Genomic DNA, 57,671 nt, shown 5'->3' on the forward strand with positions numbered 1-57,671 from the left:
GGTGCATATCAAGGCATGGGATCGGGAATGGTACATTCGGCAGGCAGTTTTTCTTGCCAGCGCGCACAGGCTGTTTCTAACATCTTCAGGCAAGCTACAAGCCCGCTTCTTTCTCTACGTCGCATCGAGACAGGAGCACCCATGGGCGCAACCGGGTAAGGCGACGGGTTTCAAGAATGAATATCACGTTTCTTCTGAACGGAGAGACAGTGGAGCTGGCGGATGTCGATCCGACGGCCACATTGCTGGATTGGCTGCGCGAGGATCGCGGTCTGACCGGCACGAAGGAAGGCTGCAACGAGGGCGATTGCGGGGCCTGCACCGTCATGGTGACGGATGAGGCCGGCGCCAAGGCGCTGAATTCCTGCATTCTTTTTTTGCCTCAACTGCACGGCAAGGCAGTGCGCACGGTCGAGGGGGCGAGCGGGCCCGACGGCGAACCCCATCCGGTGCAGCAGGCAATGGTGGACCTTCATGGCTCGCAATGTGGATTCTGCACGCCCGGTTTCGTGATGTCGATGGTGGCCAGCCACGCCAACGGCGCGACGGATCATGACACGCAACTGGCCGGCAACCTGTGCCGCTGCACCGGCTATGCGCCGATCATCCGCGCGGCAAAGGCCGTCGAAGACCAGCCGGTGCCGGTCTGGGTCAAGGACAAGCCGGTTGCAGCCAAGCCGTCCTCACCCCTTCTGCCGAAGTCATCCGACGAACTGGCCAACGTCTTTGCCGCCCATCCCGGTGCAACTTTGATTGCGGGTGCCACCGATGTCGGCCTTTGGGTCACCAAACAGCTGCGGAACCTTGACCCGGTGATCTTTCTGGGCGGCTGCGACGATCTGAAGGAAATTTCGATCACCGAAGACGAGGTCCACATCGGCGCGATGGTGGACATGAACCGCCTGGGCGCGGCGATGGCCGATCTGCATCCGTCCTATGCCGAGATGATCCGGCGCTATGCCAGCGTTCAAGTGCGCCACGCGGCCACGGTGGGCGGCAACATCGCCAACGGCTCGCCCATCGGAGACAATCCGCCCGCACTGATCGCGCTGGGGGCCACGCTGCATCTGCGCAAGGGCGACGAGCGCCGGTCGATCCCTCTTGAAGATTTCTTCATTGACTATGGAAAGCAGGATCGCGCGCCCGGCGAGTTCGTGGAAGCGGTCAGCTTTCTGCGTCAACCCGATCGGCTGAAATGCTACAAGCTGAGCAAACGGTTCGATCAGGATATCTCGGCCGTATGCGGCTGTTTCAACATTACCGTTTCTGACGGCGTCGTCTCGCAAGCCCGGATCGCCTTTGGCGGAATGGCCGGTGTGCCGAAACGCGCGACTCAGGTTGAGGCCGCGCTAACCGGTCGCCCGTGGACGGCGGAAACCGTTCAAAGCGCTTTGCCGGCCTTTGCCGAGGACTATTCCCCGATGAGCGACATGCGTGCCTCGGCCCGCTACCGGCTGGAGACCGCAAAGGCCATGCTCGAACGCTATTTCCTAGAAGATCAAGGCGAGCTGACCAATGTGCTGGAGGTGTCGGCATGAGCGTGACCAAGCCGCTGCCCCATGACGCCGCACCCCTGCATGTGTCCGGCGTCGCCCGTTATGTTGACGACATTCCGACGCCCAAGGGCACGTTGCATCTGGCGTTCGGCCTGAGCCCGATCGCCAAGGGCCGGATAACGGCGATGGACCTGTCAGATGTCCGCGCGGCCCCGGGGGTCGTGATGGTGATGACCGCTGAGGACCTGCCATTTGCCAATGACGTCTCGCCCTCGATTCATGACGAACCATTGCTGTCCGACGGCACCGTGAATTACGTGGGCCAGCCCGTGTTTCTGGTTGTCGCCACCAGCCATCTGGCGGCGCGCAAGGCGGCACGGCTGGGCAAGATCGACTATGCCGAGGAAACGCCGATCCTGACGATCGAAGAGGCTCTGGCCGCAGACAGCCGGTTCGAGGGCGGCCCCCGCATCTATGCCAAGGGTGATGCGGATGCCGCCATCGCGCAGGCGTCGCATGTGATCGAAGGCACGTTCGAGATCGGCGGGCAGGAGCATTTCTACCTGGAAGGTCAGGCGGCGCTGGCGGTGCCGAACGAAGGCAGCGACATGCTGGTGCATTCCTCGACCCAGCACCCGACCGAGATTCAACACAAGGTGGCCGACGCTTTGGGCGTTCCCATGCACGCGGTGCGAGTCGAAACCCGGCGGATGGGCGGCGGGTTCGGTGGCAAAGAAAGCCAGGGCAACGCGCTGGCCGTGGCCTGCGCAGTTGCGGCACGGGCAACCGGTCGAGCCTGCAAGATGCGCTATGACCGGGATGATGACATGACCATCACCGGCAAGCGCCACGCCTTCCGCATCAGCTACAAGGCCGGCTTTGACGAAAACGGCCACATTCAGGGTGTTTCCTTCGTGCACTACGCCATCTGCGGTTGGGCGCAGGACCTGTCGCTGCCGGTCGCCGACCGCGCGATGCTGCATTCCGACAATGCGTACCTTCTGCCCAACGCGCGGATCGAGAGCCATCGGCTGAAGACCAACACACAGTCCGCAACCGCCTATCGCGGCTTTGGCGGGCCGCAGGGCATGGTGGGGATCGAGCGGGTGATGGATCACGCCGCGCATGTGCTGGGTCTGGACCCGGTCGAGCTGCGGCGGCGGAACTACTATGAACCGGCGCATGCAGGCGTTGAAGAACCGGTGCGGGACAAGCCGCTGGGCCACCCGGATCCGCATGAGGATCTGACCAGCCGCGGCGCGGTCGAAACCGGCCGCTCGGTGGTGCGCCCCGTCACCGCCGGTGGGAACACCACCCCGTATGGCATGGAAGTCTCCGATTTCGAGCTGCATCCCATGACCGAAGCCCTGCTGGAGTCCTGCGATTACGCGGCCCGCAAGGCCGCGATCGAGAAGTGGAATGCCGAAAACCGCGTGATCAAGAAGGGCATCGCCTTTTCACCGGTCAAGTTCGGGATTTCCTTCACGCTTACCCACCTGAACCAGGCCGGGGCGCTGGTGCACGTCTATCAGGACGGCTCGGTGCATCTGAACCATGGCGGCACCGAGATGGGCCAAGGCCTGTTTCAGAAAGTTGCGCAGGTGGCGGCCGCGCGGTTCGGCATTCCGCTGGAGATGGTGAAGATCACCGCGACCGATACCGCGAAGGTGCCGAATACCTCGGCCACGGCGGCCTCGTCGGGCAGCGACCTGAACGGGATGGCGGTCAAGGCCGCCTGCGACACGATCCGCGACCGGATGGCCGCCTATCTGGCCGAGCGGCATCAGACCAATCCATCGGCGGTCGTCTTTGCCGATGGCCGGGTCAGCGTGGGCGAGGAAAGCTACAGTTTTGCCGAGGCGGCGGCGCTGGCCTATCAGGGGCGCGTCAGCCTGTCGGCGACGGGGTTCTACAAGACCCCCAAGATCGAATGGGACCGGATCGCCGGACGCGGGCGCCCGTTCTTCTACTTCGCCTATGGAGCTTCGGTGACCGAAGTCGCCGTGGACACTCTGACCGGCGAGAACCGCATCCTTCGGACAGATATCCTGCATGATGCGGGTGCTTCGCTGAACCCTGCGCTGGATATCGGGCAGGTAGAGGGCGGCTATGTGCAAGGTGCGGGCTGGCTGACGACCGAGGAACTGGTCTGGGACGACAAAGGCCGGCTGCGCACCCATGCGCCATCGACCTACAAGATCCCCGCCTGTTCGGACCGACCGGGTGTGTTCAACGTTGCGCTTTGGGATGGTCAGAACCGCGAAGACACCATCTATCGCTCAAAAGCAGTGGGCGAGCCGCCTTTCATGCTGGGCATCTCGGCCTGGCTGGCGCTGTCGAACGCGGTTGCGGCCTGCGGCGACGGGTATCCGGCGATCAATGCCCCAGCCACCGCCGAAGAGGTCTGGACCGCCATTCAACGCATTCGTGGAGGTACCTGATGGGATTTGACCGGGAGGCTTTGAGGGAGGCGGTCAAGACGCATGGCAAGGTGACCCGCGTGGTCATTGCCGCAATCCGAGGCTCGTCCCCGCGCGAGGTCGGCGTCGCGATGCTGGTCTGGAAGGGCGGGCAATCCGGCACGATCGGGGGCGGCACGCTGGAGTATCAGGCGACTGAGGCCGCCCGGGTCCAGCAAAGCCCAACCTGCCTGTCCCGCCATGCGCTGGGTCCCGACCTCGGGCAATGCTGTGGCGGTGCCGTAACGCTGCTGAGCGAGGTCTATGACCTGAAATCCATCGAGGCCCTGGACGATACCGTCATCGCACGCCCGACTGCCGGTGGTGACATGCCATTGTCGGTCAAGCGGCTGCTGGCAACCGCACGCGCACAGGGTATCGCGCCTGACCCGCAATTGCTTGACGGCTGGATGATCGAGCCGGTGCACACACCGACCCGCCAATTGTGGATCTGGGGGGCCGGTCATGTCGGACGGGCGCTTGTGGATGTGCTGTCGCCTCTCCCCGATCTTGCCATCACCTGGGTGGACACCGCCGCCGACCGGTTTCCAGCTGACATCCCAGCAGGTGTAACCGTGGTTCCGGCAGCGAACCCGGCCGACCTCGTGCGCCACGCACCGGTCCAAGCCGAGCACTTGGTGCTGACTTATTCACACAATCTGGATCTGGAACTGTGCAACCGGATATTGACGCACGGTTTTCACTTTGCCGGACTGATCGGCTCGGCTACGAAATGGGCGCGATTCCGCTCGCGCCTGGCTGCGCTGGGTCACTCACCGGCTCAGATCGCCCGGATCACCTGCCCGATCGGTGACCCATCGTTGGGCAAGCACCCGCAGATGATCGCAGTTGGTGTGGCAGCGCAAATTCTGCGCCCCGCCCGACAGAACGACTTGAAGAAGGACCAGAGCGCGTGACCACTCCACTACTGAGCTTGCAGGGGTTGACCAAGGCCTATCCTGGCGTCGTGGCCAACGACCACGTGTCCTTTGACATCGGTGAGGGCGAAGTTCACGCCTTGCTGGGCGAAAACGGCGCAGGAAAATCCACGCTGGTGAAGATGATCTACGGGCTGGTCAAGCCGGACAGCGGCACGATGCTGGTGCGCGGCCAACCCTATGCGCCGGCCGAGCCGCGTGCGGCCCGTGCCGACGGCATCGCCATGGTGTTCCAGCATTTTTCGCTGTTTGACGCCCTGAACGTGGCCGAAAACATCGCCCTTGGCATGGAAAGCCCGCCGCCGATGGGTGATCTGGCATCGCGCATTCGCGAGGTCTCGGAGACCTATGGCCTGCCGCTGGATCCGTATCGTCGGGTTGGTGACCTGTCCGCCGGTGAACGCCAGCGAGTTGAGATCATCCGCTGCCTGCTGCAGGACCCAAAGCTGCTGATCATGGACGAACCGACCTCGGTCCTGACCCCGCAGGAGGTAGATATCCTGTTCGAAACACTGAAAAAACTGCGGTCGGAAGGAACTTCGATCCTGTACATCTCGCACAAACTGGAGGAAATCCGCACGCTGTGCGACCACGCCACCATTCTACGGCTGGGCAAGAACGTGGGTGAATGCACACCCAGTGAAACATCCGCCCGCGACATGGCCGAAATGATGGTGGGATCAGCCCTTCAGACTCCTGAACGGTCCGGGCGCGAGTTCGGGCCCGTCGCGCTGGATGTTTCCGGGCTTTCGGTTCCATCCCCTTCCGAATTCGGGACCGCTCTGAAGAACGTGCACTTGACCGTGCGCAAGGGCGAAGTCCTTGGCATCGGCGGCGTGGCGGGCAACGGTCAGGACGAACTGCTGGGCGTTTTGTCCGGTGAAATCCTGACGGACGCGGATGCGATCCGCTTCAACGGCCAGCCGATCGGCAAACTGGGTCCGACGGCCCGGCGCAGACTGGGTGTGCTGACGGCCCCGGAAGAGCGGTTGGGACATGCCGCGGCGCCGGACATGAGCCTGACGGAAAACGCTCTGCTGACCGGCTCGGTGCGCGAGTCTTTGGAGAAGAACGGTTTTTTGAAATGGGCTGACACCCGCATTTTTGCGGAGAAGATCATTCAGGCATTCGACGTGCGGACCCCGGGGCCGGAAAACGCCGCGCGGTCGCTGTCGGGCGGCAACCTGCAGAAATTCGTCATCGGCCGGGAAGTCCTGCAAAACCCCGAAGTTCTGGTCGTGAACCAGCCGACCTGGGGCGTCGACGCCGCCGCAGCCGCTGCGATCCGTCAGGCCATTCTGGACCTTGCGGCCAAGGGAACGGCGGTGGTCTGCATCAGCCAGGATCTGGATGAGCTGATGGAGATTTCCGACAGTTTCGCCGCCTTGAACGAAGGGCGCCTCAGCGCTCCGCGTCCCACAACTGGCCTGACCGTCGAAGAGATCGGTCTGATGATGGGCGGCGCGCATGGGATGGAGGTGGCCCATGTGTAACCTAAGCTGCCGCCTCTGGCGCAAAAATCCAAAAAAAGACGAAGACTTTGGGGGGATGAGCAAATGATAGTGTTGGAGAAAAGGCCACAGCCGTCCAAGGCGTGGTCGTATGCCACCCCTCTGGTCGCAGTGCTGGCAACCATGGTTTTCGGCGGGTTGCTGTTTGCAATTCTGGACAAGAACCCGGTCGAAGCGATCGGAACCATCTTCTGGGAACCCCTGTTCGGAGAATTCTCATTCTACTACCGACCGCAACTGCTGGTGAAGGGCGCACCGTTGGTTCTGATCGCCATCGGTCTGTCGCTGGGCTTCCGCGCCGGTATCTGGAATATCGGCGCCGAGGGCCAGTACATCATGGGCGCCATCTTCGGCGCCGCGGCCGGCCTGGCCTTCTACCCTCTGGATGCGTGGTACGTCTTTCCAATCATGGTGATCGCCGGCGCGTTCGGCGGCTGGATCTGGGCGATGATCCCGGCCCTGCTAAAGGTTCGGTTTGGCACCAACGAGATTCTCGTCTCCTTGATGTTGGTTTACGTGGCCGAGCAGTTTCTGGCCTCGATGTCGCTGGGTCTGCTGAAAAACCCTGAAGGGTTCGGGTTTCCCGGCTCGCGCAACCTGCAGTCCTATGAAAGCGCCCACAATGCTGAACTGTTTGCCGGAACAGGCATGCACTGGGGCGTCGTCGCGGCCTTTATCGCGGTGATCTTTGCCTATGTCCTGCTGAACCGGCACATGCTGGGGTTTCACATCCGCCTTACAGGCGAAGCTCCGCGCGCGGCACGATTTGCCGGCGTGAATCCCCCGCGGCTGATCCTGTTTTGCCTGGGGCTGTCGGGCGCGTTGGCCGGTCTTGCCGGTATGTTCGAGGTCTCGGGCCCGTCCGGCGTGGTCAGCATCGACTTCAACGTGGGCTACGGCTTTACCGCGATCATCGTGGCGTTTCTGGGCCGTCTGCACCCGGTGGGCATCCTGCTGGCCGGCGGCCTGATGGCGCTGACCTATATCGGTGGCGAAATCGCACAATCCCAGCTGGGGCTGCCCGCTGCGGCCATCCAGGTGTTCCAGGGAATGCTTCTGTTCTTCCTGCTGGCCTTCGATCTTTTGACCAACTACCGCATCCGTGCGGCCCGTAGCGAGGTGGCGTGACCATGGACCTTGGAGAAATCAATCCCGTTCTTTTGCTGGCCTCGTTGATGGTTGCTGCAACCCCGCTTCTGCTCGCGGCGATCGGAGAGCTTGTGGTCGAAAAGGCCGGCGTTCTGAACCTCGGCGTCGAAGGCATGATGATCGTGGGCGCAATCAGCGGATTTGCGATCTCGGTCGAGACAGGCTCGCCATGGTTGGGTTTCGTCGCGGCGGCCGTTGGCGGTGCGCTGCTGTCGCTGCTGTTCGTTCTGCTGACCCAGTTCGCGCTGGCGAACCAGGTGGCCAGCGGTCTTGCGCTGACGCTGTTTGGCTTGGGCTTCAGTGCTCTTCTGGGCCAAAGCTATGTGGGCATCAAACCGCCCAGCATGGGGGACATCCATATCCCGCTGCTCAGCGATATTCCGGTCATCGGTCCGATCCTGTTCCAACATGATCCGATCCTCTATGTCGGGATCGCGTTGACGGCAGCGGTATGGGCCACTCTAAAATACACCCGCGTCGGTCTGATCCTGCGTGCGGTGGGTGAGAACCACGATGCAGCGCATGCTCTCGGCTACAAGGTCATCAAGATCCGCATTATGGCGATCCTGTTCGGCGGGGCCTGTGCGGGGCTTGGCGGTGCATATATCAGCCTGATCCGGGTCCCTCAGTGGACCGAAGGCATGACCGCCGGAGTCGGCTGGATTGCTCTGGCTCTGGTGGTGTTTGCCAGCTGGAAACCATGGCGTGCCTTGCTGGGTGCCTATTTGTTTGGCGGAATCACGGTCTTGCAGCTTAATCTACAGGCAGCGGGCGTTGCCATACCTGTCGAGTATCTGGCAATGTCGCCCTACATCATCACGATCCTTGTGCTTGTGATCCTTTCGGCCGACAAGAGCAGCGCACCAGCCTCACTGGGCCGGACCTTCCACGCCTCGCACTAGGGGCCAACTGTACCAACTTGGGGAGTAACTAAATGAAATTCACTTCACTTCTGGCAAGCGCCGCCATGGCACTTGGCCTTGCCACGGGCGCCGTGGCCGAGGACAAGACAAAGGTCGGTTTCGTCTATGTCGGCCCGGTGGGCGACGGCGGCTGGACCTATGAACACGACAAGGGCCGTCAGGCCGTCGAAAAGCACTTTGGCGACAAGGTAGAAACCGTGTACGTGGAATCGGTGCCCGAAGGCCCGGATGCCGAGCGCGTCATGACCCAGATGGCGCTGGAAGGCGCTGACCTGATCTTCACCACCTCGTTCGGCTACATGGACCCGACCATCAACGTGGCCAAGAAATTCCCGGACGTGAAATTTGAACACGCCACGGGCTACAAGACCGCCGACAACGTGTCGGTCTACTCGGCGCGTTTCTATGAGGGTCGCGCTGTCCAAGGTCATATCGCCGGCAAGATGACCAAGTCGAACATCATCGGCTACATCGGCTCGTACCCGATCCCCGAAGTGATCCGCGGCATCAACTCGGCCTTCATCCACGCCAAGAAGGTGAACCCGGATGTCGAGTTCAAGATCGTCTGGGCCTACACCTGGTTCGATCCGGCGAAAGAGGCCGACGCGGCGAAGGTTCTGATCGAACAGGGCGCCGACGTGATCCTGCAGCACACGGACTCGACCGCACCGCAGGCGGCCGCACAAGAAGCCGGCAACGTGATCACTTTCGGCCAGGCCTCGGACATGAGCGAATATGCTCCGATGCCGCGCGTCAGCTCGATCATCGACAACTGGGCGCCCTACTACATCGCGCGCACCCAGGCCGTGATGGACGGCACCTGGGAGTCGGTGAACACATGGGACGGCATCAAGGAAGGCATGGTTGAAATCGGCGAGATTTCCGACGCCGTTCCGGCCGACGTCAAGGAAGAGGCGCTGGCCCTGAAAGCCGCGATTGCAGATGGCAGCTATCACCCGTTCACCGGGCCGCTGAACAAGCAAGACGGCAGCGCCTGGCTGGCCGAGGGTGAAGTGGCCGATGACGGTACTCTGGCCGGCATGAACTTCTATGTCGAAGGGCTGGAAGGCGACATCCCGCAATAAGCGGGAAATGTACTGTCAGCAAACCCAAAGCCCGCCGGAAACGGCGGGCTTTTTCAGTTCCCGGAACGGTTGCCGAAACTGCGCGCTGCCAACACGATCCGGGATGTGGCAGTCAGGAAACACAAGCTGCCGAATATCCACGCCAAGGCGGCAAACGCATCTGGCACCAGACACACAAGAACAAGGAAACCGATCGTTTCGGCCCCCTCCAGTAACCCACCGGAAAAATACAGGGCCTTCTGCCCTCTGGCGTCGGTCTTCAAACCGTGCCGGTCGGCCAGCAGCGAAAAGCCCAGAAAACTGGTGCCGTTGAAATAGAAGGACAGCAGGAGGAAAGCACCGGCCACGCCATTGGAGGCCGGGTCAGCCAGAATAAATGCGAAGGGGATAGCGCCGTAGAACAGAAAGTCGCAGGTGATATCCAGATAGCCGCCGAAATCGGTGCCGCCCCGGGCACGCGCAACAGCACCGTCCAGCCCATCCGCGAGGCGCGACAGCAGCAAAGGCACCAACGCCCAGTACGTCGCGCCAGCCACGATCAGGCCCGCTGCGACCAAACCAAGTGCCAGCCCAATCAGCGTCACCTGGTTTGCCGTAAAGCCCAACCGCGCGAGAAAACGGCCCTGAGCGTTCAGGGCCGGGTCGATAATCGGGCGGATTTGCGCATCAAACATGTGCGGCAGTTAACCGGGGACAGGCACCATTTCCAGACACAATAGCGCGAGAACACTCACGTTCCCGCCATCAGTGGCCGCTTAGAACCAGCGTGTTCACAGGCATCAGGATCAGACGCAGTCGCAAGCCTGCCGCATGAACCACACCGATCGTGTCCACGACATGCAGGAATGCCCTTTCCCAGAAACCCAGATCTTCGTGTTCAAGCCTGTCGTGATTGTCGGTGTAGACATTGGCAAGACAGTTGCTGCCCGGGGGAACCTTGTCTGCCAGCCCTTCGTAAAGCGGCTCGAGGTACACGAGGATTGATCCGGGGGTTGTGTTCTGTTGAACTTCGCGCAATTCGTCGGTGGGCCGGATCTGTCCCGAAGGGATCACATCCTGCACCTGGACCACAACGACCGGAATCACCGTGAATGGCCGCGTCATACAGCCCAGCTCTCCGATCATTCCCGGTTTGATCACCTGCGCAGACATCTGGTTGAAAGCCGCCTGAAACCGGTCGCGCCCGGAATCCGTCGGAACCAGAATTCCTGCCGGGCGCATCAGCGGGCTGACAAAATCGCCGACCCGCAGCCCGAACTGCTCGACCCGGCCCGTCACACCTGCGCTGATTGTCGTCTTGTCCAATTCGGCCAGTGCGGCATCCAGCTGCGCCTCGGCGCTGGCCAACTGGGCAGGGATCAGTTCTTCGATCTTCTGAACAACGGCCGCCTTTTGGGATTGCGCGGCCAGAACCTTGGCCTCGCGCTCGGCGACAAGGTTCTCCAGTCGCTCGATCTCGGTCAGGCGGACTGCGCTGGATCCCTGATCGCGCAGGGTGGTGTTGCGCTCCAAATCCTCAAGCGCCTGCGCCAGCGCCGCCTGCGCGCCTGCAATGCCGGCTTCGGCCTCGGCCAGATCCGTTTGCGCAACCTTCAGCGAGGCCTGTATCTGAGCAATCTGGGCATGTGCGGCTTCGACCTGCGCGCGCTGGGTGAAATCCTCGATACGGAAGATCGGCTGGCCCGCGGTGACCATCTGGTTGTTGGTGACATAGACCTCGGACACGCGCCCACCCAGTTGCGGAAGAATCGTCACGGTCCGGAAATAGGACGCCGCCGTTTTGCTTGCCGGATGGAAGTAGAACAGCGTGGTAATCACCGTCAGCGCAAGGATCGCGCAGGCGGTCAGCCCCCAGCGCAGTTCGTACCACATGGTGAACAGCGTGATTTCGTGGCCTATCCGTTTTCCCTGAACGAAGCGTCGGAACAGAAAGTCGGGCAGAACGGTGACCAGTGCGCACAGAAATGTTTCGATCATGCGTCAGTGCTCCTGCGGAGCGGCGGGCTCAGGGTCAGGCTCAGCGGGCGAAGGAGAGGTCCCGGGTGCCAGTGACCGAATTGCATCTGCAATCGCGCGCAGGGGCGCAGCAAAGTCAGGAAACTGAAAACCTGCAACCAGGATGGCGGCAACCCAGAATAACCCGTTGTGCGTAAACAGGGCCAGCAACGCCAGGATACCAACCAACTGAAACTGCGGGTGGTTGTTCTCATGGGCCATCTTCTCGGGGATCGAGTGCAACGTAAAATACGCGACACCGATCAGCAGGATCAGACCAACCGTGAAGATCACCATGAAATTGAAAAGAAAATCGCTGCCATCCGCCTGGGTCACATATGACGGAATGTGCCCTGTGGCCATTGGGTGTAGGTCTGCGCTGGTCACCCTGCCCTCCTGCGTTTTTGGTTGTGAATGTTTGGAAGGGTTGATGCGCAAATTCAACCCTGATTAAAACTTGGGGCGACAATTGATCAAAGACCCCCGTTTGTCGGGCTCATTTCAGGCACTCTCATGACACTCAGGCTTTCCAATCCCGACGGCACTGACATTGGCCGTTTCACTTTTGGCACGATGCAGTTCGGGGGCCGCGCCGATGCCGAACAAAGCCGGGCCATGTTCGACGCCTGTCGCGCGGCCGGCATCACGCATTTCGATACGGCTTTTGTCTATACCGACGGTGCGTCGGAAACGTTGCTGGGCCAGATGATCGCGTCTCAGCGCGAGCAACTGACGATCGCCACCAAAGCGGGCTACACAGGCGGCGCCGGCGCGGCCAACATCCGTGCGCAGTTCGACATGTCCCGCAAACGTCTGGGTCAGGACATGGTCGACCTGCTGTACCTGCACCGGTTCGATCCGGACACCGATCTTGCCGAAACGATGGAGTGCTTTGCCCAGCTCAAAGACGCGGGCAAGATCCGTTATGTCGGCTTGTCCAACTTTGCCGCCTGGCAAGTGATGAAAGCCGTGCGCGTCGCCGCGGATTTCGGCCTGACCATCGACGCGCTGCAACCGATGTACAATTTGGTCAAGCGACAGGCCGAGGTCGAGATCCTGCCAATGTGTGCGGATCAAGGCATCTCGGTTTTTGCCTACTCGCCGCTGGGTGGCGGATTGCTGACCGGAAAGTATTCCCGTGGCGGTGCAGCCGGCCGGCTGTCCGAAGATGACCGATATGCCAGCCGCTATGGAGCTGAGTGGATGGCCGAAACAGCTGCCGAGCTGGCCCGCTTGGGACATCAGGCTGGCGTGGATCCGGCGACGCTTGCCGTCGCTTGGGTTGCCGCCAGCCCGTTTGCCCCGTCGCCGATCATATCGGCCATATCTGCCGAACAGCTGGCGCCGTCGCTGGCTGCTCTGACGTTCGACCTATCGGCCGAGCTCTATGCCCGCATCACGGCGCTCAGCCAGACACCGCCACCGGCGACGGACCGGCTGGAGGAGGTCCAGTGATTGATTTTCTGATCATCGGCGGCGGCATTGCCGGTCTCAGCGCCGGCGCGCGTCTGTCCGAGCATGGGACGGTAACCGTACTCGAGGCCGAGGACGCGCTGGGCTATCACGCCTCGGGGCGATCGGCGGCATTGTTCGAAGAAGGTTATGGCCCGCCTTCGGTCGTGGCTCTGAACAAGGCCAGCGCCGAGTTCTTTTTTTTGAACGACTATCTGACCCCGCGCGGGCTGATGCTGCTGGCCAAAAGTGATCAGGCCGACCAGTTCCGCAAAGACCTGAGCGAGCTGGGAATGGCCGAAATTTCGGTCGCCGATGCGTTGGTGCGTGTTCCGGTCCTGAACCCGGAATCCGTTGCATACGCAGCGCTGAGTGAGGGCGCTTACGACATCGACACCGACCGAATGCTGCAGGATTTCGCCCGCACCATTCGCGCCAACGCGGGATCGGTACTGACCCGCCAAAAAGTGGCGCGGATCCGCAAGGACGGCCATTGGCTGGTGGAAGCGGCCGAGGTCTTTCAAGCGCGCACCATCGTCAATGCCGCTGGCGCCTGGGCGGACGAGATCGCAAGGATGGCCGGGATCGCACCGATCGGAATCACGCCGCGCCGCCGTTCCATGGCCCGACTGCCAGCGCCTGGGGGCCATGAAGTGAAAAATTGGCCGATGATGCTGGGCACGGGTGAGACCTGGTACGCCAAACCGGATGCCGGCAAGCTGTTGGTGTCACCGTCCGAGGCCGACCCGGTTGAACCGCATGACGCCTACGCCGACGATATGGTGCTGGCCGAGGGCCTGGCCCGGTACGAAGAAATGGTGAACAGCCCGGTCACCCGTGTCGAGACCAATTGGGCCGGGCTGCGCAGCTTTGCCCCGGATGGCACGCTTGTTCTGGGTCCCGACCCGTCAGATGAAAGCTTTGTCTGGTCTGCCGGTCAGGGAGGGTACGGGTTTCAAACCGCACCGGCCGCGTCGCGATTGGTTGCTGATCTTGCGCTGGGCCGCGCGCCCGAGTTGGATGCCGCGATGGTCTCCGCGCTTACCGTGTCCCGGTTACGCTGATGGGCGGGCGGAAACTGCCTCCGACGGCAAGCGTCGCCTCTCAGGGTGACGGCGCAAAGATGATCGCTCCTGCGGCCAGCCGAAATACGGACGCCTTGTGCGCGTTGCTGGCCGAGATGCCCATCGCCACTGGAAACGCATTGGAACTGGCCAGCGGCACGGGCCAACACGTCGCCGCATTTGCCCGTATCTTTCCTGGCCTCACTTGGCAGCCGAGCGAGATCGATCCCGCCCGCCGGGCCAGCATCGACGCCTATGCGGAGAACCATTCAAACATCCTTCCCGCCGTCGAGCTGGACGCAACCCTGCCCGGGTGGCACCAAAACTTTGGCAACGAGAACCTTATCATTCTGATCAACCTGCTGCATCTGATCAGTTGGAAAGAAGCCCGGAATGTTCTGTCCGAGGCCGCATTGGCCCTTTGCTCCGGGGGGCGGTTCGTTCTCTACGGACCGTTCATGCGCCAGGGCAAGCTGATCAGCGACGGCGACCGACGCTTTCATGCCGACCTGACCCGGCAAGACCCCGAGATCGGCTACAAGGACGACAGCCAGATCAGCAACTATCTGGAAAGCGCAGGGCTGCGGGTTGTCGGAGTGGTTCCAATGCCTGCGAACAATCTGGCTTTTGTCGCAGAAAAGCCCTCGATCTGATCAAGATCAAAGCCGCTCCGACGCCGCTGATACATATGCAAGATGCAATATGTAAAAGAGGCACAAGACATGACCTGGTCAGACAAGCTTGCTGAAACGCGCAGCGGATTGCGCAACCTGAACGGAGCCATACCGGATACCGCCCGCGCTTTCGGCGCGCTCGGGAAATCGGTCAAGGAAGGCGGAACATTGGACTTCAAGACCAAGGAGTTCATCGCCTTGGGGATGTCCATCGCAGTACGGTGCGAACCCTGCATTTCGTTGCACACCGAAACACTGGTCAAGGCGGGCGCTTCGCGTGAGGAATTCTCGGACGTTCTGGCCATGGCGATCCAGATGGGTGGCGGTCCGTCGATGATGTACGCAGCCAAAGCGCTGGAGTGCTTCGACGAACTCAGCGCATAGCAAAAAAAGGCCCCGGAGTTGTCCGGGGCCTCTGTCCGATCAACCGTCCTTGCGGATAGTCTCGTTCTTGGGGTCATAGGGGCTGTCGCACGTCACGACCGCATCCCACAGCTGGTCCAGCATTTTGACCTTCAGTTTGGTTCCTTCCACGGCCAGTGCGGGCTTTACATAGCCCATGCCGATGGATTTCTCAAAAGCAACCGAATACCCGCCCGAGGTCAGACGCCCCACACGCTCACCTTCGGGCGTATAGAGCGCCTCGCGGCCCCAGGGGTCGGCATCCTCGGGCCCGTCGATCAGCAGGGTACAGCATTTCACCCGTACGCCGGTTTCGATCAGCTTGTCCTTGCCGTGGAACTCCTTGTCCAAATCGACGAAACGCGGCAGGTCGGCCTCGAGCGGGGTGGCGTCGCGGCCCAGTTCGGTGCCGAAGGCGCGATAGGATTTCTCCTGCCGCAGCCAGTTTTGCGCGCGGGCGCCGACCAGCTTCATGCCGTGCTTCTCGCCGGCCTTCTCCAGAAGATCGAACAGGTAGTTCTGCATCTCGATCGGGTGATGCAGTTCCCAGCCCAGCTCGCCGGTATAGGCCACGCGGATCGCGTTGACCGGGCACATGCCCAGTTCGATCTGACGTGCCGACAGCCACGGGAAGCGCTTGTTCGAAAGGGCGGTTTCCGGCTCGGCGTCCTTGATGACCTCTTTCAGCACATCGCGCGATTTCGGCCCGGCGATGGCAAAGACGCCCCACTGGGTGGTCACGTCCTGGATCTCGATGTAGCCGAACTCGTCCATCTTGTCCTCGGCCGCCTTGCGCAGGAAGTCGGCGTCATACTCGGTCCAGGCACCGGCGGAGACGAGGTAATACTCGTGCTCTTTCAGGCGCACGATGGTGTATTCGGTGCGGGTGGTGCCGTGATCGGTCAGCGCATAGGTCAGGTTGATGCGCCCAACCTTGGGCAGCTTGTTGCAGGTGAACCAGTCCAGAAACTGCGTGGCGCCGGGGCCCTTGACAACATGCTTGGTGAAGGCTGACGCGTCGATCAGACCAACACCGTTGCGGATCGCCTTGGCTTCTTCGACGGCAAACTGCCACCATCCACCACGGCGGAAGCTGCGGCTTTCCTTGTCGAAGTTGTCGGGGGCATCGACCGGGCCAAAATAGTTGGGGCGTTCCCATCCGTTGACCCACCCAAACTGCGCGCCGCGGGCTTTCTGACGATCATAGGCCGGAACGGTGCGCAGCGGACGGCAGGCCTCGCGCTCTTCATCCGGGTGATGCAGAATGTAGACGTGCTCGTAGCATTCCTCGTTCTTGCGCGCGGCGAATTCGGTGGTCATCCAGTTGGACGAATAGCGTTTGGGGTCCAGCGAGGCCATGTCGATCTCGGCTTCGCCATCGACCATCATCTGAGCCAGATAATAGCCGGTGCCGCCGGCGGCGGTGATGCCAAAGCTGAACCCCTCGGCCAGCCACATATTTCGCAGGCCCGGCGCCGGGCCGACCAGCGGGTTGCCATCAGGCGTATAGCAGATGGGACCGTTGAAATCGTCCTTCAGGCCGGACTCGGCACAGGACGGGACACGCTCGGCCATGGCCATGTACTGATCGGCGATCCGGTCCAGATCCAGAGGGAACAGGTCAGCGCGAAAACTGTCGGGCACACCGTATTCGAAGCGTGCCGGGGCACCGTGCTCGTAGATGCCGAGGATCCAGCCGCCGCGCTCCTCACGTGCGTAGGATTCGTTGTCGGCGTCGCGCACGACCGGGTGTTCCGGATTGCCGGCTTCACGCCATTTCACCAGTTCCGGATCCTTGTCCATGACAATGAAGGTATGCTCGACCGGGATCGCGGGCATCTTGATGCCCAGCAGCTTGGCGGTACGCTGGGCATGGTTTCCCGAAGCGGTCACCACGTGCTCGGCGGTGATGACTACCTGCTCGTCGCTGGGGACAAGGTTGCCACCCTTTTCGACCATCTTGGTGCAGGTGACTTCCCAATGGGTTCCGTTCCAATGGAAGGCATCGGCCTGCATCTTGCGCACGATCTCGACACCGCGCTGGCGGGCGCCCTTGGCCATCGCCTGGGTCACGTCGGCCGGATTGATGTAACCGTCCTCGGTATGGTAAAGCGCGCCCTTCAGATCCGAGGTTTCGATCAGCGGCCAGCGCTCCTTGATCTGCTCGGGCGTCAACCATTCATATTTGACGTCGCAGGTCTCGGCAGTCGAGGCATAGAGCATGAACTCATCCATGCGGTCCTGCGTCTGCGCCATGCGCAGGTTTCCAACCACCGCGAACCCCGCGTTCAGGCCGGTTTCCTCTTCCAGCGTCTTGTAGAAATCCACCGAGTATTTGTGGATATGGGTCGTCGCATAGGACATGTTGAACAGCGGAAGCAAACCCGCAGCGTGCCAGGTCGAGCCCGAGGTCAACTCGTCCCTCTCGATCAGCATGACATCATCCCAGCCCGCCTTGGCCAGGTGATAGGCTATCGAGGTCCCAACGGCGCCGCCGCCAACGACCAGTGCTTTGACTTGGGTTTTCATACGCCCGCTCTCCGGATTGAGTCTGTTTGGCAAGGTTTATGCCGAACAAGACCAATCAGCGCCAAGTCCATCCGACGCAAAACGGTGCAAAACCGACCTGCCGTACAAGTTGGGACGCGAATCCGCGAACAGGCACACACCAACAGCCGATGGTTGCGTGCGCTTTCCCGGCCTGGTCAGACGATCTTGCCGGGATTCATGATGTTGTCAGGATCCAGTGCGGCCTTGATCGCCGCCATGTACCGGGTCGCATCCCCAAGTTCCCGGACCAGATACGGTTTCTTGCCCTGCCCGATTCCATGCTCACCCGTGCAGGTCCCGTCCATCGAGATCGCCAGATCATTGAGCCATCCGACAAACTGACTGGCCCGCGCCACTTCGTCGGCATCGTCCATGTCTATCAGCACCAGCGTGTGGAAGTTTCCGTCCCCGACATGACCGACGACCGGGGCCAGCAGGTCCAACTCGGCTGCCTTGTCCTGAGCCATGGTGACGCATTCGGCCAAGCGCGAGATCGGGACGCAGACATCCGTCGAGATTCCACGCGCTCCGGGCCGAAGCTGGAGGGACGCCCAATACATGTCGTGCCGCGCCTGCCAGAGCTTGGACCTTTCTTCCGTGCTGGCCGTAGCGACAAAGCCGGTGCCGCCAAAATCCTCGGCGATTTCGCCAAAGGTTTCGGCCTGCTCCGCTGCGCCGGCCTCCGAGCCATGAAACTCGAGCAGAAGCAACGGCGTTTCCGGCAGCTTCAGCCCGGAATACGCGTTGGCCGCCTTGACCGACATCGCGTCCAGCAGTTCGATCCGGGCAACCGGAACACCGAATTGAATGGTCGTCATCACGGCCTGACAGGCCGCATCCACCGTCGGGAAAGAACACCGGGCCGAAGTAATCGCCTCGGGGATGCCGTGCAGTTTCAGAGTCAGTTCGGTAATGATGCCCAGCGTGCCCTCGGCACCGACAAGCAAGCGGGTGAGATCGTAGCCGGCCGAAGATTTTTTGGCCCGGTGACCGGTACGGATAATTTTGCCATCGGGCATAACCGCCTCGAGGCTCAGGACATTGTCCTTCATCGTTCCATAGCGAACCGCATTGGTACCCGACGCTCGGGTCGCCGCCATCCCGCCCAATGAGGCATTGGCTCCGGGATCAATCGGAAAGAACAGCCCCTTGTCGCGCAGATGGGTATTCAAATCCTCGCGGGTGACCCCGGGCTGCACGACGCAATCCAGATCACCTTCGTTCACGGCCAAGACCCGGTTCATCTCGCCAAGATCGATGCAAACGCCGCCGGCCGGCGCGTTTACGTGACCTTCCAGCGACGTCCCTGTGCCGAAAGGGATCACGGGAACCTTGTGCGCCGCACAGGTCTTGACGATGTCCGAGACCTCTTCGGTCGAGGTGGGAAAGACCACCGCATCCGGGCTTTGGTTTTCGATCCAGGTCGTGGTGTGTCCGTGCTGCTCGCGGACCGAGGCGCCGGTCTGCAACCGGTCCCCGAACCGCTGTTTCAGAATGCTGATGGCGGTGTCGATCCCCGCCGCATTGCGGAACAATGCTGTCGCTTCAACCATGGCAACCCTCCCTTGGCGCAGTGGCGCAGGCCCAGACAATGACTAGAAGGCCCACGCCACAGGAGCAATACCCATACGCTCCGACGTGATCACTCGCCCAGTGCGATCCCTTCTCGACGGGGATCAGCTCCGCCGTGCAGACCGTCGCGGATTTCGATGGCATGAAGGCCCGAGGTCAGATCCCGCGCGTTCACTTCAAAGCCCAGCTCGCCCAACATGTCCGCAAAGCCTTCGGCGCTTGTGCCGACTTCGACATCATAGGTCCCGAAACGGTTCACCAGATGAGGAAGGGCGACCGCCTGCTGGACGTCCATACCCCAGTCCGCCCAGGCAATGATTGATTTTGCAACATAACCGATGATCCGGCTGCCACCCGGAGACCCGATCGCCAGAACCGGAGACCCGTCCTGCATGACAATCGTCGGACTCATTGAGGAACGGGGGCGTTTGCCCGGTTCGATCCGGTTGGCAATCGGAACCCCGTCCCTGTGGGTCCGGAAGGAAAAGTCGGTCAGTTCGTTGTTCAGCAGAAAGCCGTTGGTCATCAGACGCGAACCAAAACCGTTCTCGATTGTCGTGGTCATCGAAAGCACGTTTCCATAGGCGTCCACGATCGAAATATGGGACGTCGACGGCAGCTCGATCGACGCATCGTCTGCCCAGTTCAGCGCGTGGTCAAACTCAGGATTTCCCGGCGCAACCTCGGTCAACGCCCCAGCGTCATTCAGCAACGCGGCACGCTCGGCCAGATAGCCCGGATCGATCAGGCCCTGCGTCGGCATCGGAATGAAATCACTGTCGGCCATGTAGCGACCGCGATCCGCGAAGGCCAGGCGCGAGGCATCGCCGATCAGCCGCCACGCTTCGGCGCTTTCGGGACCCATCGCCGCCAAATCGTAATTGTCGAGAATGCCAAGGATCTGCCCAACCGTCAGCGCACCCGAGGACGGCGGACCCATCCCGCAGACTTCATAGCTGCGATAGGTGGCACAGATCGGCTCGCGCTCGATCACCTGATACAACGCCAGATCAACTCCGGACAGAACCCCCGGGTTGCCCGGAGCGTTTCGGACAGTCCGCACGATGTCCGCCGCGATCTCTCCTCCATAAAAGCCCGCAGCCCCTTCGGACGCCAGAACGCGCAGGGTTTCGGCATAGTCTGGGTTGGTGAGGCGCTGACCCTGGGCCAGCGGCTCGCCGTCCGGCAGGAAGTAGTTGGCCGTGTCAGGGAAGCGTGCCAGACGTTCAGCGTCGGCCTGAATCAAGCCCGCCAGCCGCGGCGAAACGACAAACCCCTCGTCAGCCAGGCGGATACCATCCTCGAACAGACCGGGCCAGGGGCTGCGCCCCCAGCGCCGATGGGCTTCCTCCAACAATGCAGGCGTGCCGGGTGTCCCGACCGAAAGCCCGCCAACAACCGCGTCGAAGAATTTGAGCGGCTCGCCGTTTTCGTCTTGAAACAGGGTCGGGCTTGCCTCTCTCGGCGCGGTTTCTCGCCCATCCAAGGTGGTCAGGCGTCGGCTGGCCGCGTCGTACCAGACCAGAAAGGCACCCCCGCCCAAACCCGAGGACTGCGGTTCGACCAGGCCCAAGACAACCTGAACGGCGACCATTGCATCCGCTGCCGTTCCACCGGCAGCCAGAATCTTGGCACCCGCCTCGACGGCAAGCGGGTTGGCCGCCGCAACCATCCAGGTTTTAGCTTTGACGGGCACACCGTCGGCCTTGGCCTTCAGCGCGGCGATCACCTCGTCGGTCAAGGCCTGAACCTGGCCGTCGGATGCACCCTCGGGCGCGACCTCATCGGCGGTTTGCTGGGCAAACACTGGGCTCGCCAGGGTCAGCGCGCAGGCCACAACTGTAGGGAACCAATTGGAGCACATAAAAAAACCTCCTTATCCAAATACTGAATCTGACAGTGCACGGCACCGCGCTGCCCCGCAACCATGTGCGGGGACGACCGCCAAATACGGCAAAGCTCAGCCTTCCAAACAGCAGGAAATCGTATGCCTTGGCGTGTTTTTACAACATCGCGGGAACGACCTGATCAGGCGGCCGGTGCCCGTCTTCAAACGTTTTGATATTGATGATGACCTTTTCGCCCATCTCGATGCGCCCCTCGAGCGTCGCCGACCCCATATGCGGCAGCAGCACGACATTCGGCAGCTGCCGAAGTCGAGGATTCACGTCGGTGCCGTGCTCGTAGACGTCCAGCCCGGCCCCTGCGATCTCGCCCGCCCGGATCATCCGCGTCAACGCGTTTTCGTCCAACACCTCGCCCCGCGACGTGTTCACGATGACCGCCGTCGGCTTCATCAGCTTAAGACGTCGCGCGTTCATCAGATGAAATGACGACGGCGTTGATGGGCAGTTGATCGAGATCACGTCCATACGCGCCACCATCTGATCGAGGCTTTCCCAATAGGTCGCCTCAAGATCCTGTTCTATTTCGGGACGCAACCGGCGACGGTTGTGGTAGTGGACCTGCATTCCAAAGGCCCGGGCGCGGCGCGCGACGGCTTGTCCGATCCGCCCCATACCCAGAATGCCCAGACGCCGGCCTCCTATCCGCCCGCCAAGGAACGCCGTCGGCGCCCAGCCGGTCCAGTCCCCCTTTTGCATAACCGACAGACCCTCGGGAATCCGGCGGGTTACGGCAAGGATCAGCGCCATCGTCATGTCGGCGGTATCGTCGGTCAGAACACCCGGCGTGTTCGAGACCAGGATGCCGCGCTGACGCGCCGTCGCGACATCGATATGGTCCACACCGGCACCATAATTCGCAATCAGCCTCAGCCGCTCTCCGGCCTGACCCAAAACACCCGCGTCGATCGTGTCCGTGATCGTTGGAACCAGCACATCGGCCTGTTTGACCGCCTCGACCAACTCGTCGCGCGTCATCGGTGTGTCGGTGTCCCGCAAACGGACGTCGAACAACTCGCTCAGACGTGTCTCGACCACTTCGGGCAACCGTCGCGTTACAACAACACTCAGACGTTCTCTTGGCACTTCAGCCCTCCTACCGCTTTGCATTCCGATGCGCGTCATGGCATCGTGGCGCAGGATCAGCCGGGGCACAAGAACCCCATGGGCATCGCCCCAACCTTTTTTGAAACACGGCAGACAGGCAAATCAGCGGGCAGGCAGTGAGTGCTTTCTTGAGGGCGAAACGCCCAGTTCTGGCATTTCTTACCACGCTTCTGTTCCTGACAGGCGCAATCGCGCACGCGCAGGAAAAACGTGGGCAGGTGACGAATCTGCCTTTGCCGCGCTACGTGTCGATGAAGGCGGCCGAGGCGAACGTACGCCGCGGCCCTTCGCTGACCCATCGTGTTGACTGGGTGTTCAAGCGTCGCGGCATGCCACTTCAGGTGACGGCCGAATACGGCAACTGGCGCAAGGTCCAGGATCGCGACGGGGCCGGCGGATGGGTCCACTACGCTCTGTTGTCAGGTGTCCGCACGGTTCTGATTGAATCGGACATGCTGCCGGTCTATGCCAGCCCCGATCCCAAATCCCCTGTCAACGCACATTTCGAGACGGGCGTCGTTGCTCGCTTGGGCACCTGCACGGTGGATTGGTGCCGCATTTCGGCCGGTGGCTATCGGGGCTGGACCCTCAAAAGCAATCTTTGGGGCGTGGAGCCTGACGAAATCCGGGAATGAGACCCCTGCTCAGGCCGTCTCGCGGATGAAGGCCAGAACCGTTTCCGCAAGTTCCTGGGGCACGTCCTCCTGAAGGAAGTGACCGGCTTTCGGCAGCACAACATGGTTCTGTCCCGCCGCACCAGGACAAAGTCTCTGAAAAACCCAATCCACCCCGGCCATGATCCTGTCCTCAGCACCAAAAGCCGTCAGGACAGGGGTTTGCAGACCGCGGATAACGTTCCAAGCCTGTCGGTTCGGTTCAGACTGGGGATCGTCAGGGCGGTCAGGCACCAGCATCGGAAACTGTCGCGCCCCGGCCTTGTAACGATCGTCAGGGAACGGCGCATCATAGGCGGCGACCTCGGCCTCGGTCAGCTTTGAAACCGTCCCGCCGTAGACGATGCGCCCGGCGCGGAAATCCGGCACCTCCTGGCTGAACTGTCGCCAGGCGGCAAACGCCTCGCCCAAGGGCTGGTCCCCGGTTGGCAAGGCCGTGTTGGCGACAACGACCCGGGCGAACCTGTCCGGCATCTCGGCCCATAGGCGCAACCCGATCAATCCGCCCCAATCCTGACAGACCAGGGTGATGTCCTGCAGATCGAGTTGACGCAGAACCTCACCCATCCAGAAGACATGCCGCGCATAGGTATAGTCGTCGCGGTCGACGGGTTTGTCGGATCTGCCGAAACCCACAAGGTCCGGAGCGATGACCCGGTGACCCGCGGCGGCGACTGGCGGGATCATGTGGCGATACAGATAGGACCAGCTGGGCTCGCCGTGCATCATCAGTACTGGAGCTGCCGCGGGCGGCCCCTCATCCAGATAGTGGACCCGCAACGCGCCGCCTTCAGTATCATCCACCTCAAGGTAGTTGGGTGCGAAATCATAGTCGGGCAGATTTTGGAACCGTTCGTCCGGTGTGCGCAACGCCTTCATCGTCTGATCTCCCATGGTTTTTTGACAGGCTAGCATTCTTGGACGGCGACGATAGGGTGAACGTCACGACGCGACAAACCGGAGCCGCCATGAAAGCCGTCACCTACCAAACATTTGGACCCGCCGCCGATGTTCTGTCCATTCAAGAACTACCTGACACACCCCCAGGGCCGGGCGAAGTGACAGTTGCGCTGGCTTATTCCGGAGTGAACCCTTCGGACGTGAAGGCACGTGCGGGGGCACGGCTCGGGATCACCAAACCACCTTTCCCGGTGATTGTGCCGCACAGCGACGGATCAGGTGTCATCTCGGCTGTCGGGCCAGGGGTTCAGGACTCGCGGGTGGGTCAAAGGGTCTGGATCTGGAACGGCCAGTGGGGTCGTGCGTTCGGGACGGCCGCAACCCAAATCACCCTGCCCTCGGAACAGGCTGTTCACATGCCCGACACGGTCGCGTTGCAAACCGGTGCCGTCCTTGGCATTCCCGGCCTGACTGCAAGCCACACCGTGTTTTCCGGAGGCCCGGTATCGGGTAAAACCCTGCTGATTCACGGCGGTGCAGGGACGGTCGGGTTCCTCGCCGTCCAATTGGCCAAATGGGGCGGAGCAAAGGTGCTGGCCACAGCCAGTCCACGCAACTTCGAACGTGTGACAAAGGCCGGAGCCGATGCGGTACTGGATTACACGGCGACCGATTTGCCCACACAGATCCTGGACGCCAATCAAGGGCGTCCGGTCGATCGCATCGTCGATGTGGAGTTTGGCCAAAACGTCGAAACCAACGTTGCAGTTATCGCCGAAAGCGGCAGAATCAATGCGTATGGCTCGGCGCAGAATATGACGCCGACGCTTCCGTTTTATCCGCTCATGTTCAAATCGGTGACGTTGGAAATGGTTCTGGTGTATCTGCTGCCGGCTGATCTGCGCAACGAAGCGGTCGCGAACCTCCACAAAGCGCTGACCGACGGCGTGTTGAACTGCCCGATCCAAAAGGTCTATTCGATGGAAGACTGCGCTGCCGCACACCGCGCGGTCGAGGCCGGAAACCGAACCGGAGCGGTGCTGTTGGAGACCAAATAGATCGCCCGCAAAAAAGTTTTCGCGGGTCTCGATTTTTTGCGGGAAAGGACTTGAACACCGTCACCAACAATCGTAGATAGCCGCTCACCGTTGGGGTGTAGCCAAGTGGTAAGGCAGCGGTTTTTGGTACCGTGTATCGTAGGTTCGAATCCTACCACCCCAGCCAGTTTCCATGAAAAGTCGAGGAAATAGGAGCTCTAGCAAGCTTGCCTTAAGCAGTGTGCCTAATTCGAACGAAACTGTGACGCACAGTGAAACACAATCCGTTGCGCACTTTCCGCGCAAACGCCCAGACTCACACCTTAGAAAAACCCAAACACTGCGCCGGCCCTTACCTCATTCGAAGCGACCGGGATTTCTATTTCCGCAAACGCCTTCCCGGGGCGCTATCAAATTCACAATCAAGCTCACTTCTCTGCCGTTCTCTGCGCACCGACCACCCGCCCGACACCGTGAAACGAGACGCCACGCTACTCAAGGCCTACGAGCAGATGGCGAAACAAATCGTGAGAGCCTTTAACGCGCAAGACTTGCGCCCTGCGGGCCTAAGTCCTCCGGGCGGAATTGGCACGGATCTTGGCAGAACAAAGCTGTATGGGTAGCTTAATCGAGTACGACGCTGATAAGCGCATTGAAGAGATTGGAGCAGAGAACCACAGGCTTCGCCGCGCTGCCCGGTGCGAGAACTGGATGGAAGTTTGGAAATTGCTGGAAAAGACCAGCAGCATGATCGGTCTTTCCCTGCCCAGTTCGCTTTCTTCGGATCTTGGTTGCCAAGTCACTACACTCAAACGTCGCATCAACGTTATCGCCAGCGATGTGACCGAAGGAGACGAAATCCTCACCGCATGCGGCCCGCTGCTCAACGATCACGAGATCAAAGACTTTGGCAAATTCGTGCGGGGACCCATCCTGCATTCGCGGGGCTGGTCAACCGTGCCGAACATGGAAAAACTGAAGACAGCAGAGGTGTCATCCCGATTCCACAGCTTCTTTTGAACCTGAGTGTCGTCGGATTGTTCCACGCTCTGCGCGAAGATCACGGCGTTCTACAGTTCGCGAAAGCAGTGAAATGATCTTCAAACGGAGACGCGGCCAATACTTTCGGCAAGCATCTTCGACGTATTTTCGACCACTTCGGCCTCGGAGATTTCGACGCAGACTTCTACGCCATGCGCGAGACCTTTTCGAGCATGCTTCGCGGCACACAAGTCAAAGACGGACAACGCGATGCCGTCGCCGTGCGCAAACACGGCGACGTGCTGAACATCCACTAGACAGCTCACCAAAAAAGATCTGTAAGCGGCAGTCGACAAGACGGCTTTTAACTCGAAATCGGTAAACGCCGACAATACGGTTTCATAGTGATCAAAAGGTGCGCTCTCGAGAAGTCATCAGCTTTGGATGTTAGAGCAATTCTAAACGACCACTCGGAAACCGACAGCATTATCGTCGGTGACAAGCAGTTGGTGGACCCTTTTTCAAAAATGATCAAAGTATACGAAAAATTCAGAAAGCCAGAAACGCGCCACGCGATGATTGCAAGACGTCATTGCTAAGCGACCACTCAGTTTCCCCAAAAACACTCTGAAAATAGCTGCGTTTGAGCACCTCATGGCATTGACATCACGTATCCTCAAGAAAGCCGCGTCAAAGGCTCGTCTATTACAACCAGTTGCACACTGCTCTAGTAGATTTAGGTGTTTCTTTCTAAGGGTCAGGACCCAATCGATTTCCGTTTGACCGCATGCTTCAGGACTCACAAACGACTGGTGAACATATCTGATCTTTTCTAAGTGACGGATGCGCACAAGGTGCGTCTTATGTCCTTCTTTCTGGAGTCCTAAGGCAAGCAACACGTTGATGACCGTCGCGTTTTGAGTGTGGTTATTTTCATCAATCGCAATGGCTTGCGCTGGCATGACGCGCCAAAAGACTACGGCCCGTGGCAGGTCAGAACCAACCGGTGCCGGCGAAACGTGCTTTCCGCGCAGGATAGCCACAGAAAGTGCCCGTACGCGAGGAAGACCGTAGAGTCGCGCCTCTGTGGCCGCCAGCAGAACTAGTTTGGCGTATTTCAGCTTGGTGTTCGTGCTGGAGGGTCGGGCGCATACAAACCCGCGCGCCGTCGCGGACGCGGCTTTCGTCGCCCTACCGGAACACCTCGCGATGGCGAATCTCGGCGGCGATAAGTGTCTGGTCCTTGTTCAGGCCATGCGCCGTGGCCGTCTGTTCCGCCTCGTGCCAAAGCCCCATGGCTTTGTCGTGCCGACCGTCCAGCCAGTCCCGCAGACCAACCCACAGGCCCAGTTGCGCCCTCCCCACGACGAAAGCCCTGCTGTATTCGCGCAGCTTCCTGAGGGCACTGTCCTCCCAGTCGCGCCAATCCTCGTAACGCTCTGAGAGACCGGCCTCGCGGCCGCGCAACAGCACTTCGAGCACGCTGGAAATACCGACGATCACGCTGTGCGACGAGGGCCGACTCATCCGGTCCAACAGCTCCATAGTCTGCATCATTTGGTCGAGGCTCTCTTGCTGTCGCCCGATCCGCGAAAGCGCCAGCGACAATGCCCCGGTCGCCGATATCTGCGCGGCCAGATCCACCGACCCCGTCATCGAAGAGGTGGTCAGGTTTAGGATGTCCACCGCCTCACGTGGCCGGTCCGTATGTAGAAAGCACAATGCCTTGCATCGCAGGGCCCAGATCTCCTGCTGCAGGTTGCCGGCATTCTGGGCCCGCAGCAGCAGCAACCGCGAGGTGTCTTCCAACTGGCCCAGCATGCCGCGATAGTATTGTGACCAGAACCGCATACCCTGCGCATTGCACCAGCGCAGCTGGTCACCGGCCTGCCGCGCCAGATCCTGCGCTTGGTCCAGCCGCCGGTCCACCCCGGGCCACTCGCACTGGCCGAGCTGCCAAAGCGCGTCAAGATTGCAGACATGCGAGTAGATCGAAGGATCTTGCAGCGCGATTGCAAACCGCTCGGCCCGGTTCATCAGCCGTGCGTTCATCGACCGCCAACCCATCATACCGAGGCCCGCCGCAAGCTGACAATTCGACAGGACCGAATCGGCGGAGACACCGGTGCGTTCCGACCGAAGAACCGCGCCCAGCAAGTTGCACATACCCCGGGTGAACCGCAATTCGAAGTAGTCGACCGTTGCCGCCTGGTTCAGGCATCGCGAAATCTCAGCGTCCCAATCGGCGCTCGGCCTCGGCGCGGGCATGTCATCTTCAGGCTTCAGGGCGTGCATTAGCAGCAGCCGCAGCGCCCGTGTAACCAGACGCGCGTTTATGGATGTTGAATATTCTGGCACCCGTTGGCCCGCCACGCTCAGAGCCTCTCGGATCGCGATGCCCTGTGCCTGCACGTCGCCTCGCCCGTAATGCGCTTCGGCGAGTTGCCGGCGCCAGCGTACTGATCGCCTCTTGCCTACAACGTCTCCGGCGCGGCTGGCATATTCGTTGTCAAGGCATATACGGATGAAGGCCTCGACCTCGCGGTAGGCCCCCGTGCGCAACGCTTCGGTGGCGGCGAGGTCTGCATAGGAGACCGCCTTGTCGAGCTCGCCGGCTGCTTCGAAGTGCCGCACTAGAACGGCGGTGTCGCCCCCGGGGGCTCCCGGTTGCGTGGCCTGGGTTTCATACCATAGGGCAAGCGCACCGTGCAGGGCGCGCTTCTGATCGCTCTGGATTGAGTTGTATACCACGTCACGTATCTGATCGTGGCGAAACGCAAAGCGGTAGGGGTCGTCGCTGGCATGCAGCAGTTGTGCATCCACCAACCCCGCCACCGCCGCATCCACCGGGCCGCCATGCAGCGACGCCAGCGGGCGCGTATCAAAGGACCGCCCGATCACCGAGGCTGCACGAAGAACCGATTGGGCGGTGAGGTCCAGCCGGTCAACCCGTTCGCGGATCACCTTCTCGATGCCCTCGAAGAACACGAGGCTGTCCAATGGGCGGATCGATTGCCAACAGCCGTCGCGCAGGGCGATCAACCCCTCGTTTCGAAGTGATTGCGAAATTTCTTCTAAGAAGAACGGGTTGCCACCGGCAAGCTGCGCGATGCGCCGGGTCACGCTCTCGTCCACCGGCTTGTGGTCCAGCGTGCGGCCGATCAACTTGATCACCGATTTCTCATTCAGTTCGGTTAGGTCGATCGCGCGGAAATGCCGGGCCAAGTCCCGTTCGGGGGTATCGCCCTCGTGCATTCGGGTTTCAGCGCGTTGCCGCAACACCCGCAGCTGATCTGGAATCTCGTCGGACCGGACACACAGAACCACCAGCACCGCATCCAGCGAGCCGAACACCCATTCCACCAACCGCCACGATGCCGAGTCCAGCCATTGGCTGTCTTCGAGAACCAGCACGAAAGGGCGTGGCGCCAGCAGGCCAATCACCTCCGAAATGGCGCGCATGGTGGCGTCAGCCCGGTGTGCTCCCTCCAGGTGAACGGTGCGTTCCGTTTGATCGATATCGATGGCCAGCACGTCACCCAACAGGGGCAGGCTGCCTTCCAACTCGGACCCGGCCGGAATCCTGTTGAGGATCGCCTGATACACGCGGATACCGTCGCCATTGGCCCGGACGCCAACCAATGCTTCGAGTACCCGCCGCCAGGCCAGCATCGCAGTCCGATGGTCGTCGCGCTGCGCGCTCACGTAGGTTGCCGGAACACCCTTGCCGTGCAACTCGTCGATGAAGGACATGGCCAAGGTCGTCTTGCCGATCCCGGATTCGCCCAGAACAGCAACCAGTCGCTTGGAATGCGCCCGTGTTTCGGCAAACGCCTTGCGCAATTTCCGCAGCTCGGCGTCGCGGCCGATCATCGTGGCGCCTTGCGAAGCCACCTGTTCGGCTCCAATCGGGCGGAACACCGGCACCGCATCCCCAAGGCCGGGCAGTTGCAGAACGCCCTGTTGCTCGAAGGCCAGAAGGCCCCGCGCGGCATGTTCAGTCGACGGGTCACAGATCACCCCTTGTTTGGCCTGAGTCATCAGGCGCGCCGCTCGGTTGACTGGCTGGCCAAGCAGCATCAATTCGCAATGCGGGCCGTTCCCTACAAGATGGCTGAGCGCATCGCCCGTGGCCACTCCTACCCTTGCCAGCAGCTCGAGCTTCTCGGCCTCGGCGCAGATCACCTGCCCCGCGCGGATGGCTCGCGACGCGTCGTCGTGGTGGAACACACCTGACGCCCCGAAGGCGGCGAGGCAGACAAGGCCTGAATCGTCGAAGAAAAAATCACCCGAAGGGCCATCATGGCTGCGCAATATGCGCTGTATCTCTGTGCTGACGCGCTGCACCTGCCACAGGGAGTCGCCGGGACCCAGAGACAGACCTTCGACCCGCGCGAACAGAACCGAGGTCGGGCGGATGTCGGACAACCCCGCCTGCCGCTTCCTCGCCGTGCCGTCGCTGCCGTTTCGCAGCCCGCCCATGACCTGCCGCATTTGGGCGGACAGGAAACCATCCAGCCAGTCCGAGTCGGCCCGCAGCGGGACGGCGGCATCCGATCTGCCCCGTCGCATGCGCCCGCCCGTGGCAAGTGCCAACTGCGACTGGGCGCTCGCAGACAGTATGTACTGGCCGGCATCGGCGCGCGAAAGGGCCCGCATCGCCTGTTGAAAGGCCGGTCCGCCTGCGACGATGTTCCAGGTCGGATTGCCCCCGATGGCGCCAATGCAAAACCGTCCCGCGCCGATACCTGCGTGGAATGCCGGTCGCCCATTCCCGTTCGAGCCGATAGTACTTCTGCCAACCGGTTCCTCGCAGATGGCTCGCGCGCAATCCAGCGCGGCCTGCACGGGTGTGTCGGCCACGTCCGGCCAGAAGGCAAGGATGGAGTCGCCCGAGAACCTTACCACCTCGCCCCCGGTTGCAACAATTTGGTCGACACAGAAATCATAGGCAAGGCCCAGCTGGCGTGGAATCTCTTCCAGACCGGCCTGCCCTCTGCGCGACATCGTTTCGACAAGCGCGGTGAACCGCGACACGTCGACAACAAGAACCGCCCCGGCCAGCTCGGCCGCGGCAGGGCGTGTGCCATCATCCCCATGCAAAACCCCCATCAGGCGCATGGGCAGGTAGGTTCGAACTCGAGGCCGGGGGGCCTGCATGGTTGTCCTCCACCGTTCCTACGTTCTCGGTCGCATCGGACTTTAGCCGGGGCGCTTGGCCTGCCCTTTTTCCACTATTCTACGCTGTGAACGGAAACGCGGCTGCGGCTACGCCTTCTAGTCCAGGTTTCCTGCGTCTCCCCACAAAGCGTACGCCGCTCAAAAACGGCGTTGTGGCTGCGCCCTTAATCGAATCGCCGACTTGACGTATGGTCAATATAGCACAACGGGCGTGGACGCCCGTCACACTGCATTCGTCCGCCTTTCGATTTCTTCGGCGTCCACCAGCCCCGAAAGCCATGCTATTGGCGAAAGTCACGCGATCCAACCACGGCCATTGCCTCGCTTGGATCGACCTTGTTTCCCGCCGCAGCATGTCTGCAGACCGCAAGGAGCAAGTGGATGGACTTGGATCTGGACACTAAGTCACGCACGGCGTGGATTTCGCAAGGTTTCGAGCGCCTCGCCAAACGGATCTCAGATGCGCCGGACCCGGATCCTTTCGACGTGTTGATCATCGGCAGCGGCTATGGCGGAGCAATGGCGGCCGACGTGTTTGCCGGCCAGGTGAACCAGCAGGGTAAAGCGATCTCAGTAGCGGTGCTGGAACGCGGCAGTGAGTATCTGCCCGGGGCTTTTCCCACCGGCCTGGCCGAGTTGCCGCGGCATGTGCGCCGCGAAGGCAACCGGCAGGGCCTGTTCGATATCCGCCCGAGCTCTGAGGTAATCACCGTTCTGGCCAACGGTGTCGGGGGCGGCTCCCTAATCAATGCAGGAGTGATGGAAAGAGCTAAACCCTCGGTCTTCGCCGAGGGCTGGCCTGCTGAACTGGCGGATGGCTCCAAGCTGAACGATTTCTACAACGACGCCGCGCAAAAGCTTGGCGCCACTATCGGCGGGCTGCCCAACACCATTGCAGCGCATCCCGATGGTCTGCCGCAGAAACACGTGGCCCTAAGGAGGATTGCGCCCGAGGACAGCCGCTTCCGGGCTGCAGCGATAACCGTGGCGATGGATGATCGCGTCAACAGCGCGAATGTCAGGTTGAACCGGTGCGTACGCTGCGGCGATTGCGCCACTGGCTGCAATTTCGGCGCCAAGGACTCGCTGGATGTCGGACTTCTGGCGCGTGCCCACCAGAAGGGTGCCGAGATATTCAGCGGCGCCACTGTTCTGCATGTCCAGAAGGACGGCCCAAATTGGGTGGTGCATACTGTCTTCACCAATGCAACGCTGCGTAAGCGCGAAGGCCGCGTCACAAGGATCAGGGCGCGCAAAGTCATCATCGCCGCCGGCACGCTTGGATCGAACGAGATCATCCATCGCAGCAAGATTGCCGGCCTGCCGGTGTCCGGGATGGTCGGACGCCGCTGTTCAACCAATGGCGACATGCTGGCCACCGACTATGATACGCGGCAGGTGATCAATAACATCTCGAACGAGGGTGTCAAACCTTCGAACCGGGCGATTGGCCCGACGATCACCGGTGTCATCGACCTGCGCGACCAAAAGGGGGTCCTGATCGAAGAGATATCGGTGCCCGCATCGCTGAGGGTCGCCTTCACGCAGGTCTTCGCATCAGTCAACGCGCTGCACGGGCTAGAGCGGATCGACTGGCGCCAGCATGACCGCGGCTTTCCTCAAAACGACTTGCATGCCGCGCCGGACGGCAAGCTTCTGAACACTGCGGTTTATGCGATCATGGGCGATGACGGCGCGCAGGGAACCATCGATTACAACATCGCCGACCCCGGCGCCGATCAGGACGGCGTCGCCGTTATGCGCTGGCCAACAGACCACACGGCGCCGATCTTCGACGTCGGAATGCACACCCTAGCGGATTTGACCGAGGCAAGCGGCGGTCACCTGATGGCGAACCCGGCTTGGCGGCTGCTGCCGGAGGATCTGGGCTTTCTGCTGAACAACCAGACCGGGCCGGTCGCCACCGTGCACCCGCTCGGCGGCCTTGTAATGGCCGACACTGCCGACATGGGCGCGGTCAACCACATGGGCCAACTGTTCACTGGCGCGGACGATACGACGGTGCATACGGGGCTGGCGGTGCTGGACGGCTCCATAGTCCCAACGGCGATTGGCACCAACCCGGCGTTGACTATCGCCGCATTGGCCTTGCGCGGGGCCAAGGCGCTGGCGAAACAATGGTTCGCGATCGACTCCGAGGCACCCATTCCGCCCGGGCCACCCGTGAAACGGCCGCGATTCCGACAAACCGACAATGCACGCACCCCTTCGCCCACCAAGGTCGAGGTGGTTGAACGGCTGTCCGGCCCGGTCGTTCTGAACCTGCCAGGGGAGGCGGGCAAACCCTGCATCGTGGAACTGACCTTGCGGTTCAAACCCAAGGACGTGACCGCGCTGAAGCCCGAGGGGGGCGACTGCATCTTGCTGATCGATACGCAGCAGGACGACATTCTGGCCCGCAGCCGCATCCGGGTGTTCGACCGCGAGCAATGGCACGAACTCGACCGTACATGGAGCGCTGCAAGCATCCGGGAACAAGCCCTTGATGCCATCGCGCTATACAATGCGCCGCTGGCCGGCAGCTTGAAAGTGCTGGAACGCCAGCGCAGCGGCTTTGTCTCGCGGGTCGCGCGCGCAGGTTGGGCCTGGCTGTGGAACCGTGGCATGCGGGACGTGTACCAGACCATGGGCGCCACCATTAACAACAGCAGCAGCGGCGGCGGCAACCTGTTGTCTCGAATCAAGTCAGGCATCGCCATCGCCAGCCGGGCAGGCGAAATCCGCGCGCTGGTCTACGACCTTCAGATCGGCAAGCCGCTGCAAGGCGCAAGCATCTCGCTGCCAAGCGGCCCGATCCGCGGGCACAAGCGGTTCACATATGACCGGCGGTGCAACCCTTGGCGCCAGTTAATGGAAGTGACACTGGATGAATTCCCGGCCGTGACAGGCGCCACGGCCCCAGTCCTGAAACTGGATCTCGGCTATTTGGCGCGGATCGGCGTGCCGCTGTTCCGCATCACCGACATGGCCGATGGTGTCACCGCCCTGTCGGACGTTGGCGCCTTCATGGGCTACTTCGTGCGGCTGTTGCTTGGCATTCATATCTGGAGCTTCCGCGCCCCGGACACCGTCCCGGAAGACCAGAAGAAAGACCCGATCTTCCGCCCGCCGACTGAATTACCCACGCAAAGCGACCCGATCAGCGCAGAAGAGTTCGTGGTCCCGATTGCAAAGGAAAGACCGGACCTAGCCACCGGCGATCAGGTCGTCCCCGTCCCCGGCTGTATACACCTGACCCGCTATGACGGAACCAAAGGCAACAACCCCAGAAACCCGGTGCTAATGCTGCACGGCTACAGCGCCGGCGGGACCACCTTTGCCCACCACGCGGTGAACCCTAACCTGGCCAGCCACCTCGCCGATACCGGCCGCGATGTTTGGATCGCCGACCTGCGCACCAGCCCGTTTTTCGGCGAAACCACGGCTCCGCTGCCTTGGAGTTTCGACCAGATCGGCCGGGTCGATGTGCCGACCGCGGTCCAAACGATTCTCGAGAAAACCGGGGCGGCCAAGATCGACGTGGTCGCGCATTGCATGGGCACGATCGTGTTCAGTATCGCGGTCCTGTCCGGTACGAAGGTGAATGGAACCCCGCTGAATGAAGCGATCGAGCGCGTGGCCTTCACGCAGGTCGGTCCGCTGGTGGTATTTTCGCCGGTAAACCTACTACGCGGCTACATAATGCGGTATCTGATCGAGTTCCTTCCGTCGACCTATTCGTTCAACCCGAAGCATCCGACCCTCGCTGACGACCTGCTGGACAGGGTGCTGACCACGCTGCCCTATCCGAAGGAAGAATTCGACATCGAAAACCCGGTCACTCCATGGAAAACCACGCCATGGACCCGGACTCGTCACCGCATGGATGCGCTCTATGGCCGGGATTTCAGCGTAAGGAACATGGACGACGAGGTGCTGCGCCACATCGACGAGCACTTCGGGGCGCTCAACCTGCGGACCGTTGGCACGACAAGACACTTCGCGAAAACCGCGGTCATGACCGACCACCACGGCCGCAACCGGCTGGTGTCACGAAAGAACCTCGACACCTACTGGAAGTTCGACACCTTCAGCCTACACGGCGAAGAAAACGGCCTGTCGGACATAGCCACGCTGGACCGGATGGCAGGGGTCATGGGGGACGCCGGAGTCAAGTATCATCCGCCCTTTATCAACCCCAAGGCCGGGCATCAGGACTCGCTGATAGGGAAGACCCGGGAAACCGCCTTTGCTGCGATTGCCAAGTTTCTGAACGATGACCCGCCGAAGCAAAAGGGTGTGGTCGGCACCCGAAAGTCCGCCTTTCCACCGTGGATCGGGCCAGTTCTTTCCGAGGACGGGGCTCGGCGCCTCGTGCGCCTTGGTGCCGTGCCGTCGCACCGGGCACCCGAAGGTGTCGTCATGCTGCGGGTCACGGTCAAAAACGAGTCGATCCTGCGACCGGACGACCCAATGCTGCCATGGGACGCGGCTTATGTCGAAAACGCCATCTCAGTCTTCCAGTCGCAGAACCTGAAGCTATTGGGCTGGGATATCTTCGCGCTGCCCGAGCCCGGGGTTCTGTCAGGAGATCCGGCACAGCCAGTGGGCAACGCCACCTTGCTGCTGGTAGTCTATAACGAGATGCCCGGCTTGAGTCTGGGATCAGAAGAAGGGCAGTATGTTCGGCTTCGTAACGGCGCGCTTGAACGGTTCGATCCCGATGGCGGCCGCGTCGACGCTCCCCCCGACGCGATCGAAGTCGAAGATTTCATCAAGATGGGCCGGGCTACATCGCAGTTGTTGAACCTTCCCGGCCGTACATTGGTCAGCGACGAAAAACCGGACCGTGGTTATCTTTACCAGCGCTCGACACGCGGGGCCGATGTTATGACCCGAGATACCCGAGAACGCCAGGAGTCTCAGGGGCGGTTATTCTTTGGCGCCGACGCCGAGGTCAGCGAAGCGACCCTGCACAACATCGAAGAGCAGGACTACACCCTGTCCGACGGGATCGTCCCCGACCGCCCTGACCCCGCGCCACAAGGTCAAACGCGGTTCAGCCTTGCGTCCTGCCAGTATCCTGCCGGCCTGCTGGATGGTCCTGTGTCCTATCGCTCGTATGGGCGACTGTTGGACATGCTGCGCGGCGCAGATGCGGAGCGCCCCCGGTTTATGCTGTTCGTCGGTGACCAAGTCTATGTCGACCCGACCGCCGGCCTGTTCGACCCGGCCGATACCGACGACCGATACCGCATCCCATATGAAAACTGGTTGGGCGAACCCCGCGTGCGCAGCTGCCTGCGCCGGGTTCCGTCATTCATGCTGCTTGACGATCACGAGATCATCGACAACTGGGAACCTTCGGCCGACCCGGACACTCCCGAGAACCAGAAGCTTAGAAATGATGGTCTTGCCGCCTTCCATAAGTACCAGTCAGGCGAGCACACGAACCGCTCCTCGGTGGAACGGTTCGGCCTCAAGCGCTTCGAGAAAGACGGCTTCCCTTTCTACCTGCTGAACACGCGAACAAACCGCACACACCGCAGCGTGGACAAAATCGGCGCGGCCGAGCTTGTCGACCACCAACTGCTGGACGTTTTGCTTGACGAAATCGCGGCCAAGCCAGGACCCAAGTTTCTAGCCACCCCGTCGATGTTCCTGCCCCGCCATCGCCGCGCTGTGCAACGCGACCGCACCACCGGAACCGGCAATCTCAGCGCGCTGCACTCCGACGGTTGGGACGGCTACCCGGCTACCCAAGCGCTGGTGCTACGCGGCATTGTCGAAAAGGGTATCGAACACCTGGTCTTGCTGTCGGGCGACGAACACCGGGGCTGTATCGCATCCGGCCACATTTACGATGCCAACGGCGCATTGGTCGGTCGGTTCCACTCCATCCACACTGCCGGTCTGTCTGCCCCCTACCCGTTCGCCAACGCGATTGACGAAGAAACGCTCGACCAGGAGATCATCACGTTTCAAAGCGGCGGGGCGAAATTCTTCTGCCATGTCGACACGACACGCCCGCCCGCCGGTGACGGGCCGACCATCCTGTCCGTGCGTCGCGACAATGGCCTGTGGACCCTGACCTGTGAGTTCGTCCAGGGCAGCAAACACGATATCGTCCTGTAGGCGGTGACTGCTCCGCTCCCTTAAAACTGGATCGTTCGCGGCTGGATTATTCCGCTAGGCTTCCGTGACTGGGAGACAACAAAAGATCGGCGCAGGGAGCTGGTGGAAGGTATTCATCTGACAATTGCCGCACAAGTCCGACCCTAGCCCACGATCCGAGACCCAGAACCACTAGAAAGTTCGGGATGAACTATTAGTGGATAACCCGGGGCGCACCATTGCCTGCCAGCAACTCGCGACATCCTTTGTTATCGACGATAACAGCAAAGCGAGATTACAGATGGCTATCGACCCGAAACCCAAACTGCTCACCGTCGAAGAAGTGGCGGGAATCTTCCGGCGCGACCGGACCACGATCGACCGCTGGCGCCGCGAACGGCCGGGCTTCCCCAAGAAGATCAGAATGGACCCTGTCGGGTCGCGGTTCCTCGCGGCCGAGATCGAGGAGTACATCCGACAGTGCATAGCAAACCGGTGAGGGGCGATTCTGGTGGCACCGGGTATTGCACGGCAGATCCAGGTCTCGGCGAGACAGGTCTGCCCGTGCGTTGCGCCGAGATGCATCACGCGGATTTGTTGCCCCAGTGTTGCCCCAGACCGAGATTCGACCGACATCAGCACTGAATCGCAGCGCTAATAGTGGAGAATTTACGTTTTATTTCATTGGCTTTAAGTGGTGCCCGGGGGCGGAATCGAACCACCGACACGAGGATTTTCAATCCAATCACCTTGAAACCACCGCTCGCTCCCAAACCGCATGATTTACTGGTTGCAAACGTCTTAACAAACTGAATTTAATAAATTTTTAAGTCCGCTCCCTTTTCCCTGGGTGCCTTCTTGGTGAAGAAATTTCGAGAAACCGTGGCCGTGTCAACTTTTTTGTAGGTGGTACAGAAGTGGTACAGACTATCAGTCCGGCAAAGCAAAGTGTTCCTCGCTAGTGCCTGCGAAAAAACAGTTTCCGAAACTGCACCAGATCACAGAGGCTTTTCTCAAAAACCGCGAAGGCGTAGAAAGCCGACGCCATCCAGTTTCTGCTTTGCAAAACGATACGTGATCAAAGGAGTGGCTCAATACTGCGGGGCGCTAATGTGGGCATTATCTCAAGGAGATCGAAAACTAGAGCGAACCGTAGAGTCATGATCCACTGGAAATGGGTGAGCCAACTACCTTGCTTTATTACTGCTTTTGCCGGCTCGCATTAGATGCGCCGCTTCTCAAGCCACCTTTACGTTCAAGTTTTGCGAGTTGCATGTACGCAACGATGATGGACTCGCGCGACCAGGCGAACAGAAAATTTCCTCACAACTATTGCATGATTTGAGGGTTCGCGCTTTCTCTAACTCCACTGGTCTCACCCGAGTATGCATATACAAGACCAGAAACTGCAAACTACAGATTGAAGTGAACCGCTCAGATCAACCGATTATCAAAGCAAATCGGGCGTTACATGTGCGCCTACGAGTGGTGGGAGTCTTATGGAGACCAATAAGTGACGGACAACTCGCAGATAAAAGAAAAAGGGCTCTTTAATAGATTTAGAACGAGCAAGCCAGTGTTGATTGTGGGCGGTGTTTTTTCAGCTTTTTCATTGGGTTTATTCGTTTTTGACGTATCAGAAGTAGCCGACTATCTAGGCGTTTTCCCTTCGGTAGATCGAGAGAAGACACAGATCGAAATGATGAATTTCTCCAACAAAAACGGAGATCACGTTTACTTTGAAGTAAACATTGAGTTTTGGCTCAAGAACTTCCCCGTTAACGGACTGCAAGCTGAGCTAACTATTCTGGCTCAGGACGCCAATTGGCATTTCGAACTGGGCAACGAAGAAAACTACATGCTTGAAACTCTTGTGGGCAGCTCCAAGGAGGGCGCCGCACGGATTTGGGTACGCGACGACGAGTACACCGGCTCAGTCGATCAAACCTTTCTGATTTGTGTATCACACCAAATGAAGGGCATTCTCTCTTCGCTATACGCCCACCAACTGTGGGCTGTCGTAACCGACACTCCTTCTTCAGAAGAACGTCATAGAGAAGACGAAAGAAATCGTCTTCTGGAAGCAGAACTTGGTGTTGGAGTAGTTTCTGCAAGTGTCATCGGTGTTGACACTAACTTTGTTTCTAGTGGACTTAGTTTCTCGAGCGGAAACTGCGAAAAGCAGACTGTCGAAGACAGAGCAAAAGAAAACGGCGTCGTAGTTAATTTCGGCCAACCGATTGCCTCAGGCTGACTTTGACAACTCGCGCTGTAAATCGGGTTTCAGTAGTATTCGCGTTGCCCCCGGGTCTAACAACTTAAAAGTGACCGTTGCTACAAGAGCGATGGCTGACGGAAAGACTGGTTGGAATCTTTAAGATCGTAGGGCGGCCCGGCACTGATACTTGAGCCTTCCGAACATAATCTCGAATGAGAGTCCGCGGGTCTCGCAGAGCTTTTTGCTCACGTTCTTGGTCAAATTCGAAATAGGTAATTCACCGGGCGCTTTGAGAATAGCGGTTTAGAAAATCAAGACTGTAACAACCACCTTACCCAGTAAACGTGTCGAAAAAATTGGAGCTATCCATTGGAAGAAAAAGAATATTTAGCGAAAGGCTTTGCGCGCCAGATCGTTGAGGAGTGCCGGCTTTCTGAGGGCAATTTCTCGGAAGTCTTCACAGATGCTCTGAGGAGGTCAGACGGCAAAGGGAAAAGCCGGCGAGATCGGGAGCGGCTTGCTCACTCCCTACTGCACACCTTCCAGAATGAGGTATTTGGTTTCGACTTTCAAAAAAACCATCGAAAGCTGAGGTTTCTGGTCGCAAACCAAAAGCAAGGTAAATTACCTCGCTTAGTTTTACGTAGTCATTTTTTCGATCAAGATGCCAAGGGCTCTTGGACGCACTACGAAAGGGCGCACTCAGTTGTAACAAATCACGCGCTTCAACGACTATATCTCAGGGGGGGCGCTAGAACACTCGGGGATGTTAAAGCGTATATCAAGAGGATTGCCGGATGGATTGCAACGATTAATTTGTTCAAACAAGAAAGTTCGGTGCCAGTACCAACTTCTGATGGCCTATTTGCGATACAATCTCGGGGCGCTGAGAGCATCATTGTAACCTATATTTCTAAAGAAAAGCTGATTGGAAGAACCTTGGAGAACTGGGAGGATCTACAAAGAGAAGAAAACGTCGTTTCGACTTCTCCGAATGTCTTCCCTTTGAGTTACGAGAGCACGAAACCCGCTGAACTTACTCGGGCGATGCAGTTATTGGCCGTTGGGTTTCTTACTGACATGATCAAGGAGTTCGATACGATCATGAAAGAAGAAGGGTTAAGCTGACCCGACTTTTATACATCTTTGAGATTGGCGTTGCCCCTGATGCGGGCCATTTGATGCTGAACCCGTTCCTTTTTCTATCTTTATGGATAACTAGATCGCCCGGTCAAATGGGATTCTCAGAGACTGCTGATCGTGATTCAAGCCGGTATCTGCGATGGAGACCAGCTTGGCACGAGATCTGATGTTGGATGAGGGCTGGACGTTCCTTTAACGGTTCATCCTCTCGATCTGTGCCACGAATACCCCCAATAACACCCCCAGATTCAATTGCTTCAAATTTCAATTACTTAGCTCAACAGTATGATTCCGCTTTTGGGAATCCAACCAGGGCGCCTGGAAACCAAGCGTCCGAGCAAAGCGGCTCAAATCAGATTACCCCAAACTTTGCTTCGGACATAGCGTCCGATCAATTTCGAGGGAAACGGTCGGCCTAAGGATCGAACTTTGTCGACATATTTTGCGATAGTACAGAAGTGTTACAGAAAGATTAGTTCGAATCTTCTAACGACTTCACCACTTACTCACGTTTCAGAAGCTAGGGTTAGGACCCATTGATTTCGGGTGCACCACATGATTTTTCGCCTGAACACTGCGCCTTGGCACATAGGGGAACTACATTTTCTGCCTATTCATTGTCCAAGTTTCGAGGAACAGTCCGTTCACCTAGGTAAACTTCAGCGCTTTCGTTATGGGAATTTATCATCTAATTGCTCGTTCAAGTATATGGCTTCCGCGAGGTGTTTTTTCGATTTGAAAGCCGTTCGGAATCGCCTCCTTGACCATTGCTACATGCGATATGAGACCAACAGCCCGAGACTGGCCTGCATTATTAGTCAGCGTTTGAAGAACCTGGTCCAGTGTTCCCGCTCCTTCTTCAGCGTCCAGGCTCCCGAACCCCTCGTCGATAAAGATCGTATCTAGCCTTATACTTCCCGTATTGCTCTCAACGACGTCTGAAAGGCCTAAAGCCAAGGAAAGGGCAGCCATGAAGGTTTCTCCGCCCGAAAGGTTAGCAGTCGGACGACTGGTTCCCGTGTGAACATCGAAAACCTGGATCCCGAGCCCCCGTTTCGCCCGTCCTCCGATTGCGTCAGCTTCTCGTTCGAGTTGAAAACGACCGCTACTCATCGGGCCAAGTCTTAGATTGGCCGACTCCAAAACCTGATCGAACATCGCTTGGATCGCAAAGACCTCGAGCGTGAGTTTTGACGGAGTGTCACCGTTGAATTGAGCCGAAAGCTCTCGCAGTGGTGCTGTTTCGACCTCAAGAGCATCCACACGGGCGACCTCAGCGGCAATCTCCTCCGCAAGCGTTTCAAGACGGGTAAGTGCCTCCCGAGCGGCACCAACTGCCTTTGACGCCGCATTCAATGATTTCTTTGCTGCCTCTTCGGCACGGCGGCGCTCATTAAGATCAGGACGCTCCTTCCCTTCCACCGCCTTCGCCGCATTGTTGACCGTTTCGCGCGCCACGATGACGTCTTCTTGGTAACAGTTGATTACTACTTCGTCCGCCTCGATTCGTTCAACGTCGGCTTTGTGAACCCTGAAGTCTTCAATGCTCATTTCGGCTTCCGACAAGCGTTGGGTGAATCTCGCCCAAGCTTGATCGCGGCGTTCCTTAGCTTTTTTGAGACTTTCCTGCGCAGCTTCCGCTCCCTTTCTTGCCAGCAACGCGGTGTCTGACGTCTCTCGGGCTTTCTCACTTGCCTCCTGCAAAGATTTTTCTCTCGCGGACACCGCTGCTGCGCTCTCCTCAATTGCTAAATTCAAGGACGCCTTGGACCGCAAGTGTTCAGGTACGCCACTCAAGGCGATTTGCAGTGCCTGTTTGGCTAGAGAATGTTGTTTTTCAGCCTCGCTCAGCCGCTCAGCCGCCTTCTTTTCATCCGCGTCAGCAGCGCTCGCATCTTCTATTGCCTTGGCTAAGTTGCCTTCCAGCGCAGCAATATCAGCGGGTGCTCCAAGATTGTCGATTTTCAATTGAATCTCGACTAGATCCTCCGAGCAATCCTCTGTCGACCTCGATGGCTGTGCCATCGCGTTGAGATCCTTGACGCAGCTTTCGAGAATCTTCTTCGCCGCTTTTAAATTTGCATTTGCCTCTGTCCATGCAGATTGCGCTTTCTTGAGTGCTCCTGCGGCTTTCCTGAAAGCATCGGTCAAACCGGAACCTTCCGGGGACCCGTCTGCCGGCGCCGGATGATCGGTCGAACCGCATACTGGACACGGGAGTCCGTCTTCCAACTTCTTCGCAAGGAAAAGGGCCTGCACATGTGACAGCTCTGCCTCCGCATCGGCGTAAGCCCGCTGTGCCACCTCCGCCAACTTACTTGCATTGGCTTCTTCGGCGGTTTTTTCCGCAAGATCTGTTTCAGCAGAGGCTAGCTTTGCCCTGGCCGTGTCATACGCCCGTGCGGCCGCCACCACTGTCTCGACTTTTGATTTGGCGCGCTCGAGGTTCGCTCGCTCGACATCCGATTTTCTAGCCCGCTCGAGATTTTCAGAGGCCTTCCGCTGCGCCTCGGCTAACTCGCTTTGTCTAGATGCAGTACCACGAGCATGTTGCCGGACCTCAGTAAGATGGTTTTCCGCATCCGCTAGAGACTTCTGTTTCTCTGAGGCACCTTCAATGGTTTGCTTGTGCCGTTCGAGGTCGGAACCTGTCTTTTTTAGGTCGTCAATTTCGCCTTTGCGGGATTGTTCACTCGCAAGCGCGGCGGCCGCCGCTTCCGCATGCTGTCGCGCTTCCTTCGCCTCTTTTGTTTTTTCGGCTAAGTCTGCCTCAGCCTCTGATACCTGACCACCGGCATCCTCGAAGTTGACTTCGGCATCGAGAAATCCCTGAGCTATTTTGGCGCCCGAAACACTTGCTTTCAGGGCGGATATTTCATCCTCGCGGGTCAGCAGTTTGCCAAGGTTCGTCGTTGCATCTTCGGAAGCCTGAAAGGCTTTTTCAACGCTCTCAGCCATTTTGAGCGCTTCGGCAGCCATCTCTGAAGCCTTTTGTGCAGCCTTCTCCTCTTCAGCGCGTTCGGCGACAAGACCATTCGCCTCCTCAATCCCCTGGTCCAGGGCATCTCGACTTTCAAATCCCTCTGACTGCAACCGCCCCATGTAAACGAGACGGGCATCCCTGACTGTTCGCGCCGCTTCCGAGGCCTCTTCTTTGAACCATTCAGCAAGCGCCTTGTATTGTGAAACGTCAAAGAGCTTGCCCAGTATGCCCAGCCGCTCGTCAGTTCCCGACGTTAAGAATTTTTCGAAATCACCTTGTGGAAGCAGGATGATTTGCCTGAATTGTTCTGCTCCGTATCCGAGAAGATGCTCCACCGCCGCGGTGACATCCCTAATCTTCTTTTCAGCAAGCACCACTCCACAGTTGCTCTGCGTGATGTCGTCGATTGCAATTCCAGTGACATCGAACAGATAGGCTTCGTGCGGCTGTTTGGTTTCGCCACCAGCGCCTGTCTTTTTCGGGCGGCTTTGCTCAGGAATCCGCAGGAGCAAGTAGGTCTTTTCGCCAAGCCCAAAAACAAACTCGACCTCGGTCAGGGTTGCTGCATCGGCGTGGTCCGACCGTAGTGCCTTGGACTCTTGTCCTGCTTTGGAACTCTCCCCAAAAAGGGCGAAAGTCATCGCGTTAAAAATTGACGACTTGCCAGACCCGGTCGGTCCATAGATGCCGAACAACCCAGCATCCAAAGCTGCACGGAAATCCACCGTTTCTCTGCCAGAAAAGGGCCCAAAGGCAGTCATTGATAGCCGAATAGGTTTCATGCACTCGCCTCCTTATCCCGCAGATCTGCTAGCGCTTTGACTACTAGAGGATGTTCTGTTTCTCTGATCGGCTCATCACGTGTTTGTTCCATAAAAGCTCCAATAAGGCCTATTGGATCGTCGAGTAATGCGCGCCGAGCCGCGACGTCTGGCTTTGTCTCAATTGCACTCTCGTCGCGCTCGTAGGTTAGTATGCATGCATTTGGAAAGACTGATCGCAGCCGTGGCATAGGTTCGATCTGAGGCGTGTTGTCTGTCAGAACAATTTTTAAGTAGTCGTCTGAGGGAGAGGTTGAGAGCAACTCCTCAAGCCGGCCTTTCACAGTTCGAAGTTCACGCCTTGGAGTTAGTGGCAAAAGAGAAACGTCCACGCCGCCGTCAGGTTGCAAATCGACAAGAGTCATGGACTTCGTAGAACCCTCTTCATCAAATCCAAATGCTAATGGAGAGCCAGAATAGCGAATTACGTCGCCGCCCGCCGTCTGTGGTTTGTGAAGGTGACCTAATGCAACATAGTTGGCACCTTCGAATACCTCAGCGGACACGAATTCAATCCCGCCAACGCGTGTCAGCGTCTTTTCGCTTTCGGAACTTTTTCCGCCGGCCACGAAGGCGTGCGCCACGATGACCCAACGAGCGCCCGCAGGCACGTGTTTACGCGCCGCCGAGATCTGAGCTTTAATCACCTCTTCTGGCGAAGTGATACCTTCGTCTTCGAAGCACTCCTTAGCGGCATTTTCATAAGCAAATGGCAGTGCGGAAACAGCAACTTCCCCTGCCGTGTCACGAAGGATTAACGGAAGTTCATCCATTCGTAGCGCGCCGCGAATGAGATCATGTTCCGGATCAGACATAATTGCCATCGCCTCGATCCGATCACCATTGTCGTGATTGCCGGCAATCGCAACAATGGCGGCGCTACAGACTTCCCTTGAACGGTTTAGAAATCGATTGAACTGTTTTGTGGCAGACGCCGGCGGAATGGGTCGATCAAAGATGTCGCCCGCAATGATAAATAGGTCAGGCTGATGCTCTGCCAATGCCGCAACGATTTGATCAAGCACGACCTGGTGATCTTCGGCCAATGAAAATCCGTGCAACTGACGTCCAATATGAAGGTCCGCAGTATGAAGAATGCGCATATCTTTACCGTATAATAATTACACGTATATTTTTTATATGGACTTTACCGCAAGTCAAGCTAAATTGCTGACATGGCATTTGCAGACCTGAAACACGCACAGCGCGAAAGACTTGAGTATCTGGACCAGTGCTTCACCTGGCGCGGCATGGCGAACCGTCGCGATCTGTTGGCGAAGTTTGGCATTTCAGAAGCCCAGGCAGCACTCGATTTCCGGCTCTATTTAGAACGTTCAAGCGACAACGCACCGACCTACGACGCAAAACGCAAGTCGTATTTTTCACAGCCAGATCACCAGGCATTGGCTGAAACAAACGAGACGCTGATGGAGGAACTCCTTTTGGAGAGCCCGCCACCCAACCCCTTGGACCAGCTACCTGCATTGAGTCGCAGGGCAGATCCTAAAGTGACCTCGTTACTCTTCCGTGCGATGCGATTGAGGAAAGCGATTTCAATTCGATACGTATCAATGTCGTCGGGTGAAACCGATGACCAATGGATTGCACCGTCGCGCTTTGCTTCGGATGGGGAACGCGTCCACCTGCGTGCCTATAGCTTCAAACATGAAGGCTACCGAGACTACATTCCAATCCGCGTCGCTCCAGAAAGCAGCTTCGTATTGGAGGACTTAAAAGAGATTTTGCCTAGGGACGAAGATTGGCACACCCTTGCGAGCATTTATTTACGCCCGCGAATTGGTCTTACGAAAGAGCAGGCAGACATGGTTCGCTTGGAATACGGTTTTTCTCAGCCCACTCTTCGTGTCGAAACTAGAAAGGCGCTTGAGTTTTACGCAAAACGTCGTTGGGGGCTCGATCAGGTGGGGAGCCGGCTGGAGATCGAACGTGTGGATTACGCAGTCAAAGTCGAGGAGAGTGTTTGAGAAAATTTACGGCGAACGAAGTTCAACTAGGCCGTTCACCACCTATCAAGCCCAGCCATTTTTCTGGAGCAATCCAACCCCCTGATATCCAATATCTGAGAAGTTTTGGTTAAATGAACGAGCAGTCTTCAAGAGTATTTGGCCCCATCGAACGCGGACACTTCCAATTGTTCGCGACCAGCAACGGTGAATTCTATGCGCTGCTGCTCGAATATCTGGAAACCAAAGTCTTTGCCTTTTCGGCAGACCTAATGAAAAAGAAAGAGCTTCAGTCTTCCATCGCTGAGTTCATTGCCCAGAGGAAATGGCAGTCACAGCTGGAACAGGATGAAGACCTCTCCGCGGAGAACAATCACCTGCACACGGCGGTGTATTCGCGCCTCCTGAGATGTGGATGGCTGATCGAACACCGTGTCGGCCTCAAGACAATCGTGGACCTGGACAGTGAAGCCCGTCTGTTTCTTCAGGCATTGCTGGACATCAAGAACGGGAAAGTGCGCTCCTTTGGGGGTGAAGTTCTCCAGGTGAAGACACTCGTTGAGTCCGCCATCATCGATCCGGATGAAAAGGCTCAGAACATCATGGCGGCCGGCAACCACTCCCGGCGCTTCATGACCAACCTGCGTGCCATCATCGGCGCCATGCGTAAAATCGAACAGGACATGAAGGGTCAGTCCACAGTTGGCGGAGTCATCAACAGCTTTTTCGTGACCTACATCACGGATGAGCTGATTTCAGATTTCAAGAAACTCCGGGCCAGCAACAACCCCTACCGCTTCCGGCACCAGCTGGTTGATCGCGTTCAATTCCTCATGGAAGATCAGCTCAAACTGAATGATCTTACTCGCGCTTATGGGCGAGAATTAAATCTTGAAGCTGATGTCGCCGAAGAATCTATCCTTACTGACCTTAACACGATTTCCGAAGTATTCCTTGCTGTCGATCTCCACCTGGACATGATCGAAGCCGCAAACCTGCGGATTGAACGGCGCATCCGAAATGTGGCGCGCTTCCTGGATCGCATGGGCGATGACCAGACGGGTCAGTTTATCGAAGCCGCGAAGGCACTCGGCGCGTCAAGCGCAGCCTCCAACGAAGATCTCGACATCCAGTGCGACCTGATCAGCTTTGACCGGCCTGTTGGCCCCCACTCTCTCCACAAGGCACGCAAGAAGCCCAGACCTGCGGTTCCTGTGGTTGCCCGAAAGAAACAGCGCGATCCGGCCCTTGTGATGTTTGAGGATGCCAAGCGCGCCTATGCTGACCGGGCACGCGTGAGCGAAGCAAAAGTTCGGATCTACCTTGAGCGTGCCCTGAAAGACCGGGATGAACAGCAGGGATCCGAAATGGAGATCACCAATCTGGATGACTTCTTTGTCTTCGAGCGCCTCCCGCATTTGGCAACGCAATTCCCCGACGGGCTTGAGGAATATGTGATCACCAAGGAACCTGGCCTCGTGGAAAACGAATGGATCACGATCCCGAACTTCCGGGTCAGAAGATCCAAACAAACCAGAACATGCAAGACAACTAGAATTGGAGAGCAGTCATGATCCTTCTCGAGGAGCTTGAGGCTCGCGTCGAAAGAGAGAAAAAAGATAATCCGCATGCCGGAGAGGAAGATGAGATCGTTGTTCGGTTTCAGAAGGCTGCGCGGGAGCTGCTCCTGCGCCAGGTTCTACACGCTGATGACAGTCAGAAGACCCACTACCAGATCATTGCGCGTCACCGGTCCTATTTCAAAGCCCTGATGGCGTCCTTTGGGTACGAGCTGACCTATGACAGCACCTATCAGTATTTCCACCTGAAGCCGGGCCAGATGGATGTTGAATCGAACCGCGGTAAATTCCGCAAGGATGAAACCATTCTCCTTTTTGCTCTGCGTATCATGTGGGAGGAAGGCTCCCGCGATGGCGAGATGGACGAATTCGGCCGCATTATGATCGACACCAATCTCCTTCTGGATCGCTATATGACGCTGGGTGGTGGTGAGATCCCCGCCACAGGCCGTGTCAAAGACATCCTGAGCCGGCTCGCTGATCGGCGCTTCATCCGATTTGGGGACGAGGACAAGGAAGAAGAGATCATGGAAGTGATCATCATGCCGGTCATCACGGAGCTCGTCAGCCCGGACCTGGCGCGGCAGGTCATGGAATATGCCGCAGACCCAATCACCGGAAATCCTGAAGGTGAAACGGTCATCGAAAATCTCGAAGCCCAGCGCGTTGCTGCCGAAGAGGCTGCGGCCGAAGCTTTGGCTGCTGAGAAAGAAAAAGAGAAACTTCTGAACCCCGATGCGGCGGAGCCTGAACAGCCCGGCCTTTTCGTTGGTAAGTGATAAGATAGCAAAATGTATAAGCTGATCCGTATCTCCGCAATGAATTGGAACCTGATTGATGTCGAGGATATCGACATCAAGGACACGACGGCGATTATTGGTCGGGTGGGCGTTGGTAAATCAACCCTGCTGGATCTCGTGCAAACCGTGCTGAGCGGCAACCAGAAGCGCGACCTGCGCCTGAACCGGGCTGCGGGTAGCATCAAGTCGACCCGAACCGTTCAAGAATACTGCTTGGGCGTCACAGAAGAGACCAAGGCTCTGGGTGAAGTTCGCAATGTCTGCGACTCCATCATTGCGATGACCTTTGAGCATGCCAAGCTCAAGCATCAGGTGTCCATCGGCTTGTGGCTTCATGCCGACGATGAAATACCACGAGAGATTACCAAGATGCGCTTTGTGGCTTCTGGTGCTGGATTCAGCTTCAATGAGCTGGCTGATCGGGATGAGAATGGTCAGATGATCGTCGCCTCTCCTGAGGTTCTGCTGGACCGCCTGAAAAAAAGGTCCGGCAAAGGGTGGGAGACATTCAACAACAAGGCCGGCGCCTACGTGGACCATTACCTGCGCACCATGCGGATCAAAGGGGCAGCTCCAAACGCGACCCAGTACCTCAAGCGCCTGCGCAATGCGATTGCCTTTGAGGAGATCGCAAACCCGACAGACTTCATTCGGAACTTTGTGCTCGAAGAGAAGCCCATTGAAACAGACGCGCTGAAAGAAAACCTGCAAACTTGGGAAGAGATCTCCGCTAAGATCCAGGAGATCGAGGATAAGATCAAAGAGGTGCGCCGTATTCAGGGGCACTATGTCCGGTATGGGGAATTCGTTCAGAATGTTCAGGGCAACGACTTCCGACAGACCTGGCACGGCATCCAAAAAGAGAGCGCCATCGTAAAGGAGCTCTCTGCTGAGGCTGGCCAGAAAAAACGACGCCTGGAGCACCTGAAGTCTGAGAAGGCACGGATCCGATCTGAAATCAGAACCGATGAGGAAACCCTTAGCCGCAAGGAAGCCTTTGTTGCCTCCAGCGGAGTTTCGGAAAGTCGCGAATCCACAGTTCGTGAAATCAAAGCCCTTGAAAAAGAGGTTGGCACCTGTGCTGATCTGATCCTGTCTTCTTTCAGGAAAGCTCTTGACCTCAAAGGGACCGAACGACTGGATCGCTACCTTCCCGCCAAGGTGAAGATCGCCCGGAAGGAAGTTGAGACGATTGAGACCATCCGGGACAATATTCGCAAGACCGGCAATATCGGTGTTCCTGTGGACACCCTGCTTGAGGCCCTTGCGACCATCAAGTCGGTTGGAAACCACATCGACGCCTTGGATGCCAATCGAGACACGGAAGCTCACAAGTTGCGCGACGACGAAGCCAGGAAAGGTGACCTCGACCGTCAACTCCGAAACCGTCACGGCACAGGTCCTATTCTGGACCCGCAGGTGCAGGATTATTTGAATGACCTCGTAAACCAGGAGATCGTTGGGCAAGCGCTGCCTTCCATTGTCGAAATTACCCCTGGTATGGAAGATTGGGTCCGGGCTGCTGAAAGCGTGCTGGGCCCTTACCGGCAAGCCGTCTTTGTCGACCCGAAGGATTTCGATGAAGCCTTTCGCATCATGCGTGGTGGCCGACGTTTTGGTAAGCAGTACTATGATCGCGTCCGCCTGATCAAAAGCGAGAAGATCGCCAGCGGCTTCAAAATGCGACCGGCTAAAGAAGGTTCTATTGCAGCCGTCTTGAGAACTGAGAATGAGATTGTTCGCAAGTTCCTGGATGACATGCTGGGATCCATCATCATGGTGGATGACGAAAAAGACCTCAAAAACTATGAGAACGGTGTCGCCAAAACAGGTGCGCGAAGCGAGCGCCTGACCGTACGCGTCTCAAAGATGCAGGACCCGATCCTTGGCCTGGCTGCACAAACCGCAATGATCCAAACCTTGCAGATGGAATCCCACCAGCTTGCGCGGGAGATTACTGTCAGAACGGACCTGGTTCGGGATATGCGCAGTGGAATCAACGCCCTGTCATCCGCGGCCAGCATTGATGTGGATGAAGTCTCCAGAGCAATCCACTCCCTCAACAGCGCAAAGGGTCAGATCGAAAGCCTGAAAGAGCGTCGCGAGGCTGATGAGCCTCCAGAAGTCGCTGCCGTCATGCGCGAGATTGACAGCATTAAGGAAGGCATCAAAGCGCTGCGGGATATGGTCGAGGAAGATATCCCCGAAGAAGAAAAAGAGATTTCGGGTGAACTTGGTCGGATCGAGTTCAAAGTGACCGAGCGGAGCCAGGAGCTCAGCTACCTAAAAGATAAAGCTGAGACCATGCTTCAGGCTGACTTTGGTGAGCCTTACGAGACATTTCGGAAGGCCTTCCGTGATATCGAGCATGCCGGACGAGGACATCGCCTTTCCAGCATCAAGGAACAGCTTGAACGCCAAAACCCGGAAGATCCGGACTGGCACGAGGAGCGGATCGTCGCTCTGAAAGCCCAGCGCAAAGAGTTCGGAAAGGCCGAGAGGTTTGCCCCGCTTTTGCGTGGCTCTGAAATCAACCCGTACCTGAACAAATACCAGGAAGACATCAAAGTTGGCTCGCAAGATCCTGAGCAGATTTTACGCTGGTTGATTGCCCGGTTCTTCACTCTGCAAGACAACGAACTGCGTCAATACCAAGGCGAGGTTGAGGAGCGCAAAGCCGAAGTGCGCAACGAGGTGCGTGAAATCCTCGTGCTAAAACTGAATGACAGCTTTGTGGGTGCGCAAACCGAACTCAGAAAGCTGAACAAGCGTCTGTCCAAGCACAAGTTTGAGGGTCTGACCTACTTCTTCAACCGATCCGTGGATCCGGCCATGCTGCCGCTCTACCAGATGTGTCAGCAGGTGGCCGCAGATCCAACCCGGGCCAACGAGCTGCTGTCGCAGGGCGGCAATGCCCAGCTGGATGAAGCGGTGGAAATCATTCGCGACATCTTCACCAACGAGGGCACCGAGGCCAAGTTTGTCGATTACCGGCAGTACTTCCGCTACGAGCTGAACATGACGGCCGATGAAGTGGATGAATACATCATCGACAGCATGGATGACACAAACGAGGGCAAATCCAACGTCAAGATCCTTGGCAGCCTGTCCGAGCGCTCTGCAAAAGGGTCCGGCGGACAGAAGCAAACGCCCTACTATGTGGCCATTGCAGCCTCCATGGCGGCGGTCTACTTCCCCAATGCCCGTCCGGGCGACAATGAAGGCATGGGCCTGGTCTGCTTTGATGAGGCATTCTCAAAACTGGACATCAAGAACACCCAGCAACTGATCCGCTTCTTTCAGGACCTGGGGCTGCAAATTCTTGTGGCCGCGCCCGAAGAAAAGAGAACAAGCTTCATGGAGCTGATGGACACGATTATCAATATCTCCAAAGAGCCAGGGAAAACCGAACTCTACATTGATCCCGAATACCCCAAGCAACGACTGAGAGAAGAACTCATGGCGGCCAACCCGGAACGGATTGGCCTGGAAGGATACCGCGCCCGGCTCGCCATGGGGGAAGGTGCCGTAAACTTGGACATGTCAGAGGCCTAATATGCGGAAACGACACACGGACGCCAACACCCTCCTCCATCGCCTCCTGGATCGCTTCGAAAGCGCAGGCCTGTCCGGCGGCACAAACAAGAGTATTGCGGAATTCGTTTCCCAGAACTTCACCTCGCTGGACGAAGAAGAGAAGTTCAAGCGAATGATTATGCACGCACAGTCTCTTGGTGCCGTGCAACTTCAAATGGACAAGGGTGACCTATCCCACCTGATGAAGCGCGTCACTTTGACGGATGCCCAGCGCCTCTATGATGCCACTGGACGCAAGCCCAAAAGAGACAAGCTGGAAGGCGCCAGAAGTGTCCTCACGGACTTCCTGAACTCCCTGCCCTCCAAATACCAGCAAGAAGCCCTCTTGGTCGCGCAGAGGCTTCTGGAAGCATGGGGGAGTGGCAGGAGGCCGCATCGGATCAGAGAAGATGACATTCCATCCGCAAAGGATTTCGTAAAAGCCTATTCAGCCGCTCTCGGAAAGGATGAAGCGGATGGGCGCGATTTGAGAACCTACTCCCGGCAGGAATGCGGAGACTCCAAGCTGATCGAACGCCAAATGAGTCGGATTATCGCGGAACTGCGGAAACTCGGCAGATACGGCGCCGATGTTCATGACGACATGATCCAAGCAGATCTGGGGCTGGAGAAGTTCCCACACCTGGTTCAGTTCACCGCCGACATCCCATTTGCCAAAGCGCATTTCGACCTTGGGCGACACATTGGCATTCATCCCGACCTGATTGAAGACTTGGAGATCCAGCCACTCCAGGCGCTTGTTACCATTGAAAACTACGCATCCTTCAACCTCTATGTCAGTGAAGCCCTGAAGCCAGGAATGGCCGTGCTCTACACTGGTGGATGGCCTGGGGCCGGAGAAAAGAGACTAATCCGAAAATTCTCGCAAAACGTCTCCCAAGGCGTCTTTCATTGGGGAGATATCGACATGGCAGGTGCTGCAATCGCTGATGCCGTTTGGAAAGCGTCTGACGCCCCCTTCAGCCTACATCAGATGGCACCGCAGTTGGCGCAAGACAAAGGCACCCCAAAGCTCTTCAAAGAGATTTCGGTATCAGATGAGTCTCCCGCAAGAGAGCTTGTTGAGTGGCTATCGGGAGAAAACGCCTTCAGTCTGGAGCAGGAGGAGCTTGCCCCAATTCCCATTCAATGTCGTTCTGATCAAACGAGATAACTTTGGCGGCAGGTAGACAATTGGATTAAGTTAAGACCCAACAACACAGTCTCCCCCTTCCGGTATCCGCGCCCTACTTCGCCCCTTAGCGTCTGTCGCTGAGGTATTTCTTAGTTCAAACCTATTGCAAAGACGTCATCACCCATGAATTTGTTCTGTTTTAGTTGGTTTCTTTTGAAACCTCGAAGTGAGCCTTAACCACACGTAACAAGTGCTCAAAGTCACCCTGGACGGCGTTCTCCAGAAAGGTCTGAATTCTGGCTTGCTCGGCCCCTGCTCTTTCGGCTGCGTTCTGGCAGCGTACCAGCACTTCAAAGGCGTTGGCGTTAGTCTTTGGCAAGTCGATGGTTGCAAGTTTTTTCATGTCAAATCCTCATTTAGAATATCGGTCAACTATCGCAGGCCGAAATTAATCTCAGGTATAAGGATTGCGGATTTTGCCCCGATCCAGAGACTGTTTTAAACTTGGCATACGTCGAAAATTAAGAAGCAAAGAATTATGGTCGCCCAGATTTTCACATTGCCGTCTTGCTTCGGCTGGCGGGTATTGTCTGCCGCCTACCTGAACGAATGTATCGGATGATGGCACTGACATTCCGGTGACCCAACTTGGCAGCGATCACCAAGATATCAAATCCGCTAACTTCCATCCGTGCGACGGTCGGACCCAGGCTTCGTCCATGTTGGTTGGGCCGCATATTCACAACTCTGACGCGAATTCACCAAGTGTAACAAACTGCGAACATCGCTGAGCGGGTGTAATGTGAAGCGCCCTACAGTTGAGTGGTTGCTTACAGGCAGCTTGACTGAAAGTGCCTTCCTGCAAGAAATCAACAGCCGTTAACCAGCCTTAAACGACATAGGCCCTGGAGCATGCAATGCCCTTCACATCATTATTTGAAGGACAAATCATGCCGACAGAAGCGTGCGAAATTGACAGACGCATTGTAAACAGAGCCGAGAAGATGGCTGAAGCCGGATATAACGGCACCTACACATACAAAGACTACGGTAAGCTGGGCTTGCTGTTGCGCGTGCGAGGCCATCGCGCCGTCTGGCTTGCAAAATACAAGCAAAGCACCAAAACCATCGGGCAACTTTACCCGCGTCCCACAGAACGGCCGATCACAAGCGTGAAAGTCGCCCGGGAGAGAGCGGCCAACGTGAGGTCTGTACTCATGTCTCAGCCAGACAAATTTGATGAGTACATGACACATCGAGATCAAGGGCACGATCACGAGGCAGCGGTGGCAAAACTGTTGGAAATTCCATCAGGATGGACCTTGCGGCAGTGCTTTGAAGCAACCCTGGAAGACAAGCAATCTCTAAATGGCAGAAAACAGATCAAGCCCTCAACCGTCAAAGATATCAGATCTATGATGTCACGCCCCTCCTGGGGAAACATCTTGGACCAGGAAGTTACCCGCCTCACCCAGGGCGATCTTGAGAAAGTCAGGGATGACACCCGAAGAGCTCACGGTGTTTCCACCTCGCTTAAAGTCGTGACTTATACAAGAGAAGCTCTCACTTGGTGTGCCAGGGAGCACAACGGCGCAAGCGGTCTTGGAGAAGTAAACCGTTGGTGGCCCAACTTGTCATCGCCAGTGATTGTGAATCCCAAAACTCGGATGCCGGCACTGGACAAAGCAGTGAGAACCCTATGGATTGCCGAGCAGTTTCTGAACCATCCACTGCCCAAACGCCAATGCAGGAAAAATGGGGTACACCCCTGGACACTTGCCGCCTTGTGGTGGGCCGTACTGACCTGTCAAAGAACCGGAGCGGCCTTCTCGCCGCTGAAAAGCGACCTCGTGACGGACATCCATGCGCCGGAGAAATGGCAACTGGCGTCCTGGGACGTGGACAAGGTTAAAGGCAAGCAACGCGTCATCCTACCTTTACCGAAACAAGCCGTTGATCACCTGAACAGGTTCCTCGGGATGGGCGAGGACTACGATGGCTCCGCAGTGTTTCTGCCTTCCGCGCAAGACCTGACCAAAAACGTCACTGGGTCAGGGGCGTATCAAATCCTGTCCCGACTGGCCGGCAGAGACCGAAACAAGCCTGAGGCCGATAGACGGGTGAGTCCGAAAAGAGAGCCCTGGCCGGATTTGCTGACGGAAGAAGGGATCGACTGGTGGTCGCCACATGATATTAGGCGAACCCTTTCGGACTTTCTCAGCGACGCAGGATATCCCGGTGGCGCCTCAGCAGTTCTGACACATTCTATCAAAGACCCCGCGATCCTCGCTTTCAGCCAAAACGACCAGCGTGTTTTTGATCGAATGAGGCAAAGCCCGGCAAATGTAACAGAGAAGTCATATGGAGCGCATTCAGCTTACATGGAACTAAAGAAAGACTCTATGGAACTCTGGGTCAATGCCGTCTTGCAAACCTACGAGGAGCAGAAGCAAATTCCATGGAAAGGGGCGTCTCTAAAGAAGATGCAGAAATCCCGAAAATAGAGACCTTTTGACCTAAGAGACCCTTTCAATGTTATCGTATGGGTTACAAGATGTCGCCCAGATCCAGTTTAAGTACCAAGTGTAACTCTCTTTGGCCATCGCGAGTGGAGCCTTGATTGAGGACTAAACCTGACCAGGTCAGTCGAGATGCATGGCGGCACGTTTCACAAAGGCTTGTTTGAAGGTTTTTTGTTTGAGTAAGTCCTAGAGATCCGTTGCTTTCTGCAAATTGCAACGTGGAAAGCGCCGCCGGCAAAAAGGGAAAAAGCCAAAATTCGGGTAATCATTGGGCTGCTGGCGAAACTCGATCATATTCGATGTGCGCTTCAATACCCATCCGTTTTATGTCCGAAGAAAACCTTTGTCACATCCTCGATAATGTGCCAGGTAACACGGCTTCCATCCCGAACGAAAAGACTGTCTCCCGGTTCAAGCACACTGACCTGACCGCTCTGCATGTCAATCAAACGACAGCTCCCGGATAAGATGGTCATCAATTCATCCCCCTGTTCCGTACACTCAAACGAACCCTTTGTGCATCGCCAAATACCGGCACGGGTCGCATGTCCAGGACCTCCAGCATCCACACGACCTGAAGCACGTGGGTGGCCTTCCTTGATTTGATAGTCACTAAGAGGGTTATCAAAGGGCCAGTCATCTAGGTGCCCCACATCATCCCCGGGTTTGTATTCAAACATCTCTAAATCCAATCGTCCTCATGTCAAAGGAGCATATGTATTGCGCCATACGTCCACAGAAATCTGAGTTTGTAACTCGAGAAATCGAAGATAGCGATGGAATTCGCAACAGCTAACAAAAAGAAGACTGCACCTCTGCCCTCTAGAGGCTAGTAGATGCCGGGATCGGAAAGTTACCAGACAAGATTGCCATAACCCTTATGGTGACAAGCCATAACCCTTCAGACCAAGCCAGATCGTTTTCACAGAGATTTGCCGTCCACAGGCTTTTTGCCTCTACGTCCGTCAGGCTTTCTCTATTCTCAACATACCTAGCTCCTGCTCCAACCTTGTTGATCGCGGCACAGGCTGCCAACACTCACATCTTTTGATTAAGACTTAAAATACGCCGAGCCGGCCTTGCGCCAATGGGCGACGCTCCAGTCGTCGACACAAGCCCTAGTTCCTCGCCAAACCTCTCGCGCAACTCCCTGGACACCTCAGGACCGAACACTCTCCTGGCATTTGGGTCTTCTACAACGGCCCTTACAGCATCTCTGACTGACCGCCACTTTAGGCTTCTGCGGCCTCCTGCTGCTCGTAGCCCTTTGCCATCAACCAGCTCAATCAGCTTATCTATTGTCTCACTGGACAATCCCATCGAGTGTTTTGTGAAACAAAACTGGTGACCCGTTAAACCAAACAAGTCACTCTCTCTTTTTTCTGACCACTCAACGTCCGTCAAGCGCTCTGGCTTCGACAACAACTGTTCAGCAGAAAGGCTTTCTATGTCACCCCATTCAAACTCAGTTAGCTGCTCGCCAATGTCCGATAGCCAACGACTACGATTTGAATGATAAGATAAGTACAAGTCGTTCTTTGCGCGTGTCATTGCTACATAAAGCTGACAACTGAACCTGTAGAGCTCATCCGTTGGCACGCCTGCGGGAGGGAGTATACCATCCTCACAATTCAAAATTACAACCGTATCAAATTCGTAACCCTTTGTTTGCTCAAGATCAGATATTACAAGTGACTCACTAAAAGGATCCAAGGTGCCGTCCAATGCAGGCAGGCCCAAATATTCGGCATACGCTTTTAT

The 57,671-nt window shown here is 58.0% G+C and carries 39 protein-coding genes, 1 tRNA gene and 1 pseudogene (1 of these 41 cut by a window edge); 26 read left to right on the plus strand and 15 right to left on the minus strand.

From position 1 onward, the window contains the following. Positions 1-176: 176 nt before the first annotated feature. The 7 genes from xdhA to ACR0IR_RS10330 all read left to right on the plus strand — a co-directional run bounded on the left by xdhA (position 177) and on the right by ACR0IR_RS10330 (position 9,561). A complete protein-coding gene (gene xdhA / locus ACR0IR_RS10300; protein ID WP_170362854.1) occupies positions 177-1,538 on the plus strand; it encodes a xanthine dehydrogenase small subunit in 1,362 nt (453 codons plus the stop codon). Beyond that, positions 1,535-3,937, plus strand: a complete 2,403-nt coding sequence (gene xdhB / locus ACR0IR_RS10305) for a xanthine dehydrogenase molybdopterin binding subunit (protein ID WP_170362853.1) — start codon at positions 1,535-1,537, stop codon at positions 3,935-3,937. Before xdhA ends, xdhB begins: the two co-directional genes overlap by 4 nt. Next, positions 3,937-4,872 (plus strand): xanthine dehydrogenase accessory protein XdhC, encoded by a 936-nt coding sequence (xdhC, locus tag ACR0IR_RS10310; protein WP_170362851.1) that lies wholly within the window; start codon positions 3,937-3,939, stop codon positions 4,870-4,872. Before xdhB ends, xdhC begins: the two co-directional genes overlap by 1 nt. Next, a complete protein-coding gene (locus tag ACR0IR_RS10315) occupies positions 4,869-6,386 on the plus strand; it encodes an ABC transporter ATP-binding protein (protein ID WP_170362850.1) in 1,518 nt (505 codons plus the stop codon). The genes xdhC and ACR0IR_RS10315 overlap by 4 nt, the downstream gene beginning before the upstream one ends. A 63-nt stretch (positions 6,387-6,449) precedes the next feature. Then, a complete protein-coding gene (locus ACR0IR_RS10320) occupies positions 6,450-7,532 on the plus strand; it encodes an ABC transporter permease (RefSeq protein WP_170362848.1) in 1,083 nt (360 codons plus the stop codon). A gap of 2 nt (positions 7,533-7,534) precedes the next feature. Beyond that, positions 7,535-8,455, plus strand: coding sequence for an ABC transporter permease (locus tag ACR0IR_RS10325; protein ID WP_170337474.1), 921 nt, complete (start codon positions 7,535-7,537; stop codon positions 8,453-8,455). 32 nt (positions 8,456-8,487) lie between these two features. Further along, on the plus strand, positions 8,488-9,561 hold the full coding sequence (locus ACR0IR_RS10330) for a BMP family ABC transporter substrate-binding protein (RefSeq protein WP_170337473.1): 1,074 nt from the start codon (positions 8,488-8,490) through the stop codon (positions 9,559-9,561). Positions 9,562-9,614: 53 nt separating this feature from the next. Here ACR0IR_RS10330 and ACR0IR_RS10335 read toward each other — a convergent pair whose 3' ends face one another. The 3 genes from ACR0IR_RS10335 to ACR0IR_RS10345 all read right to left on the minus strand — a co-directional run bounded on the left by ACR0IR_RS10335 (position 9,615) and on the right by ACR0IR_RS10345 (position 11,943). Further along, a complete protein-coding gene (locus tag ACR0IR_RS10335; protein ID WP_170362846.1) occupies positions 9,615-10,235 on the minus strand; it encodes a CDP-alcohol phosphatidyltransferase family protein in 621 nt (206 codons plus the stop codon). A gap of 70 nt (positions 10,236-10,305) precedes the next feature. After that, complete coding sequence (locus ACR0IR_RS10340) at positions 10,306-11,538, minus strand: HlyD family secretion protein (protein WP_170362844.1); 1,233 nt, start codon at positions 11,536-11,538, stop codon at positions 10,306-10,308. Positions 11,539-11,541: 3 nt separating this feature from the next. Then, a complete protein-coding gene (locus ACR0IR_RS10345; protein ID WP_437342605.1) occupies positions 11,542-11,943 on the minus strand; it encodes a hypothetical protein in 402 nt (133 codons plus the stop codon). A gap of 126 nt (positions 11,944-12,069) precedes the next feature. Between ACR0IR_RS10345 and ACR0IR_RS10350 the strand changes: the two genes are divergently transcribed. The 4 genes from ACR0IR_RS10350 to ACR0IR_RS10365 all read left to right on the plus strand — a co-directional run bounded on the left by ACR0IR_RS10350 (position 12,070) and on the right by ACR0IR_RS10365 (position 15,130). Continuing rightward, positions 12,070-13,011: an aldo/keto reductase gene (locus ACR0IR_RS10350; protein WP_170362842.1), complete on the plus strand. Its 942-nt coding sequence runs from the start codon at positions 12,070-12,072 to the stop codon at positions 13,009-13,011. Further along, positions 13,008-14,072, plus strand: coding sequence for an NAD(P)/FAD-dependent oxidoreductase (locus ACR0IR_RS10355; protein ID WP_170362840.1), 1,065 nt, complete (start codon positions 13,008-13,010; stop codon positions 14,070-14,072). Before ACR0IR_RS10350 ends, ACR0IR_RS10355 begins: the two co-directional genes overlap by 4 nt. Beyond that, complete coding sequence (locus ACR0IR_RS10360) at positions 14,072-14,725, plus strand: DUF938 domain-containing protein (protein ID WP_170362838.1); 654 nt, start codon at positions 14,072-14,074, stop codon at positions 14,723-14,725. Before ACR0IR_RS10355 ends, ACR0IR_RS10360 begins: the two co-directional genes overlap by 1 nt. A 69-nt stretch (positions 14,726-14,794) precedes the next feature. Further along, positions 14,795-15,130, plus strand: a complete 336-nt coding sequence (locus ACR0IR_RS10365; protein ID WP_170362836.1) for a carboxymuconolactone decarboxylase family protein — start codon at positions 14,795-14,797, stop codon at positions 15,128-15,130. A gap of 39 nt (positions 15,131-15,169) precedes the next feature. Here ACR0IR_RS10365 and ACR0IR_RS10370 read toward each other — a convergent pair whose 3' ends face one another. From ACR0IR_RS10370 to ACR0IR_RS10385, 4 genes are all read right to left on the minus strand, one after another. Beyond that, positions 15,170-17,677 carry a GcvT family protein gene (locus tag ACR0IR_RS10370; RefSeq protein ID WP_480779067.1) on the minus strand — a complete coding sequence of 836 codons (2,508 nt, stop codon included), beginning with the start codon at positions 17,675-17,677 and terminating at the stop codon, positions 15,170-15,172. Positions 17,678-17,853: 176 nt separating this feature from the next. Continuing rightward, positions 17,854-19,251, minus strand: a complete 1,398-nt coding sequence (locus ACR0IR_RS10375; protein WP_170362832.1) for an FAD-binding oxidoreductase — start codon at positions 19,249-19,251, stop codon at positions 17,854-17,856. 89 nt (positions 19,252-19,340) lie between these two features. Further along, positions 19,341-21,134 carry a gamma-glutamyltransferase gene (gene ggt, locus ACR0IR_RS10380; RefSeq protein ID WP_170362830.1) on the minus strand — a complete coding sequence of 598 codons (1,794 nt, stop codon included), beginning with the start codon at positions 21,132-21,134 and terminating at the stop codon, positions 19,341-19,343. Between the two features lie 139 nt (positions 21,135-21,273). After that, positions 21,274-22,260: a 2-hydroxyacid dehydrogenase gene (locus tag ACR0IR_RS10385; RefSeq protein ID WP_170337463.1), complete on the minus strand. Its 987-nt coding sequence runs from the start codon at positions 22,258-22,260 to the stop codon at positions 21,274-21,276. Positions 22,261-22,451: 191 nt separating this feature from the next. On the opposite strand from ACR0IR_RS10385, the gene ACR0IR_RS10390 reads away from it, so the two are divergent. After that, positions 22,452-22,916, plus strand: coding sequence for an SH3 domain-containing protein (locus ACR0IR_RS10390; protein ID WP_244952386.1), 465 nt, complete (start codon positions 22,452-22,454; stop codon positions 22,914-22,916). Positions 22,917-22,925: 9 nt separating this feature from the next. Here ACR0IR_RS10390 and ACR0IR_RS10395 read toward each other — a convergent pair whose 3' ends face one another. Continuing rightward, entirely contained in the window at positions 22,926-23,834 is a 909-nt protein-coding gene (locus ACR0IR_RS10395) for a haloalkane dehalogenase (protein ID WP_170363842.1), read from the minus strand. Positions 23,835-23,923: 89 nt separating this feature from the next. Between ACR0IR_RS10395 and ACR0IR_RS10400 the strand changes: the two genes are divergently transcribed. From ACR0IR_RS10400 to ACR0IR_RS10410, 3 genes are all read left to right on the plus strand, one after another. Then, complete coding sequence (locus ACR0IR_RS10400) at positions 23,924-24,913, plus strand: NADPH:quinone reductase (protein WP_170362828.1); 990 nt, start codon at positions 23,924-23,926, stop codon at positions 24,911-24,913. A 91-nt stretch (positions 24,914-25,004) separates the two neighbouring features. Then, positions 25,005-25,079, plus strand: a tRNA-Gln gene (locus ACR0IR_RS10405). 410 nt (positions 25,080-25,489) lie between these two features. Next, positions 25,490-25,912, plus strand: coding sequence for a hypothetical protein (locus tag ACR0IR_RS10410; RefSeq protein ID WP_170362826.1), 423 nt, complete (start codon positions 25,490-25,492; stop codon positions 25,910-25,912). An 80-nt stretch (positions 25,913-25,992) separates the two neighbouring features. On the opposite strand, the gene ACR0IR_RS10415 is transcribed toward ACR0IR_RS10410, so the two are convergent. After that, positions 25,993-26,265 carry a hypothetical protein gene (locus tag ACR0IR_RS10415; protein ID WP_217357057.1) on the minus strand — a complete coding sequence of 91 codons (273 nt, stop codon included), beginning with the start codon at positions 26,263-26,265 and terminating at the stop codon, positions 25,993-25,995. 471 nt (positions 26,266-26,736) lie between these two features. On the opposite strand from ACR0IR_RS10415, the pseudogene ACR0IR_RS10420 reads away from it, so the two are divergent. After that, positions 26,737-26,889, plus strand: a pseudogene (locus tag ACR0IR_RS10420) (transposase); the annotation flags it as partial. 175 nt (positions 26,890-27,064) lie between these two features. Here ACR0IR_RS10420 and ACR0IR_RS10425 read toward each other — a convergent pair. Continuing rightward, entirely contained in the window at positions 27,065-31,033 is a 3,969-nt protein-coding gene (locus ACR0IR_RS10425) for an AAA and adenylate/guanylate cyclase domain-containing protein (protein ID WP_170362820.1), read from the minus strand. A 402-nt stretch (positions 31,034-31,435) separates the two neighbouring features. Between ACR0IR_RS10425 and ACR0IR_RS10430 the strand changes: the two genes are divergently transcribed. From ACR0IR_RS10430 to ACR0IR_RS10445, 4 genes are all read left to right on the plus strand, one after another. Next, positions 31,436-37,189 (plus strand): alpha/beta fold hydrolase, encoded by a 5,754-nt coding sequence (locus ACR0IR_RS10430; protein WP_170362819.1) that lies wholly within the window; start codon positions 31,436-31,438, stop codon positions 37,187-37,189. Between the two features lie 280 nt (positions 37,190-37,469). Further along, positions 37,470-37,667: a helix-turn-helix transcriptional regulator gene (locus tag ACR0IR_RS10435; protein ID WP_170362817.1), complete on the plus strand. Its 198-nt coding sequence runs from the start codon at positions 37,470-37,472 to the stop codon at positions 37,665-37,667. 1,014 nt (positions 37,668-38,681) lie between these two features. After that, positions 38,682-39,422, plus strand: a complete 741-nt coding sequence (locus tag ACR0IR_RS10440; protein WP_480779068.1) for a hypothetical protein — start codon at positions 38,682-38,684, stop codon at positions 39,420-39,422. Positions 39,423-39,755: 333 nt separating this feature from the next. After that, positions 39,756-40,514 (plus strand): hypothetical protein, encoded by a 759-nt coding sequence (locus tag ACR0IR_RS10445; RefSeq protein WP_480779069.1) that lies wholly within the window; start codon positions 39,756-39,758, stop codon positions 40,512-40,514. A gap of 699 nt (positions 40,515-41,213) precedes the next feature. Here ACR0IR_RS10445 and ACR0IR_RS10450 read toward each other — a convergent pair. Both ACR0IR_RS10450 and ACR0IR_RS10455 read right to left on the minus strand, forming a co-directional pair. Then, positions 41,214-44,294 carry an AAA family ATPase gene (locus ACR0IR_RS10450; protein ID WP_480779070.1) on the minus strand — a complete coding sequence of 1,027 codons (3,081 nt, stop codon included), beginning with the start codon at positions 44,292-44,294 and terminating at the stop codon, positions 41,214-41,216. Further along, positions 44,291-45,436 carry an exonuclease SbcCD subunit D gene (locus ACR0IR_RS10455; RefSeq protein WP_480779071.1) on the minus strand — a complete coding sequence of 382 codons (1,146 nt, stop codon included), beginning with the start codon at positions 45,434-45,436 and terminating at the stop codon, positions 44,291-44,293. The genes ACR0IR_RS10450 and ACR0IR_RS10455 overlap by 4 nt, the downstream gene beginning before the upstream one ends. A gap of 72 nt (positions 45,437-45,508) precedes the next feature. Between ACR0IR_RS10455 and ACR0IR_RS10460 the strand changes: the two genes are divergently transcribed. From ACR0IR_RS10460 to ACR0IR_RS10480, 5 genes are all read left to right on the plus strand, one after another. Continuing rightward, entirely contained in the window at positions 45,509-46,318 is an 810-nt protein-coding gene (locus ACR0IR_RS10460; RefSeq protein ID WP_480779072.1) for a BrxR family transcriptional regulator, read from the plus strand. A gap of 113 nt (positions 46,319-46,431) precedes the next feature. Further along, on the plus strand, positions 46,432-47,871 hold the full coding sequence (locus ACR0IR_RS10465; RefSeq protein WP_480779073.1) for a Wadjet anti-phage system protein JetA family protein: 1,440 nt from the start codon (positions 46,432-46,434) through the stop codon (positions 47,869-47,871). Further along, positions 47,868-48,656 (plus strand): DUF4194 domain-containing protein, encoded by a 789-nt coding sequence (locus ACR0IR_RS10470; protein WP_480779074.1) that lies wholly within the window; start codon positions 47,868-47,870, stop codon positions 48,654-48,656. The genes ACR0IR_RS10465 and ACR0IR_RS10470 overlap by 4 nt, the downstream gene beginning before the upstream one ends. A gap of 12 nt (positions 48,657-48,668) precedes the next feature. Beyond that, complete coding sequence (locus tag ACR0IR_RS10475) at positions 48,669-52,232, plus strand: SbcC/MukB-like Walker B domain-containing protein (RefSeq protein ID WP_480779075.1); 3,564 nt, start codon at positions 48,669-48,671, stop codon at positions 52,230-52,232. 1 nt (position 52,233) lies between these two features. Further along, entirely contained in the window at positions 52,234-53,427 is a 1,194-nt protein-coding gene (locus ACR0IR_RS10480; protein WP_480779076.1) for a Wadjet anti-phage system protein JetD domain-containing protein, read from the plus strand. 160 nt (positions 53,428-53,587) lie between these two features. On the opposite strand, the gene ACR0IR_RS10485 is transcribed toward ACR0IR_RS10480, so the two are convergent. After that, positions 53,588-53,791, minus strand: coding sequence for a hypothetical protein (locus ACR0IR_RS10485; protein ID WP_480779077.1), 204 nt, complete (start codon positions 53,789-53,791; stop codon positions 53,588-53,590). A gap of 514 nt (positions 53,792-54,305) precedes the next feature. Here ACR0IR_RS10485 and ACR0IR_RS10490 point away from each other — a divergent pair. Further along, the gene (locus ACR0IR_RS10490; RefSeq protein ID WP_480779078.1) at positions 54,306-55,892 is read left to right on the plus strand and encodes a tyrosine-type recombinase/integrase; all 1,587 of its coding nucleotides are present in this window, start codon (positions 54,306-54,308) and stop codon (positions 55,890-55,892) included. A 326-nt stretch (positions 55,893-56,218) separates the two neighbouring features. Here the strand turns inward: ACR0IR_RS10490 and ACR0IR_RS10495 are convergent, their stop codons facing one another. Beyond that, positions 56,219-56,590 carry a cupin domain-containing protein gene (locus tag ACR0IR_RS10495; RefSeq protein ID WP_171123510.1) on the minus strand — a complete coding sequence of 124 codons (372 nt, stop codon included), beginning with the start codon at positions 56,588-56,590 and terminating at the stop codon, positions 56,219-56,221. A gap of 358 nt (positions 56,591-56,948) precedes the next feature. Then, positions 56,949-57,671: the end of a 3'-5' exonuclease gene (locus ACR0IR_RS10500; RefSeq protein ID WP_480779079.1), read on the minus strand. Its footprint extends 1,956 nt past the window's final position; 723 of the gene's 2,679 nt are visible here — the last part of the coding sequence; its start codon lies off the right edge, out of view — the gene reads right to left on this strand; its stop codon occupies positions 56,949-56,951.

This window comes from Ruegeria sp. CF2 (assembly GCF_056537385.1).

Coding starts and splice junctions, on each gene's coding strand:
- xdhA (WP_170362854.1), top strand. CDS start 177: ATGAATATCACGTTTCTTCTGAACGGAGAGACAGTGGAGCTGGCGGAT.
- xdhB (WP_170362853.1), top strand. CDS start 1,535: ATGAGCGTGACCAAGCCGCTGCCCCATGACGCCGCACCCCTGCATGTG.
- xdhC (WP_170362851.1), top strand. CDS start 3,937: ATGGGATTTGACCGGGAGGCTTTGAGGGAGGCGGTCAAGACGCATGGC.
- ACR0IR_RS10320 (WP_170362848.1), top strand. CDS start 6,450: ATGATAGTGTTGGAGAAAAGGCCACAGCCGTCCAAGGCGTGGTCGTAT.
- ACR0IR_RS10325 (WP_170337474.1), top strand. CDS start 7,535: ATGGACCTTGGAGAAATCAATCCCGTTCTTTTGCTGGCCTCGTTGATG.
- ACR0IR_RS10330 (WP_170337473.1), top strand. CDS start 8,488: ATGAAATTCACTTCACTTCTGGCAAGCGCCGCCATGGCACTTGGCCTT.
- ACR0IR_RS10335 (WP_170362846.1), bottom strand. CDS start 10,235: ATGTTTGATGCGCAAATCCGCCCGATTATCGACCCGGCCCTGAACGCT.
- ACR0IR_RS10340 (WP_170362844.1), bottom strand. CDS start 11,538: ATGATCGAAACATTTCTGTGCGCACTGGTCACCGTTCTGCCCGACTTT.
- ACR0IR_RS10350 (WP_170362842.1), top strand. CDS start 12,070: ATGACACTCAGGCTTTCCAATCCCGACGGCACTGACATTGGCCGTTTC.
- ACR0IR_RS10360 (WP_170362838.1), top strand. CDS start 14,072: ATGGGCGGGCGGAAACTGCCTCCGACGGCAAGCGTCGCCTCTCAGGGT.
- ACR0IR_RS10365 (WP_170362836.1), top strand. CDS start 14,795: ATGACCTGGTCAGACAAGCTTGCTGAAACGCGCAGCGGATTGCGCAAC.
- ACR0IR_RS10370 (WP_480779067.1), bottom strand. CDS start 17,677: ATGAAAACCCAAGTCAAAGCACTGGTCGTTGGCGGCGGCGCCGTTGGG.
- ACR0IR_RS10375 (WP_170362832.1), bottom strand. CDS start 19,251: ATGGTTGAAGCGACAGCATTGTTCCGCAATGCGGCGGGGATCGACACC.
- ggt (WP_170362830.1), bottom strand. CDS start 21,134: ATGTGCTCCAATTGGTTCCCTACAGTTGTGGCCTGCGCGCTGACCCTG.
- ACR0IR_RS10395 (WP_170363842.1), bottom strand. CDS start 23,834: ATGAAGGCGTTGCGCACACCGGACGAACGGTTCCAAAATCTGCCCGAC.
- ACR0IR_RS10400 (WP_170362828.1), top strand. CDS start 23,924: ATGAAAGCCGTCACCTACCAAACATTTGGACCCGCCGCCGATGTTCTG.
- ACR0IR_RS10425 (WP_170362820.1), bottom strand. CDS start 31,033: ATGCAGGCCCCCCGGCCTCGAGTTCGAACCTACCTGCCCATGCGCCTG.
- ACR0IR_RS10430 (WP_170362819.1), top strand. CDS start 31,436: ATGGACTTGGATCTGGACACTAAGTCACGCACGGCGTGGATTTCGCAA.
- ACR0IR_RS10435 (WP_170362817.1), top strand. CDS start 37,470: ATGGCTATCGACCCGAAACCCAAACTGCTCACCGTCGAAGAAGTGGCG.
- ACR0IR_RS10450 (WP_480779070.1), bottom strand. CDS start 44,294: ATGAAACCTATTCGGCTATCAATGACTGCCTTTGGGCCCTTTTCTGGC.
- ACR0IR_RS10455 (WP_480779071.1), bottom strand. CDS start 45,436: ATGCGCATTCTTCATACTGCGGACCTTCATATTGGACGTCAGTTGCAC.
- ACR0IR_RS10460 (WP_480779072.1), top strand. CDS start 45,509: ATGGCATTTGCAGACCTGAAACACGCACAGCGCGAAAGACTTGAGTAT.
- ACR0IR_RS10465 (WP_480779073.1), top strand. CDS start 46,432: ATGAACGAGCAGTCTTCAAGAGTATTTGGCCCCATCGAACGCGGACAC.
- ACR0IR_RS10470 (WP_480779074.1), top strand. CDS start 47,868: ATGATCCTTCTCGAGGAGCTTGAGGCTCGCGTCGAAAGAGAGAAAAAA.
- ACR0IR_RS10475 (WP_480779075.1), top strand. CDS start 48,669: ATGTATAAGCTGATCCGTATCTCCGCAATGAATTGGAACCTGATTGAT.
- ACR0IR_RS10480 (WP_480779076.1), top strand. CDS start 52,234: ATGCGGAAACGACACACGGACGCCAACACCCTCCTCCATCGCCTCCTG.
- ACR0IR_RS10485 (WP_480779077.1), bottom strand. CDS start 53,791: ATGAAAAAACTTGCAACCATCGACTTGCCAAAGACTAACGCCAACGCC.
- ACR0IR_RS10490 (WP_480779078.1), top strand. CDS start 54,306: ATGCCCTTCACATCATTATTTGAAGGACAAATCATGCCGACAGAAGCG.
- ACR0IR_RS10495 (WP_171123510.1), bottom strand. CDS start 56,590: ATGTTTGAATACAAACCCGGGGATGATGTGGGGCACCTAGATGACTGG.